The organism is Serratia ureilytica (assembly GCF_013375155.1).
Lineage (GTDB): Bacteria > Pseudomonadota > Gammaproteobacteria > Enterobacterales > Enterobacteriaceae > Serratia > Serratia ureilytica.
Genome location: NZ_JABXOF010000002.1, coordinates 336,136 through 393,806 on the forward strand (window position 1 = coordinate 336,136; position 57,671 = coordinate 393,806).

Consider the following 57,671-nt stretch of genomic DNA (forward strand, 5'->3'; position numbering starts at 1 on the left):
CGCGATGGCCGGGAGATTAAAGTGCGGGTAGAGGGGCAACTGACCTTCAACAGCCTGCGCCAGCGAATCGACGCCGCGCAGCTCGGCCTCGGCATCGCCTTTGTGCCGGAAGATACCGTCGCCGAGCCGCTGGCCGACGGTCGCTTGCTGATGGCGCTGGACGATTGGTGCCCGCCGTTTCCCGGTTATTACCTCTATTATCCAAGCCGCAGGCAACACACTACCGCCTTTGCGCTGCTGATTGAGGCGCTGCGACCCGGGGCTTAACGCCCGACGTTCTTCTGCAGATGCGCCGGGTAACGATCGCCGATCACATCGATAGCGGAGAGCGCACGCTCGATCTCGCCCAGTTCGTCCGCCGCCAACACCACCGACGCCGCCGCAAGGTTTTCTTCCAGCCGGTGACGCTTGGTGGTTCCCGGGATCGGCACGATCCACGGCTGCTGGGCCAGCAGCCAGGCCAGGGCGATCTGCGCCGGCGTCACACCTTTGCGCTGCGCTATCTGCCCCAGCACGCTCACCAGCGCCTGATTGGCCCGGCGCGCTTCGGCGCTGAAGCGCGGCACCACGTTGCGAAAATCGCCGCCGTCAAAGGTGGTGTCCTCGGTAATGGCGCCGGTGAGAAAGCCCTTGCCGAGCGGGCTGAATGGCACCAGACCAATGCCCAGCTCTGCCAGCGTCGGCAAGATTTCACGCTCCGGTTCGCGCCACCACAGCGAATATTCGCTTTGCAGCGCCGTGACCGGCTGCACCGCGTGAGCTCGCCGAATGGTTTGCGCACCGGCTTCCGACAGGCCGAAATACTTCACTTTCCCTTCGCGAATCAGTTGCTGCACCGTACCGGCCACCTCCTCGATAGGCACCTCAGGATCGACACGGTGCTGATACAGCAAATCGATCGTCTCTATCCGCAGGCGCTTCAACGAGCCTTCCACCGCCTGGCGAATATGCTCCGGACGGCTGTTCAACACCTGCTGCCCCGCCGGCTGCGGCAGATCGAAACCGAACTTGGTGGCGATGACGACCCGATCGCGCACCGGCGCCAGCGCTTCGCCCAACAATTCCTCGTTCGTGAACGGACCATAAATCTCGGCGGTATCGAAGAACGTCACGCCCTCGTCAACCGCGGCACGGATCAGATCGACCGCCTGCCGTTTGTCGGTGGCCGGGCCGTAACCAAAGCTCAGTCCCATACAGCCCAACCCCAACGCCGAGACTTCCAGCCCTTCGCGCCCCAATTTGCGTGTTTGCATCTTCACTCCCCCACTGATTGATACCGGCCCCGCCTGACGCGGAGCCGTTCCGGTGTGATGACTGTAAAACGCGACTGCCGCCATGACTATGGGGCGAAATACGCTTGAGCTTATGAGCCAGGCTCATAAATCAAACGTCATCGTTGAGCGCTTGTCCGATCGCCTCCTCACACTGCAAGATATTATGGTGGTGACAAGCCAGCGGGATAATCTTGAGCTGCGCGCAAACCGCGCCCAGCCCATTATCTTCCAGCGCCAGCAGCGGCGCCGTTACCGCCTCCGGCAACTGCGGGTTACCCTCCGTCGCCTTAAACAGCGTCACTTTCGTGGTCTGCAATCGGCGGCTCAGCCTTCCCTCAGACAGCCGCCGCTCCGCCTGCCCGGCGGCCATGGCGCGTGTCGCCGCCTCCCCCTCGATGCCCAGCGCAGGCAGCAGTTGCTCCAGCGGCAGCTCCGCCGTGGTCTGCAGATAGAAGCTGTCCAGCAGATACAGCTGCACGTTACGGCAGCCGCGCGCCTCCAGGCGAGCGGCGATCTCCAGCGCGATGATGCCCCCCAGCGACCACCCGAGAATGCGCACCGGCCCGGCGTCTTGCAGCAGGCCGGCGGCAATCATGTCGTTCAAATACCGTTCGGCCAGCTCGCCGAGCGAGTCGATGGTCGGTTGATGGTAAAGATTATGGTTATCGACGCCATAGCAATTGAGTCGCCCTTGCAACGGCTGAGCGAAAGCATGAAACGCCTCCGCGCCCACCAGTGCCGGGTGGATCATCCACACAGTGGGCACGCCGTCTGTCCGGCGGTTAAGCGGCATGACCAAACGGCGCTCGTTGGCGGCCAGCAGATTTTTCAGGGTGCGGCTTTGCAACAGCTGCACCACCGGCACCGGCGCGGCCATCAGCGCCCCCATGCCGACGCACAGGGAGATCGCCTTGATCGAAGTGCCGCCCAGCAGGAAGAAATCGTCCGTCATGCCGACCTGCTCGCACTGCAGCGCCTCCTGCCACAATGCGCACAACTGCTGCTCCAGCGCGTTCGCGGGAGCGACATAGGCCTGCGGTTCCCTCACCGCCGGCACAGGCAACGCCTTGCGATCCAGCTTGCCGCTGGAGTTGTACGGCAACGCTTCCAGCCGCACCAGCGCCGCAGGCAGCATGTATAGCGGCAATTGCCCGCTCATAAAGGCCAGCAGCGCCGACTCCTCCAGCGGCGCCTCACTGACGTAATACAGCGCCAGACGCTGCCGATGCGCCTCTGACAGCACCACGGCGCAGCAGGATTTGATCGCGCCGAACGCCAGCGCACATTGCTCGACCTCCCCCAGCTCGACGCGGTAGCCATTGATTTTCACCTGAAAATCCATACGGCCGAGGAACTCCAGATTGCCGTCCGGCAAATAGCGCCCGGCATCGCCGGTGCGATAAAGCCGCTCCCCCAGTTCCGGATGGTAGATGAATTTTTCCTCGGTCAGCGACGGATTGCGGTAATAGCCGCGCGCCACGCCGGCCCCACCGATGTACTGCTCCCCCGGTAAGCAGGGCGGCAACACGCGCAGATGGCGATCCAGCACATAGAAACGCTGATGGGCCATCGCCCGGCCATAAGGCACGCTGGGCGCCAGGATCGGCGTTTTCGGAATGTCGTACAAAATCGACCAAATGGAGCTTTCGGTCGCGCCCCCGGCGCTGACTACCCGGCACCCTGGCCGCCATTGGCGAATGCGCGCCGGCAGTGAACGCGAGATCACCTCGCCCACCAGCACCACGTTGCGCAAATGCGGCCACTGCGCCTGCGACGCGGCGGACTCCAGCTGCTCCACCAGCAGCGTCATCACCGAAGGCGCGGAATTCCAGAAGGTCACCCCCTGAGTCATCAACAACCGATGCCACGCCTCAGGCTGATAGCGTTCAGTTTCGGACGGCATCACGATGGCGCCGCCCACCGACAGCAGGCCGAAAATATCGAACACCGAAATGTCGAAGCTCAGCGCGCTGAGCGCCAACCCGCGATCGTCCGCGCCGAGTTCCAGCTGGTGCAAGGTATCGATGATGCTGTTCACCGCGCCGCGATGTTCTATCGCCACCCCTTTCGGCGTGCCGGTAGAACCGGAGGTGAAAATCACATAGGCCAGCGCGGAAGGCGCCGGCAAGACCGGCTCACCCGGCGCCGCCGGCGGTAACGCGTTGACCGCACCTTGCGGATCGATCGTCAACAGTCTGGCGTTACCGTGGGCCGCCCACGCCCGGCTGCTGAGGATAATCCGGGTCTGCGACTGCGCGACGATATCCAGGCGGCGGCGTTCCGGCCAGGCGCCGTCCAGCGGCAAATAGGCCTTGCCGGCCATCAGGATCGCCAGCACCGCAATGATTTGCGCCCGCCCTTTGTCCACCATCACCGCGATGGTGTCGGCGCGCATATCCGCATGCTCGCGCAGCTGCAACGACAGCACCAACGCACGCCGATACAGCTCACCGTAGTTCAGCTCACCCCATTCATCGACAATCGCCACCCGCTGCGGATCGCGCTCGGCCTGACGGATAAAATCATGATGGATGGCGCGTTCGAAATCGTAGGCCGGCGGACAGGATTGACGGAAGGCGCGCTGCCGCGCCGTTTCACTCGCCGATACCAGCGCCAACTGACTGACGCGCTGCTCCCCGTGATTGACGATCTGCGTGAGGATCGTCAGATAATACTCACCCAACAGCGCCAGCGTGGCCGGTGCAAACAGGGCGGTGGCATAGTTGAAGATCGCCCTGCCGCCTTGCGGCGCCGACTGTATGCTCAGCGTCAAATCGAATTTGGCCGCCTGATAGTGTGTCAACAGATCCTGCGGCGCCAGCCAGGCCGGCGCTTCACCCGCCTCTTCCAGCGCGAACAGCGTCTGAAACAGCGGATGGCGCGACAGATCGCGCGGCACCTGCAGCAGCTCAATCAACTGATCCAACGGTAAATTCTGATGCCGCTGCGCCTGCAGCACGCCATCAAAAACCCGATGCACATAATCGTTCAGCGACGCTGCATCGTCTATTTGCGAGCGCAACGGCAGCGTATTGACGAAGAATCCGATCGCCGAGCGGGTCTCCGCCACCGGCCGGTTAGCGACCGGCGTGCCGACCAGAATGTCTTGCTGGCCGCTGAAGTAACCGAGCAGCAGATTAAAGGCCGCAAGATACAGCGCAAACGGCGTGACGCCTTGCCGCCGGGCGAACTGCGTCGCCTGCATCGTCAGGGCCTCCGGCAGCGCGATGACGTGATTGGCGCCGCGATGATCGAAGCGCGCCGGCCGCACGAAATCGAGCGGCATCTCCAGCGCCTGCCACCCATCCAGCGCTTGTCGCCAATACGCTTTCGCCTCATCCGCCAACGCGGAGTCCAGCCAGCGCCGCTGCCAGACGGCATAGTCGCCATATTGCAACGGCAACGCCGCCAGCTCAGCCTCCCGCCCTTGCCGCTGCGCCTGATACAGCGCATCCAACTCCTGCAGCAGCACCGGCTGCGACCAGCCGTCAAACGCCAGGTGGTGCACCAGGATCAGGCTGTAAGTCACCCGCCCGCCATCAGGCTGCGCCACCTGGTAAACGCTCGCTCTGATCGGCAACTCCGCCTCCAGGGCAAACGGCCGATCGATATCCTGCCGCAGTCTGTCCGGCCAGCGCGCCGCCTCCAGCGCCACGCGCTCCAGCGAAAGCGTTTGTTCACAGGCCCGGGCGACGGCAATTTGGGACGGCTTCTGGGCAATCAGGCTGTGCAACACCTGATGCCGGGCGACGACCGCCTGCAGACTGCGCTCGTAAGCCGTCAGACAGACCTCCTCGCCGAGACGGAACAGCATCGGCACATGATAAAGATTGCCGCCGCCGTTCAGGTTCTCGATAAACCACAGCTGCAGCTGTGAGGCGGAGAGCGGATACTCGCGTTGCCGCAGCGGCGGGATCGACATCGGCGCGGTGCCCTCCCCCTGCCGCAGCAACGCACGGCACAATGAACGGATCGTCGGGAACCGGCCCAGCTCGCTCAACGTCACCTCGCTCCCCAACCGCTGACCGATCTGGTAACAGGCCTGGATCGCCAGAAGGGAATTGCCGCCCAGCGAGAAGAAATTGTCCTCCACACCGATATCCTGCCGCTGCAACAGATCGCGCCACACCGCCAGGCAAGCGTTCTCCCGCTCGTTCTGCGCCGCGACGAACTCGCGCGCCGTCCTTTTCGGCGGCGGCAACGCCTGTCGGGCTATCTTGCCGTTTTCGGTCAGCGGCAGCTGTGCCAGCTGCATCAGCGCCTGCGGCACCATGTAAGGAGGCAGTTGGCTGCTCAAATGCTGCGCCAAATCCTGCGGGGCGATCGCCTCATCGGCAACGAAGTAAGCGGCCAGACAGGGCTGAGGGTCGGTGACGAGCACGCAACAACAGGCGATCACCCCCGGATAGGCAAGCGCGGCATGCTCTATTTCACCCAGCTCGATACGGTAGCCGTTCAGCTTGACCTGCTGATCGAGACGCCCCAGGAACTCCACATTGCCGTCCTCGAGCCATCGGCCCGCGTCGCCGGTGCGATACACCCGCTCCTGCAGCTCCTCATGCCAGAAGAAACTCTCGGCGGTGCGTTGCGGATCGCCGTAATACCCGCGCGCCAACCCTTCACCGGCCAGATAGATCTCCCCGCGCACGCCCGGCGCCGCGGGCCGTCGTCCGGCATCCAGAATGTAGCAACGCTGGTGCGGCAACGGTTTACCGTAAGGGATGCTGACCGAGCGAATTTTCTCGCCTCGCGGCACCTCATACAGCATGGTGAAGATCGCCGCCTCCGTAGCGCCGCCGGCGCTGCAGAAGCGGACGTGCGGCGCCCAGGCCAGGCAGCGTTCCGGCAGCGAGGTGGCGATCCAGTCGCCCCCCACCATCACCGCCCGCAGCGCCGGCGCAGGCCCGACCGCCAGCCCCGCGCCGTTTACATAGTCCAGCAACAGCTCCATCAGGGCCGGTGCGCTCAACCATTGCGTCACTCGATGTGTCATCATCAGCTGATACCAGGCTTGCGGATTGACCCGATCTCGCTCGGCCGGCATCACAACCGCGCCGCCCGCGCTCAACGGGCTGAAAATATCGAAGATCGCCAGATCGAAGCTCAACGCGCTGAGCGCCAGGCTGCGATCCCGCTCGTTGAACCCAAAATACCGCCGAACGCCTTCCAGCATGTTCACCGCGCTGCGATGTTCGATCGCCACGCCCTTGGGCGTGCCGGTCGAGCCCGAAGTGAAAATGATATAGGCCAGGCTGTCAGGACCGGCCTCCACCGCCGGCAGGCGCCTCTCCGGCAGCGGCAACTGCGCCGCCAGCCCGTCGGCATTCAGTTCGACCAGGTTGATTTCGTCGCAGGCCCAGGGCACATCGCTGAGCAACGTATTGATGCCGGCCTGCGCCATCACCTTCAGCCGCCGCTGCGGCGGCCATGTCGCCTCCATCGGCAAAAACGCCTTGCCGCACATCAGCGCCGCCAACAGGGCGATCGGCTGCCGGCGCCCCTTGTCGGCAACGACGGCGATGGCGTCGCCGGTCATCTTGCCCTGCACACGCAGTTGAGTGGCCAGCGTTAACGCCGCCTCGTGCAGTTCGCCGTACGTCATTTCCCCCTGCGCGTCGATCACCGCGACGGCCTGCGGATTGCGCTGCGCATGCCGCACGAAATCCTGTTGCAGGCAGCGTTCAAACGCATAGCTAAAGGCCGGCGCCGCAGGCAGCGCCGGGCTCTGCGGCTGCAGACGAATATTTTCCAGCGGCCAGTCATCGTGGCGCGCCATCTGTTGCAATAGGGCGAGATAGTAGCCGGCCAACCGATCCATCGACGCTTTGCTGAACAGCGCCGACGCGAAGTTGAAGCGCGCGCGCATCTGCTCCACCTGCGGCGTCAGCGTGAGCGTCAGATCGAACTTGGCAGTGCGCTCATCCGCGCTCAAATCGACCACCGACAGCCAGTCCGGACGCGCCGGTGCGCCGCTCTCGCCCTCCAGCGCGAACATGACCTGGAACAGCGGATGCCGCGAAAAGTCGCGCGGCAGCGCCAGAGCGTCCACCAGCGCCTCCAGCGACAGCGTCTGATGCTGCTGCGCCCGCAGCGTCGTGGCCGCAACCTCTCGCACAAACTCGGCAACGCCCTGACGGGGGTCGATCTGCCGGCGTAAAGGCAGCGTATTGACAAAGAACCCGATCAGATTCCCCAGCTCAGGGCGATTGCGGTTCGCCAGCGGCGTACCCACCATGACATCGTTCTGACCGCTGTAGCGGGCAAGCAACAGCATGAACCCCGCCAGCATCACGGCATGCAGCGTCACGCCCTCTCGGCGCGCCAACGCCTCCAGCGCCTTCACCAGCGCCGCCGGCAGCGGCACTTCGCTGTTGTCGCCGCGTACGTCGAAGACCGCCGGCCGCAAAAAATCCACCGGCAGCGAGAGCGGCTGCCAGCCCGCCAGCTCTCGTTGCCAAAAGGCCAATTCGTCGGCCCGGCGCTGCACATTTTCCGGCGCTTGTTGCCAGCACGCATAGTCGAGGTATTGCAGCGCCGGCTCTGTCGCCTTACGCCACGTTCCCCGATAGCGCGCGTCCAGTTCCTGCAGCAGCACCTCAAGCGACCAACCGTCAAAGACGATGTGATGGAATACCAACAGACAAACGGCCGTTTCCCCGCCCGCCGCATCGCGGTAACGATAGCGCGTGGCGCGCAGCGGCAGCTCGCGCGTCAAATCCATCGGCCGGCTGCAGGCCTGCGCCAGCGCCATGTCAAACTCAGCGCCGCTCACCGTCAGCAAAGGCACCGGCAGCACGGCGTCGCTGACCCACTGGCTGGCTTCGCCCCGCTCATTCTGGCGAATCAGGCTACGCAGGATCTGGTGGCGCTCGACGATCGCCTGCAGACAGTCCGCAAAACGTTGGTCATCGATGTCCGGCGCCAGCCGCAGCAGCACCGGCGACAGATAGTGCGTGGCGTCCGCCGACAGTTGCTGAACAAACCACAATCGCGACTGCTGAAGCGACAACGGCCCCTCCCGCAGCCCGCCGGCGAGGATGGGCGGCTCATCCGACGGAGCCTGCCGTTGAGCGGCGATATGCTCGCTCAGCGCGGCCACCGTCGGATGCTGATTCAACGTCAGCACCGAGATCTTCGCCCCCGGCAATTTATTCACTTCGTGACACAGCCTGATGGCCATAATGGAGTTGCCGCCGAGGCGGAAGAAGTTGTCGTCCATGCCGACATGGCCGCCCAGCAGCCGATTGAACAGTGTAGAAAGCTGAGTCTCCAGCGGCGTGCCCGGTTGGCGAAACGCCGTTTGCCGCTCGACCGGCAGTGGTTCCGGCAATGCCCGGTAATCGACCTTGCGGCTCACCGTCAGCGGCAGCGCCGACAGCGCCGACAGCGCCGACGGCAACATATAATGCGGCAGCTGCGCCGCCAGGCGTTGCAAGAGGTCGCCGGCCTGCGGCGTCGCGCCGGGCTTCGGCACATACCAGGCCGCCAGTTGGTCCGTCGTGCCGGGGCGCAGGGTCACCACCGCCTCGGCCACCTCGGGCAGCGCGCGCAGCTGCATTTCGATCTCGCCCAACTCGATGCGATAGCCGTTGATCTTGATCTGCTGGTCGTGTCGTCCGAGATAGTCCAGGCTGCCGTCGGCCAAGCGCCGTACCCGGTCGCCGGTGCGATACAGGCGCCGGTAAGGCTCGCGCAGTTCAAAAGGATTGGCGACGAATGCGGCTTCCGTCAGCGCCGGCAGGTTCAGGTATCCGCGCGCCAGGCCGACGCCGGCCAGACACAGCTCGCCCTCCGCCCCCAGCGGCATTAGATTGTCATGCTCGTCAACCACATAACAACGCATATTGGCGATGGCGTGGCCGATATTGCGCGCGCCGTTGCGGCGATAGATATTCAGACTGGCGCTGACCGAAGCCTCGGTCGGGCCGTACAGATTGGCAACCTGCATGCCGCAGGCCAGGTAATGGTCGAGCGCCTCCTGCGCGGTCGCCTCGCCGCCGGTCGCGAGATAGCGCACCGAAGCCGGCAGGTCTGGCAAGGTGCCAAGCAGCGCCGGCGGCAGGAAACAGGCTTCGATGCCCCAGGCCGCCATTTGGCCGCACAACAGCGCCGGATCGCGCCGCTGCGCCTCGCCCGCGATGAACAGCCGGTGGCCGTTGCTCAGGGCCATGAACACTTCAAACACGTGCGCGTCAAAGGCCAGCGACGCGAACTGCAGGCAGTTGAGCGCGCCCGATTCATTGCGCAGCAAACGCTGCGTATGACCCCGCACCATGTTGGCCGCGCCCCGGTGTTCGCACAGCGTACCTTTCGGCCGCCCGCTGGTGCCGGAGGTGTAAATCACGTAGGCCAATTGCCGGGCTTCGACATTCGGCAGGCTCGCGGCATCCGCATCGGCAAGCGATTCATCCGCCGCCAGGCAAACGCCGTCCGGCGCCAGACGCCGCGCCTCCCCTTGCAATGCGCTTTCCGTCAGGACGATGGGGCTGTTCACCTCTTGCAGAATATATTCCAGGCGCTGCGCCGGCGCCGCGGGATCCAGCGGCACATAGGCACCGCCCGCCTTCATGATGGCCAGCATCGCCACCACCGCTTCCGCGCTGCGCTGCAGATACAGCGGGATCAGCGTCTCTGGCGGCATGGCGGCGCCGCGCAACCGGCGATATTCTTCCCTCAGCCGTATTGCCAGGCGATCGCTGCGCTGCGCCAGTTGGCGGTAGCTGAGCGAACCGTTGGCATCGGTTACGGCGATGCGTTCCGGATGACGGCGCACCTGGCGAGCCACGCCGTCGAGCAGTGTCGCTCCTGGGTCGGTCGTGTCCGGCTCGCTCTCCCAGGCGTCGCGGCAGCGTAAAACCTGCTGCGCCGTGAGCTGCGGCCACGCGGCTATCGGCGCGTCCGGTTCGGCTAGCGCACGCCGCAATAGCCCGAGATACTGATCCGCCATCTCCGCCATTTGCGTGGCGTCGAACAGATCGGGCCGATAACGCAGGCGAAACTCAAAGGCCTGCTCGGTCGGCTGATACTCCAGCAGCAGTTCCGAACCGGCCAGATCGACGTTGTAACGGTGATTGACGCCGATGCGGCAACCGTCAAGCGCCAGCGGCGCATCTTTCAGGTAAGCCTGAGTGAAATTGACGTTCAGCTCGCGCACCGGGCTGAGGTTCAGCATGTCATAAACCGGCAATTGGCTGTGCCGCAGCTTGCCCGTCACCTTGAGCGCTTTGCTGTAGGCCAGCGTCGCGCGGTACAGCTGGTTGAACGTGGCTTGCGGGGCGAGCGTTAAGGGAAACACCGCGGTGTTGACCTGGGCGCCGAAAAACAGCGGCTCGCCGCCGTCCGGCGCGACGGGATAACCGATATGCACCGTGTCCTGCGCGGATTGCCGGGCGATCAGCAACGCCCACAGCGTTTTGAATATCAGGAATGGGTTGGCATATCTGACGCCAGACTTCAGCGCCTGCCACTCGGCGAACGGCAACGTAAAGCGCACTTCGCCGGCGCCGGGTGCTTCGGGGGCTTCACCGGGGAGATAAGGCAACGCTACGCGCGGGGCGCATTCGGCCAACCGGTCGCCCCAGAATGACGCGGAAGCGAAGTCCTGCTTCAACGCCGCGATATCCGCCTCATAGCGCCGGTACAATCGACAAATGTCCGTTTCATCCGCCTGCGGCGGCGCCACGGCAGCCCCGCGATTGTAATAGGCGGAAACGGCGTTGTAGAACTCCTGGCCGGACAGGCCGTCGATCAGGATGTGATGAACGACAATGATCAAATTATAGCGCTGCGGCGCCAGCTCAATCAGGTAGAAGCGGCACAGCGGCCCCTCCCGGAGATCGAACGGCGTATTGATTAATTTGCCGACATCGCAATCGGCATCAAGCGTTTCCAACGCAATTTTCTTCTCCGTCTTTACCCAGCGTAATTGCGGCGAGCTGTCGTCGAGGACATGGTGAAACAGAATATAGTCCCGGCACACGCCCTCGACCGCCGCGCGCAGTCGATCGACGTCCAGCGCCCCCTCAATGGTCTGATCCAGCACCAGGTTGTACTCGCAGGAGTGTGGATTGAGGACGTATTCATTCCAAAACGTGTGGGTATAGGGTGAAGCGATGATCGCGCCCATGAATCAATTCCCTTTTAATATATTCCAATAATATATGAATAGATATTTATGCATGGCATAAATACCGTGATGGTTATGCGATTGAGCTGTTAGGTGAAAACTTAAAAAACATAAGAGCGAATATTATTTTATTTTTATGAAAAATAAAGCCACAAAAACACAAATAAACCAAAACCAATAAAAACAATGACATAAAAAATAATTTATCATTTAAAAATGAATCCTGGCTTTTCATTCATAAATAAAATAACTATTGTAAATAAATTAAAATCAAGGATGGGAATATATTTAATATAAGTAAATCTAATTTAAAGGTATCGCGGGGAAATCGATAAAAAAGAGAATCTTCTTAAATGAAAACACGCATCTTTCAGTTGCGCTATTCCAAAGCGTACGGTGTCGGAATATCCTATACTCGTTGCAGGATGCAGTTTCCCTCCCATTGAATGCCAGTACAGGGAGTCACAAATGGCTATTTTCGCCCACTTGCGGGCAATTTTTTCAGCATTATTGGCAGAATTATCTGATGAATAAAAAACGTCCCGTCTTGACCCCGGCAACCCTGTTATTGCTGCAGCCAGTCTGCATCGGTTCGGCCCTGGCGGCGGATCAGAAAGACAGCGATACGCTGGTGGTAATGGCGCAACCCATCGGATTGACCGAGCTGGGATCGCCGGTGTCCGTCAGCGTGATCGACGGCCAGGACCTGCGCAACGCCGCACCGCAGATTAACCTGTCGGAAAACCTTGGCAGCGTGCCGGGCCTGCAGCTTCAAAACCGACAAAACTATGCGCAGGATCTGCAGCTGTCGATACGCGGATTCGGCAGCCGATCGATGTTCGGCGTGCGCGGGGTGCGCATGTACGTCGACGGCATCCCCGCCACCATGCCCGACGGCCAGGGACAAACCTCCAACATCGACATCAACTCCGTCGAGCGCATCGAGGTGCTGCGCGGCCCCTATTCCGCGCTGTACGGCAACGCTTCGGGCGGGGTGATCAACGTTGACACACAGACCGGCGCCCAGCCGCCAACGCTGGAGGCCGGCAGCTATTTCGGCAGCGACAACACCTGGCGCTACGGGGTGAAAGCGACCGGCGCCACCGGCGACGGCACCCAGGCCGGCGACGTCAACTACGCTATCTCCGGCACCCGCTTCACCACTCAGGGCTATCGCGATCACAGCGCCGCGCGGAAAAACCTCGGCAACGGCAAGCTCGGCGTGCGGTTGGACGACGTCAGTACCCTGACGCTGATGTTCAACAGCGTCTCCATTGACGCCGGCGATCCGGGCGGCCTGACCGAAGCGGAATGGAAGGAAAACCCGCGCCAGGCGCCGCGCGCGGATCAATACAACACCCGCAAGTCGCTCGATCAGACTCAGGCCGGCCTGCGCTATCAGCGCCAGATGAGCGAGCGCGACGAACTGACGCTGACCGCCTACCACGGCGAGCGCCACACCACGCAGTACCAATCCATTCCACGCGGGCCGCAGCTCAACCCTACCCACGCCGGCGGGGTGATCGTGCTGGAAAGAAAATATCAGGGCATTGACACTCGCTGGAAGCATGAGGATACTCTCGCCTCGTTACCGGTAACACTGATCGGCGGTCTGGATTATGAAACCATGACCGAACGCCGGCAGGGGTTTGAAAACTTTATTCTGCGAGACGGCACAGTGGACTACGGCGAGAAAGGCGACCAGCGGCGCAACGAGAAAAACCGCATCTGGAACCTGGATCCTTACCTGCAAACCTCCTGGCAACTGACGCCGCACTGGACGCTGGACGCCGGCCTGCGCTACAGCACGGTCAGCTTCGACTCGACCGACTACTACATCACGCAGCGCAACGGCGACGACAGCGGCAGCAAACGCTACCACCAGTGGCTGCCGATGGGCTCGCTCAACTATAAAATCAATCCGGCGTGGAACGTTTATCTCTCCGCAGGCCGCGGCTTTGAAACCCCGACCATCAACGAACTCTCCTATCGCCCCGACGGCCAGGCCGGCCTGAACATCGGTCTGCAGCCGTCCACCAGCGACACCGTCGAACTGGGCAGCAAACTGCGCCTCGGCAACGGCCTGGTGAGCGCCGCCCTGTTCCAGACCGATACCGACAACGAGCTGGTGGTGGCGGAAAGCAGCGGTGGGCGCACCAGCTACGCCAACGCCGGCAAAACCCGGCGGCGCGGCCTGGAACTGGCGCTGGATCAAGAGTTCGCGCTGGACTGGCGCCTGCATATGGCCTGGACGCTGCTGGACGCCACCTACCGCAGCGAAATGTGCGGCAAAGCCGTTTGTACCCCGGCTCAAACCATTCCCGCCGGCAATCGCCTGCCGGGCATCGCCCGCAACATGGGCTACGCCTCGCTGGCCTATGCCCCGCCGGAAGGCTGGCACGCCGGCGCGGAGCTGCGCTACATGAGCGACATTCAGGCCAATGACGCCAACAGCGCGCAGGCTCCTTCTTACACCGTGGCCGGCGTAAACGCCGGTTATCGCTTTACCTGGAACCGCTGGGCGCTGGACGTGTTCAGCCGGGTGGACAATGTTTTCGATCGCCGATACGTCGGTTCGGTGATCGTCAACGAAGGCAACGGCCGCTACTTCGAGCCGGCGCCGGGGCGCAACTGGGGTGGCGGCGCCACCTTGTCTTATCGCTTTGAATAAGGCAAAGCACCTTAAGGTTAAAAAACGGGATGGGTTTTACGTCACCCTAGCGGCTTCTCGCTGAAATAATAGGGAGAAACCGCGTGTTTTTTCCGATTTGGCTTAATCTCTAAATCGGGGACTTTCATTTTTGGTAAGGGTATTGCTATGCAAAATAAAGCGTCACTATCGCCGCTTATCGTCATAACGGCGCTGTTTGCCGCGCTGAGCGGGCTTTATCTGCTCGGCGGCGGCATCTGGCTGGCCAAGTTGGGCGGTTCGCTGTATTACATCATCGCCGGGCTGGTGCTGCTGGCGACCTCTTGGCTGCTGTTCCGCCGCCGCGCCACCGCGCTGCTGCTGTACGCGGTATTCCTGCTGGGCACCACGATTTGGGCCCTGTGGGAAGTGGGCCCGGACTTCTGGGCGCTGACGCCGCGCCTGGACGTCACCTTCTTCTTCGGCCTGTGGCTGGTGTTGCCGTTTATCTACCGCAAGCTGGTGGCCAACGGCAAATTCGCCTACGGCGCGCTGAGCGCGGCGCTGGCGATCACCGTCATCGCGCTGGCCTATGCCGTGTTCAACGATCCGCAAGAGATTAACGGCACCCTCGACGCCGCCCAGGTACAACCGAAAGACGCCACCGGCGCCGACTGGCCGGCCTATGGCCGCACCCAGGAAGGCACCCGTTACTCGCCGCTGAGCCAGATCAACGACAAAAACGTTGGCCAGCTGCAAGAGGTTTGGCGTTTCCAGACCGGCGATCTGAAGACCGCCAACGATCCGGGTGAGATCACCAACGAAGTCACGCCGATCAAAATCCGCGATACCCTTTACATGTGTACGCCGCACCAGAAGCTGTTCGCGCTGGATGCCGCCACCGGTAAAGAAAAATGGAAGTTTGATCCGCAGCTGAAATACAACCCAACCTTCCAGCACATCACCTGTCGCGGCGTGTCTTACCACGAAACCGCCGCAGCCGCAGGCGCCGCCGGCGACGCCGCTCCGGCGATGTGCGCACGCCGCATCATTCTGCCGGTCAACGACGGCCGTCTGTTCGCACTGGACGCCGAAACCGGCAAACCCTGCCCGGACTTCGCCAACAATGGTGAGCTGAACCTGCAGAGCAATATGCCGTATGCGACGCCGGGCCACTACGAGCCGACCTCGCCGCCGGTGATCACCGATAAAGTGATCGTCGTCGCCGGTGCCGTGACCGACAACTACTCCAACCGCGAGCCTTCCGGCGTGATCCGCGGCTTCGACGTCAACAGCGGCAAGCTGCTGTGGGCCTTCGATCCGGGCGCGAAAGATCCGAACGCCATCCCGGCGGACGAGCACCACTTCGTGCCGAACTCGCCGAACTCCTGGGCGCCTGCCGCCTATGACGCCAAGCTGGATATCGTTTACCTGCCGATGGGCGTTTCCACTCCGGACATCTGGGGCGGCGATCGCACCCCGGAAATGGAACGCTACGCCAGCGGCCTGTTGGCGCTGAACGCCTCCACCGGCAAACTGGCCTGGTTCTATCAGACGGTCCACCATGACCTGTGGGATATGGACGTGCCGGCGCAGCCGACCCTGGCGGACATTACCGACAAGAGCGGTAAAAAAGTGCCGGTCATCTATGTGCCGACCAAAACCGGCAACATCTTCGTGCTGAACCGTACCAACGGCGAACTGGTGGTGCCGGCACCGGAGAAACCGGTACCGCAAGGCCCGGCCAAGGGCGATCGCCTGTCACCGACCCAGCCGTTCTCCGAGTTGACCTTCCGTCCTGAGAAGAAACTGACCGGCGCCGACATGTGGGGCGCGACCATCTATGATCAGCTGGTCTGCCGCGTGATGTTCCACAGCCTGCGTTATGAAGGCACCTTCACCCCGCCTTCCGAGCAGGGCACGCTGGTGTTCCCGGGTAACCTGGGCATGTTCGAATGGGGCGGCCTGGCCGTCGATACCGATCGCGAAATCGCCATCGCCAACCCGATCGCGCTGCCGTTCGTCTCCAAACTGATCCCGCGCGGCCCAGGCAACCCGATTGAGCCGCCGGAAGGCGACAAAGGCGGCAGCGGTACCGAGTCTGGCGTACAACCGCAGTATGGCGTGCCGTTCGGCGTCACCCTGAACCCGTTCCTGTCGCCGTTCGGCCTGCCGTGCAAACAGCCGGCCTGGGGTTACATTTCCGCCGTGGATCTGAAAACCAACGACATCGTGTGGAAAAAACGCATCGGCACCGTGCGCGACAGCTCACCGTTGCCGCTGCCGTTCAAAATGGGCATGCCGATGCTGGGCGGCCCGGTGACCACCGCCGGTAACGTGTTCTTCATCGGCGCCACCGCGGACAACTACCTGCGCGCCTTCAGCGTGACCAACGGTGAAAAACTGTGGGAAGCGCGCTTGCCGGCCGGCGGCCAGGCGACGCCGATGACCTATGAGGTCAACGGCAAGCAGTACGTGCTGATCTACGCCGGCGGCCACGGTTCCTTCGGCACCAAGCTGGGCGACTACGTGGTCGCTTACGCCCTGCCCGATCAGAAGTAACCACCGCCGTTAGTACCCCGCAAAGCACGCCGCAAGGCGTGCTTTTTCTTTTCCCGCCCCGCCGGCTGCCCCCTCGCAATACCCTTAATTTTTTCATCTCCATTATTGATAATGGTTATCATTCGCAATATTATACCTCTGCGGCCCCGGCAGCGGCTGCGATCCTCTCCAGCTTAATGGGCAATACAACGATCGGCCGCCTTCAGGCGGCCCTATTCGGAGGCGCATGGTCGACCATACTCGGAAGCATCGAAAGAAGATTCTGCAAGCGGCGGTGAAAACGCGACGCGCCGGCCTGACGTTCGCGCCGGCATCGCCAGCCACGTCGCCCTTTATCGGCCAGCACCGCCAGACGCAAGCCGTACTGATACACCTGATCGGCCATGATGACGCCCAGGAGGAACATGAATGAACCTGCAGCCCTTTACCGCCATGCTGATGTTCGCCTATGTGCTGCTGATGGTGCCGCTGCTCTACGTCATCGACAGCCGCCTGAGCGCCAGCAAACTGGTGCGCAAAGCCACGCAAAACCTCATCATCATCGCCTTGACGCTGTTGTTCTTCAGCGCGATGACGCTGCTGTATTGACGCTTCCTGCCCCTCAGGCGCCAAATTGAGCGCCTGAGCCGCCCTCTCATCCGCGCGCCCGCTCTACGGTTTTCAACCCGCCCAACCGCAACCAATGGTAGAGATCCGCATTGCGTTTAAATCCCAGTTTTCGCATCGCCGCCTGTTTGTGATTGCTGACGGTTTTCACGCTCAGATGCAGGGTGCGCGCGATGGCGGTCTGCGGCAACTCACAGGCCAGGTAGCGCATGACATCCTGCTCACGGCGGGTAATGCGCTGCCGTTCACACCAATAGCACCGGTGCGCTGCGTCGCCGTGCGTCCGCGCCGCCAATGCCCGCTCCAGCTGGCTTAATACGCTGCCCGGCGAGTCGTTGCGGAAAATAACGCCCGCCTCACTGATGCAACGCGGGTTATCGCGCCAGCGGGTATCGCCGGGTTCACGCAGCGCAAAGTTGAGCGGTTGACCGCCGCTCACTGAATGCAGGCAGAAACGCGCCTGCCAATCACGCTCCACGGACTGGAACACCACATCCGCCCGATGCGCCTGTGTGGCGTCGAGCACCTGAACCCGCATGCCGCGGCGCGCAAAATACGCCAGCAGCAGTTGCTGCAATCCTTCAATAAAGAAACGGTCGTTATCGATAAACGCCAGAGTGATGGTAGTTTCCATCGGCACGCTCCCTTTGAAATCATCCTTCCCGGTCGCCGCCGAGCGCGATTCATCCCCCTGATGGCGGGTGACTCAACGGCATAATGCAACGGCGCGCGGCGCGGGTAATGCGGCTACGGCAACGCCAGAATGGCGACCGATTGCCCCGAGTAATTGCCGGCCTTGATCGTTCCCGTCACGCCGAGGGTGGAAGTGATCGGCACCGTGACCCCGCGCGTATCCGCGGTGAACTGATAACCCAGGTTGCCTAGGGCGCCGTTGATGCGCAGCGTGCTGTAGACGCCGGAATTCCCCAGATCCAGGCGGCCATTGCTGCCGACGCGGATATACATGACGATGTTCATCTTCTGCGAGCACACTACGCGCAGGCTGCCGCGCGCCGTATTGCCTACCAGGTCGGTATCCGGCAACACGCCGTGGTTCAGATCGAGCTGTTGCTCATCGATGCCGCAGACCCCGACCGGCGGCGGCGCGATGCCGCAGACGCTGCTCGGCATCAACCGTGCGCTGTTGCCTTCAACGGCGGAGGAGGACGAGGTGGTATAAAACAGCCCGACACACTCCTGAGTGATGGCATCCCCCACATGAGAAGTCGCACCGACGATCGGCAACGGATAAATGCTCTGGTAGAAGCGGCTGAGTTCCCCCATCGTCCGCAGTTGGGTAATCTGCGGGTAGCGCCCCGACCCGACGATAGAGGCCGAAGGCGTCACGGCCGTGCTGCCGCCCGTATTGGCGCTGGTGTGGCGGTGGTTGATCCCCACAGCGCACATGCTTTGCTGGTAGCAAGGATTAGGCGATGAGTCATCCTTATCCCAGCTCTCAAGCACATACTCATAAGCCGCATTGCTGGGAGAGCCGGTACTCTTGGTCACATAGGAATAAATTTGCGCCGAGCACAGCCCCGGCAGCAGGCCGAGCAGTAAATACATCCCTCTGAAGTGAAAACGCTGCATCGCGTCATATCCTTATTCTGTTTTGCCGAAGCCCGGCGCTCATTGGTAGTCCAGGCTGAACGTCGCAATGGCGCTGAAAGCACCGCGACCGATGGTTCGCTTTGCCAGCGCTTCCGGTTCGCCGCGCACATAGGCCTGCACGCCAATCACCGTGCTGCCGTCCTGCAACGGGTACTTGCCGCCTGCGCTGTTGAGCGGTAAAGGCTGCCCCTGCAGCGTCTCCATGCCGATGGCGATCCCGCGCGCCTGGCTGCTCGCCGCCAAAGCCAAAAGCCCCGGCAGCTGCGCATTCTCCGTGCCTTTGAAGGTGATCGACACCGTCTTGCCCAGGCTGAGATCGCACTCCGCCAGCCGCAACTCGAACGGTTGCCCCTGCGTGCGCTGGTTCAGATACAGGTACTTGTCGACCAGCGTGCCGAAATCCAGCGCGATGCTCTCGTCGCCCGGCTGAATGACGCAAGGTTCCGCCACCAGCGCCCCGCGCATGCGCAGATTGTCCGCGGCTTGCGCTGCGCCGTTCACGCCCAGCGCCAACAGCAACAGGCCGATAACGCCCCAGCCGCCTTGTGTTGTTTTCACGCTCGCCTCCTCCTTCATTGATAGTCGGCCCGCAGCGTCGCCGTGGCCTCGAACGCGCCTTCCGTCAGGGTTTCGCCCGATTTGCCGACCGGCACCGCTTCCAGCACCGGCGGTTTGGCCGGATCGATAGGCAGCGCGCTGCCCACTTTGAACGGCTGTGCGTTCTGGTAAATGCGGATGCCGAGATAGCGCCGGTTGGTTTGCACCGCCGCTTCGTCAAACGTTGCGGCGTTGCCGGTCAGACTCAGCAACATGTCCCATTTGCCGATCCCCGGCTCGCAGCGAATGCGGTAGCCGATGCTTTGCCGATAGTTCGCACCATCGACCTTGTTAATGCCGACACGATCGCCGAAGTTCACGTCAATGATCCCGTCATCGTTGATGGTGCAGGGCGGCGGCTCGATCAACGTGCCGCGAAACTGCATGTCGACCGTTTTCTCCGCCCAGGCGAGATGGCATGCCATCCCTGCGCACAGCAGCACGCTCGCCGTAAAACGTTGTTTCATGCTCTCGCTCCCGCGTTACTGATAATCCACCTTCATGGTGGCGCCCGCGGTGAATTCACCCGCCGCCAGCCTGGCGGTGGCCGATTTCACCGGTACCGCCTCAAGCGTCGGCGCGGCCGGATAGGTAAAGCTCAACCACTGGTTGATCGGCCAACGGCGGCCGCCATTCAGCAACGCAATGCCCAAGCCGTCTTTGCTGGTGCGCAGCAGTTGGCCGTCGAAGCCGCTCGCCGCCCCCTGCACCTGCAGTTTGAGCCCGTTGCTGCTCTGCCCGCTGCACGTCAGCGTGTAACTCACCGCCCGCCGATAGTTGGCGCCATCAATGCGGGTGGTCATCACTTCATCGCCAAAGTCCACCTCGATCGGGCGTCCGCCGTTGATGATGCAGGGGGGAGAAAGCACGGTGACCCGTACGTTCACCGTGGTCGCCTGCGCCGGCAGTTGGCCTAGCGCCAGCACTCCCGCCAGCCAGAAAGGCACCCGGCCGCGTCTTATCCTCGGTACCATCGCCTCGCCTCAGTCATAATTCAGCCTAAAATCCACCGTCGCCCGATACGCGCCGGCCATCAGCGGCGCCGCGGTTCGCTCCGGTGCCACGCTGTAGCTCAACGCCTCTTGCCCTGGCGTCAGCAGCAGCGGCTCGCCGCGGCTGCCCAACCGAACGTCGCGACCGCGGCCGTCCAGCAGGCGCAACCCCAGCCCTGAAGTGCCCTGCGCTTTCACCAGCTGCGGATTGTCGCTGTCCGCCGTCGAACCGAAGCTGACCGTCACCGCCGGTTGATTCGGCGCCCAGACCAACGCGCCGGTACGCGCATCTCGCTGGCCCCCCGGCGTGCGCAGGCAATCCTGCAAACGCAGCTCGAACGCCACCGGCTGCCCGCGATCGCCGGCCTGACGCAAGCGCGCGGTGCCGGTCTCACCCAGCCAGATGTCCTGCCGCGCGCTGCTCATCTCCAGCCGGCAGGCGCTTTCCGTCAGCGCGCCATATACCTGCAGTACGCCATTGGCGCCCTCCACCTGCCAGTTGTCCACCACGTCGGCCTTCGCCGGCGGCATCGCTATCACACCCAGGCTGAGCGCCAGCATCAACGCGCTCCCGCCGGCCTTTTTCCGTTCTCGTTTCATCCTTTCCCCCTGAATGGCTCTCCCGTCGGCACCGCCTGCGGCGGGTTATGACGCCGTCCGTTTCTCCGGTACCACCTTGCAGCTCACGCCGCTGCAGCTGAAGCTCAGCTGCGGCCGGCCGCCGTAATCGTTGATGTAGGTCAGCACCGGGCTACCGCCCAGCCCCGCTGCGCCCACGGTCAGGCGCGCCTGGCTCTTCGGTGCGATCATGAAAGGCTCAAATCCCTTTACACCCTCCCCCCCTTTTTTGCTGCCCGCATCGACGATCGTGATGTAGTACGGCGTCGGGTTATTGACCTGATAGCTCTCCCCTTGCCGCGTCAACGTCAGCTGCTCTTGCCATGGCGTCGCCATATCGGTGCGGTTCGGCACGATCGCCGCCGGGCGATAGAACAGCTTGATGCGCGTCTGCAGCGCGATCTGCAACGTATTGGGCTTGTTGCTCTTCGGCGGTATCTCGCGCAGGTTGAAGTAGTACAACGTCTCCCGATCCTGCGGCAGCTGTTTGGCCGCCGGCAGCGCCTGAATCTTGATCTGGCTCGGCTTGCCCGGCTCGATGCGCTGCACCGGCGGCAACACCACCAGCGGGCTCTGGATCTTGTTGCCCTGCTCGTCCTCCAGCCAGCCCTGCGCCAGGTACGGCAGCTGCTTGTTCTGGTTGCTGAGATTCAGGCTGACCGAGTTCTGGCCGCCGTCGAAGATCACCCGGGTGCGATCGAGCGCGATTGCCGCCTGCGCGTGCTGCGCCGCCGTGGCGCCCAACAGCGCGAGCGCCGCGGCGGTTTTAAGAGAAAAAGTTTGCATGTTGTCGATAACTCCAAATTCAGGGTGATGGGTTTATTCAACCGGGGCCGATGGCGCCGCGGCGATCGGCCGACACGGCAGCAGCAGCGTACGCGTCAGCATGTCGGCCGGCAGCGTTGCGGGCAGCTGCACCTGACACTGTGCCGCGCCGCTCCAGTGCAGCGTCATGATCTCCCCGGCGTTGATGCCGCTCAGGTACACGCTGCCGCCATCGTTGACGATGCCGGTTTCTTGTTTGCGGGCGTTCAGCACCGTGGCGCCGAACGGCGGTGTACTGCCGTCCGCCAGTTTGACGATCGCCATCGCTTTTTCGCCCGCGATAACGTCAAACTGACGGTAGCCAATCGCCCCTTCGGTCAGGGTGGCCTGCACCACCGAACGGGTGGCTTCGGCGTTGTCGCCCAGTTTGTCCAGATCGATGCTGGCCTTGTTGCGGTAGTAGCTATTGACGTCCGCCACCACCGCCTTGCCGAAGCGGTTGGTGCTGACGGTGCTGCCGTAGCCGCGCACCGGCACACCGGCCACGCCGTTGGTGTCCACCAACAGGCGCGTACCGCCGATCATGCCGACGCGGTGCAACGCGCCGCCTTCCGGCGTCAGCGTCATGCCGCCCTGCGCGGACAGCCCCACGGCGCTGTAGCGCCCTTCCTGATAGCTGGCGTTGGCGCTCAGGCGCGCCGCATCGCCCTCGTGGTTGTAGTAGCCGCTCAGGTTAGCGCCGCGGCGGGCGCTGCCGGCGCTCAGTTGGTAGTTGTTGTGTTCATCGATTCGCTGGTAGTACCCCACCCGGTTCGTGGTGTCGTTGCGGTTCACCGTGCTGTTGTAGCTGAGCGTGGCGCCGTTGCCCCACGGCATCGACAGCGACAGGTACATGCCGTCATCGTTGGAATCGTTGTAACGGTTGCGATAAGCCGACAACGACAGGTTCAGGTTTTTTATTTTGCCGAGATCGAAATAGCGCGACACCGTCAGGTTGTAACGGTCGTTGGACGGGCGATCCCAATAGGTCTGGTGGCTGTAGTTGAGATAGCTGCTCAGGCCCCAGTCGCGGAACTGTTTGTTGAAGGTGATGGTGTACATCTCCTTGTTGTTGCCGACCCGGCTGCCGTAATAACGCGCGTCGAGATATTCGCTCATGCTCATGAAGTCCTCTTCCGAGAAGCGATAGCCGGCAAAGGTGACCTGGCTGTCCAGTTCATCGAACGTCTTCGAATAGCTCACCCGATAAGAGCCGCCGCTGAGCGTCTCCTCCCGCTGCGGCAACCGCGCCCGCGATTGGGTGGCGTCGAACGAGAGCGCGCCGAACATCATCAGATCGCGGCCTATCCCCAGCGACAGCGCGTTATAGTCACCGCCCAGCAGTGCGCCGCCATACAGCGACCAACCGTTGCTGACGCCCCAGGAGAACTCTCCGGTGCCGAACAGCGGCCCGCGCGAATGGTGCTGCCAATCCGACGGTTTACCGGCGGCCAGCTTGAAGCGCCACGATCCGGGCCGCGTCAGGTACGGAATGCTGGCGGTGTTGACCTTGAACGCCTGTACGCTGCCGTCCTGCTCCTCGACCCGCACATCCAGTTCGCCAGTGATGGCATCGTTGATGTCCTGAATGCGAAACGGCCCCGCCGCCACCTGGGTTTCATAGATCACCCTCCCCTGCTGGCTGATCGTCACCTTGGCGTTGGTCTTGGCGATCCCGACCACCTCAGGCGCATAGCCGCGCAGGTTCGGCGGCAGCATGTTGTCGTCCGATACCAGGCTCGCGCCGGAAAAACGGAAGCTGTCGAAAATCCCCGAATCCAGATAGTCTTCACCCAGCGTCAGGCGCGAGCGCAGCGCAGAAATGGCCCGATAGGCGTAGTAACGGCTCCAGTCCAGGCGTTTGTCGGTGGATTGCCCGCTGCCGGTCTGGTGATTGATCTGCCCCTGCCAGTCGGCACGCAGACGCCAGGCGCCCAGGTTGGCGCCGGCGGTGCCGTTGCCACTGACGCTGTACCCGCGCGTGCCGCCCTGCTGCTGCTGCCGACTCTGAGCGTTGACGTTGTAATCGAACAGCAAGCCCGGGATGCCTTCATCCCAGCGCGACGGCGGATCCCAGTCGTCGGAGCTGTATTCCAGATAAGCCTGCGGGACGCTCAGATACAGCGAGCCCGTCGCCAGATCGCCACGCGACACCATGCCTTTCAGGCTGGACTCATCCAGACATTCCCCCTGATGCCACCAGGTCAGCGCTTGCAATGCCGACGGCTTCAATCCCAACTGCTCGACCAGCGCTTTGCCCACGCAGGCGCGGCTGCCGTCAGGATCGTTGTCCGGCGGATAAAAAGGGATCTTCTGTTCGGGCAACTCGCTTTTATTGAGATGGACCACCATGCCGTAACTTCCCGGCATAATGTATCCACTGCGGGAAAATTGGCTTAGGTCGATATTTTTGCGATCGTTCACGTCCAAAATGTCGGCATTAAATTGAATACCGTCTTCGGCATATACCCACGTTGATGAACTTCCCACCGCCAGCGTGATACATAACCCCAGTACCTGAAAACGAAATAGCTTCCCAGCAGGCGACAACATCATATCCCTAACCTTATATCGTATAATTCTGGCGTTGCGGCTTGCCGCAATAACAGCGCTCAGTAATAATCCAGCTTGAACCGCACGGCGGAAAAATAGTCCCCCGCACGCATCGGTTGATTATTGGCAACCAATTTAATGGAGTAATTAAGCGACATGCTGCCTGGCGTTATATCCCCCAGCGGCAACGGACGACCGGGCGCGGCGATATTCCCCATATCATCGGATATTTGCAGCGCGATGCCTTTCGCCTCCCCGTGCACGCCGAATAAGTCGCCATCGGCATCGCCATCGAAAACCACCTGAAATTGTCGCCAGTCCGGCAAATTCGGTTTCGGGCGTTCAAGCGTGCAGTTGATTAATTCGATGGTGAACGGATGCGTATTGCCTAAGCCATCACGCATGATATTTCCCGTCGGCATCACGGCCATATCGATAGTCTGCTCGCGGCTGCCGGCGGCAATAGCGCAAGCGGTATCAATAATGGCTCCTTGCATATTTACGCGTCCCCAGCCCTGAGAACCGGATGCCGCCGGCGCGGCCGGGCTCATCAGCGTAGCCGTCAATATGCAAGGAGACACTAAAGGGTGAATAAACCGGCGCATTGAACCTCCTGACACAGACCTTCCATCTGGGAAAAAGCATGCGGGGAAGCCCCGCATGCAAAACGTCACGCCAATGGCGCAGGCTTACTGGTATGCCAGCTTGAAATCGGCAACGGCGGTGAAATCACCCGGAACGACGGTGGCGGAAGCGCCGTCACCCTGCAGGTAAGCCGCGAAGCGCAGCGTGTTGGTGCCGGTGCCCAGGTTCTGTGGGGCCGTTGCGGTGCCCAGTTTGATCGGGTTGCTGGCGGTGTCGGTGATGGCGATGCTGGCGCCGCTGGCGGTCCCGACGATGCCCAGCAGATCCTTATTGGCGGTAGAGGCTTTGCCTTCGAAGGTGGTGGTGACGGTTTTCAGCGTCGAGTTGTCGCACTGTTCCAGTTTGATATCGAACTGACGCGGCGCTGATTTACCGCCATTTTTCAACGCAACATTGGATACCTGGCCCATATCCACGGTCTGGTCCACGGTCTCAGGAGAAATGGAGCAAGGCGCATCAATAATGGAACCGGTAAACGTCACTTTGCCATGCCCTTGGTCGGCGGCATGCGCCAGAGAAGAAACGCCAAACGCCAGAACTGCTGTCAGCATGATTTTGTTCAGTTTCATAATTCACTTATTCCTTTAATTTATGTAAAAAGCGCAGGATCGCTCCCGTTCCTTTAACGGTTATTTATACAATCCAGAATGAAAACGGTATTACCCGCAGCCAAAGCAAACCCTCACGATAATTAAATCGCGACCTTTATTTCATCATCACCCATTTTAGGTATTCAACGAAAACCACACTGATGAGAAAGAAAACAACCGAACCAGTAAATTCCCGCAAGATTTTAACCCTTGCCATGGGAATTACACTAAGATTCAACTTACCGCTTGTTTTGGCCCAAATATTGTTACAAAAATCGTTGTAATTTGAAAAGTCATTCAAAGCAAAAGTAATAAATACGAGATATAAGCCCAAAAACCACAAGACAACTATATTTTTTCGAGACAACAGATCGTAAAATTAATAACGATAGTAGATTATCTCGTAAAATATATATCACACGACATTATTGATCGCCTTTTTTCTATTTGCGGTATAATGATTTGGAAAAGAAAAGGGAGGCTTATCAATTCGGTCTGGTAAAAACCAGCACCGGGCAGTAAACCATGGAGAAAAACGATGAAGTACAGCCATTACGCACAGCAGGCTGAAAATTTGGCCACCTCATTACCGCTCCCGATCCGTGAACGCCGCTGGTTTATTGCAGTGGAAATATCGGGTTCAGGCAAGTGTTCGCTACCGGTTCAGGAAGAGTATTGCCGGGACAGGGCATTATTTTCCGGGCGACGCTTATCGTTATATCAAAATTCGGCTGAAGTTTAAGGGAGGCTGACATGATAAAACGCACGTCAAAACAACAAGAATTACAAAACCTGCAGCAGCATTTATTAACGACGCTGCACCGCCTCTGCCCTTCGGCCAACGGCACGGCACCTCCTCCTCCCGGCGAGTGGCCCACGACCCGCCAGTTGGCGGAGTCTAACGACATCACGATCTATCAGGCGCGCAATCTGCTGTTGAATCTGGTCGGCCGAGGTAAGGTGTTGGTCACACCGGGGCCGGTCAAGAAGTCATTGCGTTGGTACCCTTCCCTCTGAATAGAGCTTCTTCCTGCCGGTGCCTCTCAGGCCGCCGGCAGGCTGCGCGCAGGCGAGCTTATTCGGCGTCCGAGCGCCTGGCCCGCGGATATTTCCACAGCCAGCGCCCGCTGACCATGCGCCAGTAGAATAAGGCGCCGCGCACCGCCCAATCGAGGAACATCCCCAGCCAGACGCCCACCACGCCCATGCCCAGTTCGATGCCCAACGCGTAGCCGGCCACCACGCGGCACCCCCACATGCCGAGCATCGTCACCCACATGGCGAAGCGGGCGTCGCGCGCACCTTTCAACCCGGCGGGCAAGACCCAGGAAGCGGCCCAGATCGGCATAAAGGCGGCGTTGAGCCAGATCAGGGTTTTCACCACCGTTTTCACATCATCCTGCGAGGTATAAAACGCGGCGAACACCCCGGCCAGCGGCGCGGTGCCCCAGGCGATGGCGGTCAGCCCAAGGGTCGACAGCCAGAAAATATGGCGCAGCTGCCGCTCCGCCTGGCCGATCTCGCCTTTGCCGAGCCGCCGGCCGACGATAATGGTCGAGGCCGATCCCAACGCGTTGCCCGGCAGGTTGATCAACGAAGCGATGGAGAAAGCGATAAAGTTGCCGGCGATCACGTTGGTGCCCATGCCGGCGACAAACATCTGCGTCAACAGCTTGCCGCCGTTAAACAGTACCGACTCGACGCTGGCGGGAATGCCGATCCCCAACACTTCCCACAGGATGCTCATCTTGAGCGGCGTGAAATAGCTTTTCAACGTGATGTGCAGCGCCGGATTAAAGCCGATCGCCAGCACGTAGAGGATGGCGATGGCGCCGATATAGCGGGAAATCGTCAGCCCCAGCCCGGCGCCGACGAACCCCAGGCCATGCCAGCCCAGCATGCCGTAAATCAGGATGCTGCTGATGATGATATTGAGGATATTCATGCCGCCATTGATAAGCAGCGGGATCTTGGTGTTGCCCGCGCCGCGCAGGGCGCCGCTGCCGATCAACGCAATCGCCGCCGCCGGGTAGCTCCACACCGTAGTTTGCAGGTAAGAGAGCGCCAGCGCTTTCACCTCCGGCGAGGCCGCGCCGGCGATCACATCAATGATAGGCTCACCCGCCAGGTGAATGCCCGCCGCCAACAGCAGCGCCACGCCGGTCATCAGCACCAGCGACTGACGCGCCGCCGCCCGCGCCCGCCGGCGATCGCGCTTGCCGAGGCTGAAGGCCACCACCACGGTGGTGCCGAGATCCACCGCGGCGAAAAAGGCGATGATCACCATGTTGAAACTGTCCGCCAGCCCCACTCCGGCCATCGCCTCTTTGCCGAGCCAGCTCACCAGAAAGGTGCTCAGCACCCCCATCAGCAGGACACAGGCGTTCTCCAGAAAGATGGGCACCGCCAGTGGCGTGATCTCGCGCCAGAACAGCACGCGGTAGCTTTTCCGTTTGGCGTACCAGCGCGTATTTTCCACGCGCTGACGCAGTGCGGCATACAGGTTCAAGATGGGCTCGATGGGTAAAAGTGAAACATCATTTCAAATGATGATCGATAAATCGTTATCCTGCAAAGAATTTTGGGGCGCCCATGAAGCGCGCCCGAAAGGCATGCCGGCGCGCTACTCCATGTAATCTTCCTGATCGGCCTGCGCCGCCGCGATAAAGCGGGCAGTACTGCGGCTGAGCGCAGCGCATTTTTCCGTCAGCAGCTGATTGTCCTGTTGCAGGGTCAGATAACGCGCCTGGGTAAGCGCCGGCAACTGCCGATACCCTGCCACCTGCGTGTCCCAGCCGCGGCGCTGCGCCGCGCGCATTGCGGTGCGCTGCAGCTTCACGTCGTCCGGTATCTCGCTGCGCCCGCAGTCCACGCGCAGGAAGTGTCCGCCGGCCAGCATCGAAGCGATGTGATCCAGCTGCGCCTGCAGCGGCGGCGCCGGTTTATGCGCCGTCTGCTGACAACCGGCGAGCAGCAGCAATGCCAGCGCGCCGCAAAGAGACGTGCGAAACAGAGTCAACATGGGGGCTCCGGGAAAACCTGTGGGTGATGAGATGATCTTAGGTGAGCGGACGTCGGGCGGCAAGGCGAGCAGCACGCGCGGCCCGCTTAACGTCGGCCGCTGCTGACCTTGGTGGCGCGGGCGGGGTTGCCGGCGACGAATTCCAGCGTGGGGGAATAGTAAAACGGCAGCCAGGCGTTATAGCCGCTCTCCCACTCCCATTTGACCGGGCAAGGCCACAGCATGTCTTCATGCAGGATGTAATAGATCCACCGCCCGGGCGGGCGGCGCGGTTTGCGCGTTTTCATAGCGGGTTCGACGGCCTGATGGAATGCGATAGGGTCAACTGCTGCATTTTACCGCGATTTTCGCCGTGGGGACAGCCTGCATTGCCGGCTTCGCCCCGGCGCCGGCAAGCGCCCTTTATTCACCGCCGCCTGCCGGCGCGCCGCTCTCGGCCCCCAGCACCACTACCCTGTCGGCCGAGTCGATGGTCGACTTTCTGTGGGCGACGATCACGCGCGTAATATTCAGCGAAGATATCGCCCGGTTGATCGCCGACTCATTCTCAACGTCCAGATGGCTGGTCGCTTCATCCATAAACAGCACACTCGGGCGGCGATAGAGGGCGCGCGCGATAAACAGACGTTGCTTTTGCCCGCCGGAGATGCCGTTGCCCAACTCGCCGATCAGGGTTTCGTAGCCCATCGGCATCTGCATGATTTCATCGTGGATATTGCTGTGTATCGCGCAGGCCATGATCAGCTCTTTATTGGCATTGACCTCAAACCCGCTGATGTTTTCCGCAATGGACCCGGAGAACAGCCGGTCGTCCTGCAGCACGCAGGCGATCGCGTTACGGTAGTTATTCACCCCGACTTTATGGATATCCATCGCGTCGGCCAAAACCTGGCCGGAAGTGGGGCTGAGCAAACCGCACATCACCTTCAGCAAAGTGGTCTTGCCCGCGCCGGAGGCGCCCACGACGGCCACGCTTTCGCCGGCCGCAATGCGCATGTTCAGGTCTTTGAAGATTGGCCGCGACAGCGCGTCATATTGATACGTAAGATTTTTTACCTCAATGGCAATCCCCGTGCCCGAGGGGAAAACCTGTCGCGGCGCGGACTCCGTCTCCGCATCGGTAAAGACGATGTCGGATATCCTCTCATTGTGCAGCGACAGCATGCGCAAGCCGATCGCCAGGTCGATCAGGCTCGAGGCCCGCTGAGAGAACTGGCCGCGATAGGCATTGAACGCCATGAACATGCCGAGCGTCATGGAATTGTCGATGACCATCATGGCGCCAAGCCACAGGATCGCCACCTGATCGAGCGTCGTGATAAAGGTATTGATCCCGCCGAACATCATATTGAATCGAGTGATTTTGATATTGGTATTGGCGGCATCGACGTTCAGATTGAGCCAATAGCTGGAGCGCGTTTCCTTGATGCCCAGCGCCTTGACGGTCGAGATGCCGTACAGCGTCTCCATGAAATGCGAGTTGGCCTTGGCCGCCTTGACGATCTGCTCCTCCGAGAATTGACGGTAGGTTCTGTAAGTCATCATCCTGATGAGGATGTAGATCAGAGTGAAGCCCGCCACGACCCAGACCAGCCAGCCGCCGTAGACCATCATCATCGCGAACAGCCCGACCGTCATGATGCCGTCGATGATCCCGCTGACGATATTATTGGTAAAGGTGGTTCTGATCGCATCCAGCGAGGAAAAGCGCGATTGAATGTCCCCCAGGTGCCGTTTCTCGAAAAAATCCAGCGGCAGCTTCATCAGGTGTTCAAACAGCGTCGTCTTCCACTGAATATCGGTCAGCGTCCCGAGCACGATGGAGATCCAGGCCCTGGCGATACTGACCACCGCGCGGAACAAGGTGAAGAAGATCAGCCCCAAACAGATGACCGTCAGCAGGCTGTAGTCATGCGCCTGAATGACATGGTCGGTCACCAGTTGCGTTCCCACCGGCAGCAGCAGGTTGACCGATTCGATGACTATCGATAACGCAAAGATCTTGAGCAGCGTCCCCGGCAGGCCCTCGATGTTTTTCATCAAATCCAGCAGGCGCAAACGGGTCTTGAGGGTCTCTTTTTGAAAGGCCCTGTCGGGCCACAGCTCCAACGCGATGCCGGTAAAGTGATTCGACATCTCCTGCAGCCCGATCACTCTGCGCCCGAAGGCCGGATCGTGAATGACAAAACCGGCGCGCTGCACCTTAACCAACACCACGAAGTGATTCATATTCCAGTGCAGTATGCAGGGCGTTTTCAGCTGATTGATTTCGTCGATGTCCAAGGACAAGGCGCGCGTCTTCAGCTGGATTTGCGACGCGATTTGAGAGATCGTCCCCAGGGTCGCGCCCTGGGTGGAAATGCCGAATCGCTGCCGCAGGCTCAGCATATCCACATTAAACCCGTAATAGGAGGCGATCATGGCGAGGCACGCCAGGCCGCATTCCGATGACTCCGACTGCAAGATGCTCGGCACCCGCTTGCGCAGTGAGAATGTTAACTTCTCGTTGATCCGTTCAAAGAGATTATTGTCCTTCATCGACTCGCCCCACGACGCTGTTTTTTATGTCATACAAAGGCGCGATCGCCCACTGATAAAGCGGTTTCTTATCCAGGAAGACGATGACCCTGGCCTGCAGCCCGCTGCTGATTTCGAGATATTTGCCTTTATCGCTGAATTGCGTGTCGCTGATGGACGCCAGCACTTTGTAGTAGGCGTTCCTTTCCCTTTTATTTCCGCTGCTGTATTCCGACATTTCCTGCGGGGAGGCGGGGACCGACGAGATGGATTCTATTTTTCCCGGAAACTGACCGAATTTATCCGACGGGAAGGCTTCATAGCGAATGTTGATGCCATCGCCGATTTTCACGTAGGGCAAACTGTTATTCGGCAGCCATAAAACCAGATAATATTTGATGTTATCAATCGGTTTGATTTGCGCCAGACTGCTGCCGCTCTCGACCACCTGCCCGGCGGTCACGCTCAGCGACTCGATTTTCCCCTTGAGCGGCGCTTTGATAATGACCTGGCCGCCGGCATTGGACTCCGCCAGCTGGCGTTGTAAATCACTGCGTTGCGATTCGCTTTGCGATATCTGATTGTCGTAATCGGCGGCGCGAATCAGCAAATCGCTGCGCAACTGCGACAGTTGAATATTTTGCTGGATCTTTTGGCTGTAGAGCGCCTGATACGAGCTTTGCTGTTGTTGAAAGAGCGAGCGCTGATAATTTAACTGATCTTTGGTGATCAGGCCTTTCGTCAAATAGTGTTCGTAATTTTTCAGGCTATCGCGCATTTTATCCATCCCCTCTTTGGCACTGAGGTTCAGTTTCTCGGTTTCTTTATAGGCGTTTTCATAGCTATTGATCTGTTTGCGCAAATTATCCAGCATGGCGGTTTTATTTTTATTCAGCTTGCTGATTATCGAATCCAGATTGCTAATCTGTTTGCTTATTTCGCTGGCCGCGATATGGCTGACATTGCCGGACGTGGTGCTTCTCGAGACATCAATCACATACAGCGGCTCGTCCTTTTCCACGACGTCACCGGCTTTATGGAATGCCTGACTCACGTAACCGTATTGGGAGGAAAACACATTGGTGGAATGCGGGATGCTGATCACCTCGCCTTCAACATCGACCCGGCGCGTGTACTCGCAAAAATAGAGTGCGCCCGCCAGGATCAGAATAAAAGTGAAACAGGTGGCGGCAATCACATGGCTCGACGCGCCGGAAATTAACAGCGCCCTGCCGGTCCATCTTTGACGTTGATAATTGACCGCCTCCTGGCGGAAAATATTCCTGCTCTTATTATCACTCATAGGAAGAACCTGCGCTTGCCTGACCGGGAGACAGCCGCAGCGAGAACGCTGCGGCTTTGGACCGCGTATGGATTTAGCTGATGGTGCCGTTAATCAGCCCATCGAGGCCTTTTTTGGAGTATTCCAGCGTGGTGTCCCAGCCAATAACGGCTGCGGCCACGCCGCTGGCTACGCCGCCCAGGATGCCGCCGGCGACCATGCCGACGCCCTGGCCAATCGAGCCGACGCCCAGCAGGCCGCCGCCGTCGCCGCCGTGCTTACCGCCGATGACGGCGCCCGCCATGCTGCCCACGGAGGCGCCCAGAGCGATGGATGAAACGGCTTCCGCGGCATTGGAGACGGCGCTGCCAATCAGCCCCGACAGTCCATTGCTCATATCCCAGGAATAAGCGCCTGACACTTCATTCATTTCGATAACAGACAGTTCTTTCATTGGTTAATCTCCATATTTAAACGGACAAACACTGCCATACATGCGTGTTGTCATTGCATTGGCATCGGCCTGCAGCGCCTGATGCCACCAATAATGTCGCGCGAACAGACGACATTATATTTTTAATAGGGGTCTCTTTAATTCTGCGTAATGGTGAATGTCATCACCGCGTCGGCCTGTCCGGGGCTAATGGCTCCCGTTTGCTTATAGCGCGCCATCAAGGGGATCCTGATCTCTTTTTCAGCCGCGGTGTGGTAATTGATCGGTCTGGAAAACGTTAATGGATTACGGTTCTCATCCAACACTTCCACGGCGACGCCCTTCGCCGCATCGGCGCCGTCGGCGATATCAATCATTCCCACGCCTGGCGAATTTCCGGCCGCCTCGAACGTGACCTGAACCGGAATATTGTCCTCCTGACATTGCAGAACCACGGAAAAATTGCGTTCGGAAGACGCCGCCGTGCTGCCGACGCCGTTAAACTCGCTGCGTTTAGGGCTGCCCAGATTTACCGTTTGATTTTTATAGTTCAAATCAACCAGGCAACTTTTCTGAATGACCTTCATGCCGGAAATACTGATATCCAAAATGGAGGTCGAATCCAGATAATATCTGGCGATAATTTTCCCGCCCATATCGCCGCCGGTTTTGATCGGGCCGGTTTTAATAAACGTCAGCCGAACATCGTTTCGATTGATCCACGGCGTCAGCAAGTTGGGCGAAATCGCCGTGTTGACGGGCACGTTCTTATTGCTCTGCCATAAGTCTGAAATCGTCACCCCCACGCCCTCGATGCCCGTTTCAAATACGCCGGGCAGCGCGCTCGGCGTCAGCGGCGACATGGAGCGATAGGCGACCGAACCGGAACAAAGAAAAGAAAACGTCGTGCCGTTAATGCTGTTCTCGGTTCGAACAGCCAACTGCTCGCCGACTTCAATGCGCGGATCCACGGCCAGCGTCAGCAACCCCATACGGGCGGTTTTCGCGTTGGTGGTACAGGTGCCGGCATAAACCGCCGTCGTGAGCGTCGCCAGCCACACCAGGGCGCCGTAACCGAATATCCTGAGAAAAACGTTCATTTTCACTCTCACTTAAAAGTCATGATGGAAATAGAGCGAGATCTATTGGCAAACGCCGTTTAGGGTTTGGAGACCCGCTGACGGCGGCTCCGCCGGCAACTGGTAACGGATGCGGCATTGGTTCTCGCCATTCCTGCCCCACTGCGCGATGAGCAGGCCCTTTTCCGCCATGCCGGTCAGATAGACCACGCCGTCGCCGCCGACCAGGAACGGCTGAGTCGCCCCCTCGGCAAGACGCAGGCTGGCGCCCAGCGGCAGGGGTGCCCCCTGCGAGTCCGTCACCTTCATCAAAATCCGTCTGCCGACGTTGGCTTTGAAATTCGCCCGGCTCACCGCGCCGCGAGTCGGCGTGACCGACTGGTTCGTCAACTCGAGATCGACATCATCCGGCAAGCTGTCGACATCGAGGCGAATCGAATTGTTGCGATAAGGCGTGGCGTAAGGAACGATCGCGTAGCCGCGCCAGTCGGTTTTCACCCCGACCTGATTGCCGACCGCCACATCGCTCGCGCCGGCCGCCTGTACCAGGGCGACGGTTTCGCCGAACGGTTGACCGAAGGTCACACCGTCTTCATGGGCGATCACCCCGCCCTTCACCCCGTAGTTGACGCGCTGTTGACTGCGATCGTAGGCGTAGCCCGCCGTGAGTTCGCCGTACGTCGCGCGCCAGTCGGCGTTGGCGTTGCCGCTGTTGCCCTGGCCCTGGCTGCCATACCCTTCCTGTACGCTCCAGCTGAGGTTGCCGCCGGCCAGCGCCGTGCCGTTGAGGCCCGCCGTATGGCTGGTATTGCCTTTTTTGCTGGTGTTGAGGTTGTAGGTGGCGTAGGTGTTGCTCAGCCATTTCTCTAATGGCACGCTGATGTTGAAAGCGAAGATCTGATCGCGATCGTAAATGCGCCCGCGGTTCGAATCGCCGTAAATAGCCTGTGAATTCCGGCTATAGCTGTAGTTAAAACCGTAGCTGATGCCATTCCAGCTATTGTTGTAACCCGCGCTCAGCGACTGCATATTGCGCTCGGAGCCCCAATAGTCTTCGGAGACCGCGCTGAGTGAAAGCGACCCCGCCCCTTCCCATAAATTCTGGTTCAGCGTGATTTCGCCGCGATTCTTGCGGCGGTCTATCGGGGCGTAACGGTTGCCGCTGCGATAGGTGTCCAGCACTTCCTGCAGCCCATAGTAGCCGCTGGTCGAATAGCGGTAGCCGGCGATGGCGAAGTTCGTCCCCGTCTCGACGATATTTTTGCTGTACCGCACGCGCCATGACTGACCATCGCTTTTCGGTTGATGCTCCTGCTTTGCCCACGCCTGGGTGACGTCGGCCGACAGAGCGCCGAACTCGCCCAGGTTCTTGCCCAGACCCAATGCCAGCGATTGATACGGCCCGGCGAATTGGCCGCCGCCATACAGGGTGAAACCGGCGGGCAAGCCATAAATCAGGCTGGCCTGCGAGAAGATCTTTTTATCCACGCTGTGATCGTAAGTGCGGTATTGCCCCGAGGTCAGCGCATATTTCAGCCGCCCTTCGCGTTGCAGCACCGGCAGGCTGGCGAAGGGAACGGTCAGGTGCTGTTCGCTGCCGTCCGCCTCCTTGATAGTCACCTCCAAATCGCCGCTGCCGCCGGTCGGATACATGTCCGAAATTTCAAACGCGCCCGGCGCAACGTAACTCTGGTAGATGACATAGCCGTTTTGGCGAATGACCACTTGCGCATTGCTGCGCGCGATGCCGCGCACCACCGGCGCATAACCTCGCAGGCTTTCCGGCAACATGTCGTCATCGGAAGCCAGCTGCGCGCCGCGAAACGATACGCTGTCAAACACATCGGACGGGCTGCTGCTTTCGCCGAGCGTCAGCAAGCTTTTCAGGCGGATGATATTGCGCTGGGCGTAGGTATAGACGGAGTCCCAACGATCCTCCGACGCTCGCCCGCCGCCGGCGCTGTTGTAGCTCCAGGTGGTGTAGTTCCGCACTCGCCAGGCGCCCAGGTTGAAGCCCGGCCGCAGGTTGAGGTAATAACTGCTTGCGCTCTGGGTGAATCGATCGCGCCCCTTGCTGTTGCTGCCGGTGAAGCCATAGTTCAGCAGCATCGCCGGCAGGCCTTCATCCCATTGTTCCGGCGGAACGTATCCGCGCACCTTATTTTCCAACGCCGCCTGGGGGATACTCAGCATCAGGCGTTGGCGGTTAAATTGAAATTGCGCCGAGGCCTGCGGGATCGCGGCCAAATTCGCGCAGCGATCGGCACCGGCCAAACCGGGAAACAGCTCAACTTTCACCCCAAGCCGTTTCAGATCTTCCCGCGTCAGACAAGGCTGCAGATCGGCCTTCTCGTCGCTGCCGGCCCGCAGAGCGAACGACACCTCGCGCGTTTCCAGCAGCATGTCGTTCACCCAAATATCGACCCGATACGTGCCGGGAACCTGCTGGCCATTTTCAAAAATCGACAGATCGACGTGCTGCTGACCTGAGCGCCCGGTTTCCAGCAACGCCGGATTAAAATAGTCACGAGAGAAGGCGGGATTAGCCATGTTGCCGCATACCGCCGTTGTTGCCGTGAATAAGGCTATGCGTTTCAGCCAAGCATCCCGCTTCGCTAATATACGCTTTTGAGTTATCATTCATTAGCTCCATTATTGAAATGTTTTATCCCTCTGTCTGCCTTCCCTTACAGATTAAATACCTGACTGATGTTCTTTCCCTGTGCCGCCATAATCATTAATTAATTTCCAGCTTACCGACGTTGCGCCCGCCACGGGCAATGCAAACATTTCGCTGCTCATCGGCGCGATATACGCCACCTCTTTCATTTCCCGTCCCCCGATGCGGACATAATGAAAGTTCATATAATAAGGCGTTGGGTTGGTGAGTTTTAATTCTGAACCGACACGCTGCCATTTCAGCTGCTGCGTCACTTCTTCGGGCACCTGGCGGAGCAGCGGCGCCGGCCGATAAATCAATTTAATGCGGGTCTTGACCGCTATTTGCAGCGTATTCGATTTACCCGCCTGGGTTGTTGAAGGAATGGATTTAATATTCATCCAATACAAGCTTTCTTTATCTTTCGGTAAGCCATCGCCCACTTTCACGATGCGCAGCATATTTTCCTGGTTGCCGTCCAGCCGAAATAAAGGCGGCGTAACGATAAACGCGATTTTATCCACCCCGCTTTGTTGATTCTCCAGCCAGGACTGAATCAAATACGGTTCTTTATCCGGATTCTCCACGCTGATTGACGCTTCTTTTTTTTCGCCGTTGAATATCACCCGCGTCCCGCCAATCACCACGCCGGCGTGAACCGTAGACGCAAACAATAAAATAATGAAAGCCGCTAAGGCGCCGTAGCGATTAAAACGCATAATATTATCTCCGAGGCAATACAGCCCGCTGTGAACCAGCGGGCAAGAAAATATTATCAGTTATAATTCAGCGTAAAGGTGGCGACGCTATTAGCTTTACCGGCGGTAACATCTGCCTGCGTGGAAATATAGCGGGCGGTAAAATCGAGGTTATTTTTCACGCCGCTGCCGGAAGCCAACGGATAAGCCGTCGACGCCGTGTAAAGCGGCAGAACACTGTTAGAAATATCAGACAGTTGGATACCGACGCCGGTAGCGACATCCGTTTCCTGGGTCAGCTGCAATACGTTGCTGTCGCCGTTATCGGCCGCGCCGTCGAACTTAACGGTGGCGCTTTTTACCGTATCCGGACAATCGGTGACTTCCAGCGTGAATTTTGTCGCGCTGGACGTTGATCCCTTGCCACCCGCAAATGCCGTTCGGGCCACATCACCCAAAACAACATTTAATGGATTACTCAAGTCATTCGTGACCTTGCACGCAGCATCGACAATATTCCCGGTAAAATTAACCTGACCATCTGCTGCCAGAGCAGGTAAAGCGCTTGAACACGCTGCCGCGACAAATGCCAACATAATCACTTTTTTTTCCATCATGGGTACTTCTCCTTTTGATTAGACAGACTTCAAAATATCCCCGCCACGGAGAACCCGAACAGGGAGAATAGGAGCTCCGCTCCTTTCACAGTTAATTATGCTTAGCTTTCCCCCTTTAGCAATACATAAAATCAATGTAAAGATGAGAAAAGATAATTACCCCAAATAGAATTAGCATCATTCTTAATTTTATTTTGAAAAAACCGCCAAATCGGCGTTTCTTGATTCAATCATCTGGCCGCCAGGGAATTTATTCTCGCGCTATTCGAAGGCGCTTTCGCCAGATCCTCCTCATTTCCCCCTCAGCCGGAAAATCGGGCGACATCGCCGTAAAATGAAAGCCGGGCGATAAAACTCGCCCTGAAATAAATGACAGTTATATTACGAAAGGCATCACGACGCGGCGGCAGAAAGAGGAGCAGAGGAATAGGAAAAGCATGGCGATAACGGTTTATCGAACAGGAGGGAGAATAAAGCATTCGCCGTTCGTGAAACCGGCGCGGTCATGTGACAACGAGAAAATGGCGTTACGCAGAAATATTCTGTCTGACGCCGTTCACTATTTCGAAAACAAGGCAACAATGCGCTCTGTCGCGCAGAATAACGCATTGCCGCCTTATTGTTTTTCGGCGCCGCTAATTAATCGTCATGGCGATAATCTTCCCCCAGCCCTCTGCCGGGTAGGGTTTCACACGCCAGGCCATCGCCCGCGGGAACGGCGGACGGATAGTTATCGTCAGGCGTGATAAAGACCGGCGTGGTCGCGATAAACCCATCGTTGAACACCGCCTCAATAAAGGTGGCCTCCCAGCCTTGCGCCGGGGCGGCCAGACGAAACTCGCCGCGATCGGCCTCCGCTGCGGCCAACGGCTCCGGGGTAAAGCGTACGCCGCACGAATAACGAAAATCTCGGGCCGTGCGGTTGTGCGCGCTCCAACGCCGCACGGTGGCCGGCGGTTCGGAAAAACGCAGCGTGCGCACCGCAGCATCCGCGGCGCTGCCTTGCACCTCGATCGTCGGCAACGCGATATCGCGCTGGCGGCGCTTGATCATCGCCAGTATGGCGCGTTCGGCGGCCGGCCGGCTTGCCGCGCGATCCCCGTCGGCAATCACGCGCAGCGAAGCCTCTCCCGGTGAGGCGCTGAAATAGAATCGCGTGCTGTCCGGCGGATAACGTTCGTCGCCGCTGGCGATGATGACATATTTCGCCGCCGCTGGCCGCTCTCCCGCCGTCGGCGGCGGATAAGCGGTGGGATCCGCTATTTGCATCAGTTTGTCGAACGCCGGCGTCTCTATGCGCCGATCGATGCCGAGTTGGTAATAAGGATGAAACGCCAACGGCCAACGGCCGCCATACGTACGATAGGTATGCTTCAAGACCTGCCGCGCCGCGACCCCATCCGGGAACATGGCGACGACGGCATCGATGCGCTCATCCGACAATGACGCCAGCCACGCCGCGGTTGCGCCGCTCGCCGCGCCCGCCACGATGAATTTATCTATCCCCCATCGGCTCAATTCGCGCTGCGCCAGCGTCATGGTTTGCGACAAGGCCGCCGTCATGGGGATCGCCAGCGGCATCATCAAGTACTCATCCGCATCGTCCAGGAACAATCGCCAGCCTCGGGCCTGGCTGTCCTCCCCCGCACGACGCCGCCCCTCATTTTGATATTCCAGGTACGGATAAGGCAGCCGGTTGACGACAATCACGATGGTGTGACTTTCCGCCGCCAAGGCCGCCGGCGTAGCGACGGAAAACGCCGCATTTTGCTTGCCTGGCCCGCTCACCCCTGCGGCGGCGCAAGCGCAGTCATCGCTCATCAGCACCAACGCTTTACGGGCAAGCGCCCCGTTGGGGATATAAATATCCACATCGTGCCACCATTGCGTCGGCCGGATGGCGTCTTGCGGCGACCAGGATTGCGACATCAACCGATAATGGCGTATCGACACGTCATGGCCGTTATCCACGCCCTTTAACGAATATGACAGAGGCAATATGGCCAACTGATTGTTATAACAAGGAATAACGGTGTGCAAGGCGGGATGTTCGTCCGCAAAGCAGCGATCTTCCTCTGCCGCCATGGCCTGCCGCCCGCCGATTAAGGCCAGGCAAATCAGCGCGATGTATCCGATGCGTTTCAGCATTTTTTCCTCCCCCCTTTGTCCGTGGCAAATCCCTTTTACGCCGCCTGGCGGCAGGAAACCTTCCGCGCGCCTAGAGCACCTGATGAAAGCGTATCGGATAGCCAAAGCTGTCCTTTTCGAACGCCACGTCTCTGTCGTTCTCGCCCAGCAATAGGCTGTAAACGCCGTTTTCCTCATAACGGCTCATGGCGATATACAGCACCACCTCCCGATGGTCAGCGATCGTAAACTGTTTGCGCCTGGCGTTGATTTCCAAGGTAAACGCCACCACAGGATTGTTGTTCAGAAATACCGAGGTCTGCTGCATGGAGACGATCCTGCCCTGCGCTTTCTCGGTCACCTGAAAGGGCGTGGCGTCATTGGGGGCGCGTATATCCACCTTCTTTTGGATATAGATAAAGTTAAACACCGCCAACGCCACCGCCACGAACAGATTGATGACCATGATCAAGATGATTTTATTCGCCATGAACTCTCCCTTTGCCGTTCTTCCGGCTCCCGACATGAGCGAAGTAAAAGTGCCCTTGCGGGCACTTTTCATTAAGGGCCGGGCTTATGACGATTTACGGCCAAACAGCTGCGAGAAGGCGCTAATCCCGGCATCGATGACGGCGCCAATGCCCTCACCGAGTTTGGCGCCGGCGCCCGCCGCATCCGCGTGGATCCCGAATAGACCGGTACCGGCATCTACGATGGCGCCAATGCCATTGCCCAGGATTTTGCCGGCATCGGAAGCGATGCCTGCGCCGGAAACCGCCATGACTTCTGCTTCAGTCAGTTCTTTCATACTGTCTCCTTTGTATTTATCGACATGTTTAGTAATGAAAAAATGAAACCCTCACTGTTTGTTCACCTCCTTGTTAACTGCCCACGAAAGACCCTGTTGCCAATGCGTTCACCCGCGCGGCGGTGACAATGTCAGAACAGGCCGAACTCACGGCAGAGATAATCGGCGACGCCATTGCGGCTGTTGGGCAGCGCAATCGGGTTAAACGGCAGCGCGCGCTTCAATTCGCCCATGGCATTGCCCATCACCACCCCCGTTCCGGCCCAGCGCAGCATGTCCAAATCGTTCATCGCATCGCCGAAAGAGAGGCAATCGCGCATCGCTATCTGTTTGGCGCTCAGATAGTCGGCCACGCTTCTGGCCTTGGAAATATGCTTATCCATGATGTCTATCGTTTCCGCAGAGGACTTACAGATGGACAGCGTTTTTCCGAAAGCCTGACTGACCTCGTCGTAAAACCGCTCGATCAGCGCCGCTTCACCCTGCAGCAGCACTTTCAGGATCGGTTGCCGTTTCATCGCCTCCGGCTCGACATAGCGGCAAGCGACGCCCGAGGTTTTGATATAGTCGGCAAAATGCGGATTCTCTTCGGCCATCATCCATCCTTCCTGGGTGAACAACGTCACGTGGAGCGGACAGGCGAAGAGGTAATCCATCAACATCATTTGGCTGTCGCGAGGCAGGAAATAGCGTTTATCCGCCACCGGCCGCCCCTCGATATTGACCATCGCGCCATTGCAGGAGACGATCGCCGGCGAGAACCCCAAGCCATCCACAATCCCGCGCGCATCCGCATCGCAACGGCCTGTCGCGATGACGATTTCCAGCCCGCGGGCATGCAGGATATTGAGCGTTTCCACCGTCAGATCAGACAGATTCCCGGCAGGATCCAGCAAGGTTCCGTCAAGATCGCTCACGATCGCCCGGTATTTTATTTTGCCGTCGATAGCAAGCCACATATCACGCCTCCTCCGCCTGGATAATCCCGTCTTCGGCGCGGATTTCGCTGTCGGGCGGAAGGTGGGCGATCGCGAGCGCAATGGCCTGAAAACGGCGTCCTACCGCAACGATGCTCTCCTGAGCTATCTCATGAGAATCATAAAACAGTGAAATGGCGAGCCGTTCCGCTTCGGGGAACAAGCACAGCACCGTCTGGTGGTTGCTGCCGCTGACGATATCCGTCACCCGGAACGTAAACGGCAAGCGCGGATCCTTCTGCGGTTGCGGCATGTTTTCAAACACAAACAGGCTGCCGAACGGCGAAGTGGGCACCCATTGTTCGTCGTAGCGGTTCAGTTCGGAAAAGGCGTACTTCTGCCTCAGCGTCTGGGAATCCGCGATATCGGCCAGCAACGCATAAATGGGCCGGCGGCGAATCGCCTGCAGGCGCAGCACCGGGCTGGCGACACACAGGCCAAACAGCGTCTGCACCTGCTCAATGTCCGCCGGGCGCTCGCTCATGGTCGTGCCGATCGCGATATCGTCACAGGCCAGCGCTTCGGCCAGCGCCAGCATCCAGGCCAGCTGCGTCAGTTGATTGACCGTGATCCCCTGGCGCCGGCAAAACGCGGTGAGGCTTGCCACCTGTTCCGCGGTGAATTCCGCGCCATATTGCCGCATGCGTCGCCCCTGCGGCGCGGCATCCGGCGCAGCGCTCAACGGCAAACGTTGGTTGACCGGCGCTCCGCGCAAATAGTCCGTCCAGAACGCCTGCGCTTCGGGATCGTCGCCGTGCGCGCGCACATAAGCGGCGAACGGCTCAAATCGGTTAATTTCCAGCGCCGGCGCGCCCCCTTCCAGCAAGGTGAGGTAGTCGTTGAACCAGTGTTCGAACAGAACGCCGAGGGACCAACCGTCGAACAAGATATGGTTAAAGGTCTGCACCAAATAGTGCTCATCGGCGTTCAACTTGATCAGGCGCCAGCGGATCAACGGCGGCGCATCCAGCTCAAACGAGGTTTCTCGTTCCCGGGCCAACAGCGCTTCCATCCTTTCTTCCAGCGAGGACGGCGGCGCATCGGTCCAATCCTCGATCGCGATCGGCGCCTGCAGCGTCTCGCAGATGAAGACGTTGGGCCGCCCACGGCGGGTTTGATCGCCAAACCCGGCGCGCAGCATTTCAAAGCGCTGCAGCGCCAGCGACCAGGCCTGGTTCAACACCTCCGGCTGCAGCGGGCCGGCCACCTCATAAACGGCCTGATCGATCTGATACTCGTGGTTAAGCCGGTTGAAATACATCAGTTCCCGCTGCGTGACCGTAGCCTCGAAAACGGCGGCGATGCGATGACGTTGCTGCCAGTGGTCCAACTCGGCGAGGCTGACGTCGGCATGGGGGAAGTCCCCCGGGCTGGCGAGGCGAACGCCCTGGCTCGCCTCGTGGCAACAGTGTTCGACCAGCGCCGACACGCTCGCCCTATAGTGCGAACCGAGCCGGGCCAGCGTCGCCTGCGGCAATAAGCCCGACATCACGATGCTCAGCCGGTCGCCGTGCACGTAGAGCACCAGATCCAGCACATTGTCGCTCGCCGGCAGCGCGCCGTTTTCCAGATCCGCCGTTTGGTCGATCAAGGCCCACAGGGCGTCGTCAGTCTGTTCGTTAAAGACGCCGAGATAGTTGAATGAAATGGCCGGCAAGCGGTGGCGCCGCAGACAGGCTATCGCTTCGTCGTCCGACGCTGAACCGTATTTCAGCGCCGAATAGCCGATGCCGTGATCCGGCATCTTTCTTAATGTGTCCTTGATGGCGCGCAGCGTGTGTTTTGGGCTCTGATGCGCGGTGATGCGCAAAGGCAGTAAGGCGGTGAACCAGCCGACAGTGTCGTCGAGCTGGATCTTATCGTCATTGATATCGCGGCCATGGTGTTCGAGCGTCAGGTAACTGTCCGCACGGCCATGCCAGGCCTGCAGCACCGGCGCCAGCGCCGCCAGCAACACCTCGCGGGTCGAGGTACGGTAGGCCTGATGACAGGTGTCCATCAACAGCGTCGTCAACGCCGCGTCGCACTCTAAGCGGCAAAACGCCGGACTCTGCGCCCCCTCGCTGAGCGTGGCGTAATCGGGTTGCCCGGCGATCATCGCCAACCAGTAAGCGCATTGGTCATGCCGGCTCGCCGCGTAGTGCCTTAACGTCTCGCCCCACTGCCGGTAGCTGGTGCCTTTCGCCGACAGCGATTCGCCCTGATGCAACCGTCGCATGTCTCTGACGATGATGCGCCAGGACACCACGTCGATGATCAGATGATGGAATGCGCAGAACATCAACGCGTAGCCGGGCGCGCTGCTGTCGAAAATGTAGACGAAGCGGCACAGCGGCCCTTCTACCGGATCAAACCCCGATTGCCATTGATGCAGAAGTTCGGCGCGGCTTTGGCGACAAAGCGCCAGGTCATAGTATCCCCATGAAGGGCCGCCGTCGGCCACCGACAGATAGCGCTGCGCGACCAGCGCGCCGGCATCGTCGGCGCTAAACCGCGCGCGCAGCATGTCATGGCGCGACGCCAGCCCGTTCACCAGATCGGCCACGCGCTCGGCGGACATCGGCGGCACCCGCACCAAAAAAGTCTGGTTGAAGAAGGCGCGATGTTGCGGCGGCTGCTCGTTGTACCAGCGCTGAATCGGCAACAATTCGAATTCGCCCTGCAGCTCGCCCTGTTCATTGAGCGGCGCAATCGCGTCCCGTTGCTGCAAAATACGCTTGGCCAGCGCCCGCGCATTCCGGGTTTCGAACACCGCACGCGAGTTGCTGTGATAGCCCGACTTGCTCAATTCGCTGGTGAACACGATGCTTTGGATCGAATCGCCGCCCAGACGAAAGAAGTCGTCATCCACCCCAACCCGTTCAACGCCGAGGATCTCCGCCCACAGGGCGCAAATCAACGCCTCCAGCGCATTCTGCGGCGCGGCATATCGCTCGCTTTGCGCGAATTGCGGAGCGGGCAGCGCCGTGCGATCCAGCTTGCCGTTCACCGTCAGCGGTATCTCGTCGAGCGCGACATAGCTGGACGGCACCATGTAATCCGGCAGGATCCGCTCCAGCCGGGCGCGCAAATCGGCAGGATCCAGCGGCTCGCCCCGCGCCATCAGCACATACGCGGCAAGGCGCTTGCTATCGCGATGGACGACATCCACCACGACGCATTTCTCGACGCCCTCCAGCGCATTGATCGTATTTTCTATTTCGCTGAGTTCAATTCTGAAACCGCGGATTTTCACCTGGCAATCGTTTCTGCCGAGATACTCCAGATTGCCGTCGCGCAACTCTCGCACCCGATCGCCGCTTTTATACAAGCGTCGCCCGTTCAACGTAATGAAACGCTCTTGCGTCTGCTGCGGCTGGTTGAGATAGCCGCGCGCCAGCGCGTCTCCGCCGATATACAGCTCGCCGGCCAGCCCTGGCGGCAACGGCTGCAGCCAGCGATCCAGCACATGAAGTTCGCGCCCCGGTATGGCTCGCCCAATCGGGATGCTGCTGCGGGTTTCATCCGCCGCGATGGCGTACATCGTGGTGAACGTGGTGCATTCCGTCGGGCCATAGCCATTGATGACCTGCTGCGGGCGGTTGGCTTGCCGCACCAGGCGCTGCATCAGCGTGGCGGTCAGCGCCTCCCCGCCCACCAGCAGACAGCGCAGCCCGGCGAACAGGTCGGGGTGACTGAGGTAAAGATGATCGAACAGGCTGCGCGTCGCCCACAGAATCGATACCTGCTGCCGACGCAGCAAGGCTTCCAGCTGCGGCACATCGCCGGCGATATCCTCCGTGTCGCGCACGACGACCAATTTGGCGCCGTTGAGCAATGCGCCCCACACCTCGAACGTCGCCGCATCGAACGCCGGGCTCGAGAGGAAGAGCAACACGTCATCGGGCGTGACAGCGATGCCGGACGCGGTCGCCAACCCGCACATCGCGTGTTGCTCGAGCATCACGCCTTTCGGGGTCCCCGTCGATCCCGAGGTATAGATCACCGCGCCGAGCCGGTCGGCGCCGGTGATGGCCGGCAGATTCTGCCGCTCGTGCGGCAGGCGGTTCAGATCGCCCAGCGTGAGGACGGACACGGCGTGCGGCATCATCGCCGCCAGCGCCTCGGCGGCCGACTGCAGGCTTTCCCCAGCGATGAGCACCGGCGCGCGCGTTTCTTCGAGAATATGCCGAATGCGCGCCTGAGGATAATTGCAGGAGAGCGGCACATAGGCCGCACCGGTTTTCAGCACCGCCAACAGCGCCACCACCATTTCCAGGCTTTTCTCGCTGTACAGCGCAATCAGCGTGTCCGCCTGGGGGGCGACCCCGGTCAGCGCTTGGTAGCGGAGCGTAATTTCGCGCGCCAGGCTATTCGCCATGCCGTTCAGCTCACGGTAGCTGACATGCAGCCCCTCAAACTCCAGCGCAATCTTATCCGGATAACGCAGCGCGATCGCCTCAAACCGGGCGCTGAGGGTTTCTCTCGGCAACGCGGGGGCCGCGTCGTCATCTGGCGGCATATCGGCGGCGGGATAAAAGGCGAGGTGGCGTAAAGGCGCGTCAGGCGCGCGCATCGCCGCTTGCATCAAGCGCATGAAATGTTCCGCGCAGTCGCGCATGTCATCTTCGTCAAACATGTCCTGACGAAAACGCAACCGGAACTGCAAGGCATCGCTGTCGGCCCGATCCTCATATTCCAGGGAAAGCGACGCGCTGGCCATATCGTGGTTGGCTTCAAACAACGGCGAAGTGGCGCAATCGGCCAGCGCCAATGCCGCATCGCGCAGGTTGGTTTGGGCAAAGGAAATCGGCATCGCGCGGATCCCCAGCGTCTGCACCACCTGTTGCGTGGGCAGTTGGTTAAACCGTTGGCGCGAGTGCGGCGCCGCGGCGGTAATAAACGCCAGCGCGCGTTGATAAACGGCGGCGAAGCCTTCGCCGTCACGCAGCGAGAGGGGCATCACGCTGGTGTTGACATGCCCGCCAAGCGCAAATCTTTGCCCCTTTTTTATCGACACCGGATAGCTGATATAGACCGTTTCCTGATTGCCGCTGCGCGCCATCAAGATGCCCCACAGCACCAGCAACGCCAGAAAGTCATTCATTCGCCGTATTCCCGCGCCCTGCTTCAGCGCTTTCCATTGCGCTTTGGGCAGCTGGAAACGCAGCTCGGCCGCCTCATCGTTTCGCACGGCGCCGCTTTTCTCAAAGGGCACGTCTATCGCGCCCAAATTTGCCGCTTCGGCCCGCCAGTGCGCCAGCGCTCCATCGGCGGCCAGTTGTTCCACCTCGTGCTGCAGCTGCCGGTTGATGGCGGCAATCTCGGCCGCCTCGAGGCGTGTCGATAGCCGCTGTTGACCATAGTACTGGCTCACCAATGAGAAAAACTCGTCGGAAGACGCGCCGTCGATCACCAGATGATGGCCCACCAGCGCCAGGGTATAGCGCCCCGGCCCCTCGGCGAAAAGCACCCAACGATAAAGCGGCCCGCGGTAAATGTCGAAGGGCTGGCGAATCACTTGGGTCAGCAGCGTGCGGTCCGTGTAATGCTGCAAAGGATGGATTGCGTCATTGCGACGCCAATACAGTTCGCCATTCCGTTCATGAATATGGCTGTTCAGCAGGACATGATCTTGCACCAGCGCGTTCAGCGCAGCTTGTAATCTGATGGGATCCAGCGCGCCCTCAATACGCTGCAGCACCAATACGTTGTAATTACAGCCCTCTGGATGGCGGTCATATTCATCGATAAAAACTTTTGAATAGGGTGATACAGGAATCTCTTCCATGACAAACACTCCATTTAGAATACACGTGCCCTGCTTAACGGCGATCCATGCGGCATACCCAAACCTCTTTCGGCATCAGCTCGCTTATCTTTTCTGAGTAATAACCGATCAGCATGTTGATGCGCTTTTCTGCAATGACCTCCGCCGCCTGAGCGCAAATCGACTTGTAAAAACCAATAGGGATCATCACTTTGCAACGGCTATGCAGGTGCCGACAAACGCCGATGGCCCAGGAAAAACACTCCCTGGAAGGATTGGAAATATCCAAAAGTTCGGCACACTCACTGGAACAGCCAATCACAGCGTAGAGATTGCCTTTATTGATATAATGAATTTTATGATACAGAGGATGTTTTTCAATATATTCAAATGCGCGATGATCTTTTTCTCGCCCCAGATTATTGATAAAGCTGGCCTGCCGCGCTTGGTCGCCCTCGGTAAAACGAAAGGCCATAAACTTATCAGGCTTTAAGGTTAATTCGACGAAGGGATAAATTTGCGTATTGGTCGTTAAATACTTTCTAAAAATCTTTTCATAAACCCTGATCTTCCTGTCATCGGAAAAGCAGATATCCGCCGCCACATCCGAACGCCTGGCCTGCAGGAAAAAATCTTTCAAGACGGTGGAAGATTTGACCTGACGGTGGATCCCAAGATCGCCAAGCATATTGACATCAAAAGACAATTCATTGATTTTAAAGGGATAAAAGCTGGACACAAACATCCCGAGATAACGTTCTTGATCCTTGTAAAATATGCCCGTTTTTTCCATCGGCGCCCCACAATGCGGATCGAGCAAATGCTTCCAGTGCAGGAAACGCTCCCCGCCCAAATCTCTGCCATAAAGCTCCTGCAATAATTTGAAATGATTATGAGAAACCGCTTCTCTCACAAAGACAGCCATGTTTTATCTCCCTATAAAACCGATTCCATGCCGGGCGGAAATCAATAAAAGATGACCGCTCAGCGCCGCTGATAATACGGCGCCGGACCGTTCGCTTCCTTTCCCTGATTAACAAGAGTCGCTGTGCATTTTTAACCAGCGCAAGAATTCAATATTATTATCGATGTTCAGTTTTCTCATGGCCGAACGTTTATGAATACTCACCGTTTTCGGGCTGATGCCGAGCAACATCGCCGTTTGGTTTTGTGAATAGCCCAGATGGATTAAACGGCACACTTTCCCCTCGCTAAAGGTCAACTGGGTACGACAACGCGGGCAATAGCTTGAAACCAAACTATTTTTCTTGCGATAGCAGAACATGACCTTGTCCACGATCGCCGCCACGCTGTCTTTGCGCGTAATACTTCCGGCTTCCAAATTGCAATGAATTTTAGGGAATGTCTTTTTATGCTCCAATATTGAAAAATAGAGCGGAATAGAAGAAAAGTTGCCCTGCAAAAGCTGGGTATGACAAAAATTTATGGACACCCGCTTGTCCGGCGCCCTGAATATGATGTTGGCACGTTCTTCTCCCGTGATCTTGGCCTTAATGCCATTCGTGAGAAAACCTTCTTGCAAGGCAAGACTCAACCCCAGCTTGAAGAATTGATTTTTATCCACAATAGCGATATTGACGCGCTCCATTAACAAACCTCCCTTTTGACTACGCTTGCTCACTCTCCTTACTGCAATATCATTGCTGTGATTATTTTTTGTTTTAACGTGCTTTTTAATAAAAAAGCGTTATAGGCGAAGCAAAAAAGACCTTGCCTCGCAAAAGTGCATTTTATATATAGGGTTATATAAATCATCTGCCCTGGAGAGCATACAAAAGCAAGACGCGGTAAGCGGCCGCGCTTCGCAAGGGAAATTGTTATCGTAAGATATATTTATAAGGCATCATTGCCATCAGCATCACGGTGCTAAGATTTTTCTCTGATACGTTAATTTTACTCCAAGAGCGCAATATATCCAGATAAATATCGAAAAAACACATAATATAGAACATAACATTGCGTGACATTGATTGTTAAGAGAATCCGTTTATGCATTAGGAATTTACTTATGATAAAGGCAGGATAATGCTTTTTTCGCACGAGGCGGCGGGGTCATCGCAGACCCTATTAAACAGAGTATAACCATATTCATTTTATTGTAAAAAAATTGCATAAAAAAAAGCTACACTTTATGGCAGTAAGTGATTCCCGCCCTTTCATGTAGACGGCAACAAAAAAGAAGAAGGCGAACCCATCGGCCGCCCGCGCAAGAAATGCCTGGTAGGAGTAAAGATTTTTCTGGAGTGATGCGCAGCGCAGAAAGATAACGCGGCATCGTTGACGAGCGGGATGATTTATATTTTTTTTATCCTCATCAATTTTTTAGCCTCCAGGCAGGAAACCAACCCGAGGTGATCTTTTTTTAGCTGCTTGTCGCTCCCAAGAGGAAGAATGACTTTGAACGTTTGCAACTTACCGTGATTATTATAGATATCAAAGACTATCACCGGCGGGCCATAACCCAGGATCATGCAGTCTAAAAACCGCAGAACGGCGCAGCCCAAGCGGCTCCTGGCCTCCCGGATGATTTTATCCGCAAGCTCATCATACCGGAAAGGTCTTTCCGGCGTCGTCAATACCTTCATAAGGTCTCCCTTCTGGTATATATCATTCCGATTTAAAATAATAACCTCATAAAACCGCCGCCGTTCAAGGCGAGTAAGATATAAAAACCCAGGTTTCGGCAATATATAATCTAACGATGCAAAATCAATCTAACAAAAAACACAATAGTATAAAAAAACAGCACGAGTTTTATTGAAAAAATGACCTGATTTGCAATAATGAAATTGCCTGAAGTAAAGGGCTAACTGAAAAAGGAGTTTCAATCATGAAAGAACTATCCGCAGTAGAAATTGAACAAGTTAACGGTGCTGGTTTTTTTGGTGACGTAGGCACACTGATTGGCAGTGCGGTAGGTACAGGTATTGATACCATTTCCGCGATTGCCGGTGTTAACCCGGATGCCAAAACCGTTGTCGGCACCATCGGTAAAGGTATTGGTCTGGCCGTCGATGCGCTGATTTCCAGCGGATTGCAGATCATCTCTAAACTGTAATAACAACTCATAATCATCCCTTCCTATTTTTTAATTCGCTTCATTTTAAGCACCTTCGCGGGTGCTTTTTTTTACATCAAAGAATCAAAAAATAGATAAGGTCAGAAAAACCAATATCCAAAAAAACAGGCTGGGTATCACCATGATAAAAAAACCCATGCGTTTATTGGCGTTTTTGAGCATCCAGTCATAGATCATCGCAACACTCCTTGTGAATACCAGGAGGCATTTCCGCCTCCCGGTATTTTATCCATCGAGTTTTTGATTACAGTTTCGGCACTTTGGAAAAGAAGTCCGCCATTTCGTGCGGGAACCCTTTCGCAATCGCCGGACGAAGATCGTCCATGGAAACATTAAAATCTTTCGGCTGCTCGCTCGTTTGCATTTTTTGGTGTGCGTTCACATTCGATTGCAGACCATTAAAAATGCCCTTCATATTGCCGAACATATCATCGCAAGATTTTGTCACATTACTCATGACCGACTTGGCCGCATCCGGCCCCGACATTTGAATATTGCTGACGCCTTGCATAAACGGTTGACTCAGCGACGATTGGGAATTGGTGCCCAAATTGCCGCCGGCCTTCATGGTTTCTAAAATTTTGGCTGGATCTAACATGTTTATCACCTCTTTACGGTTGTGTTTACATCGCTTTCGGGCACGAGAATCCTCGCAACGCCCGTGACCAAAGTGGGAAATCTTTCATCGTCGAGCGCAATTCCAGTTTGAGCACGCCCACCACCGACGACATCGACATCGTCAGCTCTCGCCTGTCGCTGGCGAGCGGCACGGGATTGCTGGCGTCGAACATCCGGAACAAGGCCCAGGGCCCGTCGAAACTGGCGACCTGGATCTGGCCGGTGCCAGTGCGGAAGGTGAGTCGAACATAGCTGCCGCCTTTCGGGCCCGGCCAATCGATACGGGTAGGCTGGCTGAAGCCATGGCTGTAGTTAATCACCTGCCCATCGATATCCAGGGTCGCCTCCGTAATGGTCGGCGTCAGGGACAACGGCCTGATGAACATGGAGAAGGACAGCTTGTCGCCGGCGGTGAAGAAGGTATCGCGGATCAGGCGGGCATTTTCAAACGCGCCCAGCGTGCTGGCATTGACGATCCCCTCTGAACCCGGTTTGGCATTCCATTTCTGCGCGTTGACGTCCACATAAGGGGCCAGGTTCTCATCGAAGAACTGCTGCATCGCGCCGCTTTGGCCAAACATGCGCGAGAAGTCCTCGATGCCGACCTCCGCTCTGGCGTTGCGCGAGAACGGATAACGCCCGCTGATGCTGCTCTTGCACAAGCCGGAGGCCAGCGACGAAGCGCCTTTGCTCAGGTTCTTTTGGCTCTGCTGAATAGTCTGGCTGTCCCCGACCTGCAACAGATCCATCATCACGCTGCGCACCGGTTCCGGCTGGCGCGCCGCATCCAACTGCAGACGCTTCAGCGTGCCTCCTGCGGGCACCACCTGGCCGCCGCGCAGCGAGGTGGACAAGGTGGTCAACTGGCTGTACAGCGCTTCGAAACTGCGGCTCAGCGGATCGTTGCTGGCGTTGGTGGTCTGCAACAGCTGATAGCCCAGACGCCGCAGCAGCTCGAAGCGATCTTCCACCGCGCGTTCCGGCGTGAGACGAAAACGCGCGCGCTCGCCGGAAATCTCGCCGAGGATGTCGCGCCGCTGCTGCTCGATGCGATTGCGCTGGCGATCGAACCAGCTTGCCGCATCGCCCTGGTTGGTGCCGGTCATGCTGGTTTCGCGCGCGGCGAAGCGCACCAGATTGGCCAGCGGGGAAGAAGGGTCGGACAGTTGACGCGCCAGGATCGCCGCATCCTCAAGCCCGTTGACCGGCCGGGCGCGCACGTCGCGCATGAAAGCATCCCATTTGTCGGCATACTCGATGAGGTATAGCTTCCTCGCCTCGTCGGCCAGCTTCTGCGCCGAAGCCAGCGAGTTCACCGCGTTTTTCCCTTCCGCGCTGTCGCGCAGCACCCAGGACTCTTCTTCGATCATGTCCTTGGCGGCGTCATCGAGCTGCGCCAGGAAAACGTCGCGATAGCTGGCGCGGGTATAGAACCCCGGCACGGCGGTATCGGTGACCGTCGCCTGGCTCTTGCGGCGCAGCATCAAGGAGACGTTCGGCCCGGCGGCGTCGGCCAACGAAATATCGTTGATCGCCGCCGGCAACGGTTTCTCTTCGATGCGGCGCACCACCCGCACCTGCATCGGAATGTTCATCGCTTTCACCCGCGCCAGGCGCAGCAGATCGCCGTTCATCTTCATGACCGGCGCGTCCGGCAAAGAGAACATCTCCCGCAGATGGTAAGCAAAGATGCCTTTGTTCATGTCGGTGTAGCCCTGCGGCATAAAGGTTTCCCAGCGCGCCATGAACCAGTCGACCAAGGCTTCGGCGGAGCGGTGCGAGGGTTCGCCCATCATCAGGTACACTTTCAGGGTGCCGTAGACGTCCTTGTTGGACGCCGAGACGTCATTCTTGAGTTCGTCCGCGATATAGTTTTCCACCGCCGGCCAGAAGATCTGCAGCAAATGGCGTTGGTAGGTTTTTTGCGCCGCGCTGTTGATCAGCTTGTGCTCGAAATAGGGATTCGGCACCGGCGACACTTCGCCGCCCAATTGCGCGTTCATGTACCCCAGCTGCTCATAGGCGGAAATGACATCGTCGCTGACGCGGTTAGTCACCGGAATTTCGCGCACGATGCGCTTTGTCTCATCGAAGCGCGCCGCAATGTAGGAGATGTAATCGCTCTCCCACAGGTAACGCATCGCCAGCAGGTTAAACGAGACCGCCAACAGAATGAGCACCAGCACATAGCGGCCCAGGGAGCTCATGCGGCTGCCGAGCGGCCTGGCGTGCGAAGACTGCTGCATCACCCCGCGTTCTTGCCGGGCATAATCCAGCTCCGGGTGATAAATGCGCCCGGTCGGGCGAGCTTCATAGATATCCGCCGCTTCCGCGTTGTAGATCGCCCCCTGCGGCGGCAAGGCGATGGTGCTGCCCAGCCACACCTGCTGCAGATGGCAGGCGTAGCCCACCGGCGTTTGCGGGAAGATCTGCTCTAACAGGGAATACAACGGGTTGCCCAGCGACCCCAGCGATTCAGTGAAGAACAGCAGCTGTTGGCGGTTTTGGCCGTCCGGCGCATCGTGCAACAGTTCGAGCACGTGATGGCTGACGCGCGCCACCATCTCCCGGTAGAGGGTTTCATACTGCTCGAAGGGGGTTTCTCCCTGTTCGGCGCGGTTCAGGCTGAAGCCCATGCCTTTTTGCAACAGATCGTCACCCAGCATGGACAGGAAGGTCTCGCCGCCGACCAGTTGATCGAGGTGGCTGATGGTGAGATAGACCGGCAGCTCGCTGCGGAACCACGAGGCCATCTCCAGCAGGCGCACGCGCAGCGCGTCGGCGACCGACTTTCTCTCCGTCAGCGAGGCGTGCAGCAACCAACGCGCATCCAGACACAGCATGATGCCGTCGATGCCCGGATGGCGGCGATGGCGGCGGATCAGTTTGAACAGGGTGTCGCGCGCCCTGGCGCCCTCTTCCCCCAGGCCGTTCAACTGCAGCCATTCGCCGGAGGTGTCGACATACACCGAATTCTCCGCCAGCCACCAGTTGCAATCCTGGGTCGGCCCGACGTCCACCGTCTGCTGCAGGCCATAGTGCTCGGCCAGCAAGAAGCGTTCGCCGCTTTCGCCGATCAGCGAGGTTTTGCCGCTGCCCGGCGGCCCGATGACCAGAAACCACGGCTTTTCGCTGACGTAACGGCGCGTCAGGCGGTATTTGAAGCGCTGCCAAGGGGTGCGCTGCTTCGCCGTGCCGACGTACTGCAAGGTGCGCAAGGCGTCGTAAAAGCGCGAGGTCACGCGGTCTCGCTGGGCGGTCTTGCGTTTGGCCGGGGCCGGCGCTCGCGCGTGGCGGAACACCCAGGATAAGAACGTCGCCACGAACGGCCAGAGCGCCCAGCACAGGATCAGCGCGATGATGATGCCCCTGACCCAGACCGACAGCAGCGGCCGATAGGTGCCGATGGCGATCAACGGCCCAATCCACCACACCACCGCACACAGCAGCAAGGCAATCACCAATATGAATGATCTACGTATCATATAATTTCCTTATTATCTCTACGCCGGCGGATGTCTTAGTTATCCTCGGGGACCTCGGCGGCTACCCCTGCCTGATTTAACGTTGCAGACGGTGAAGCCATCTCCCTCTCGCCGATTTTCCAAAGGATGTCCACGCGGCGGTTGCGGCGGCGCCCTTCTTCCGTCGCGTTGTCGTCCAGCGGCTCCTGATCGCCCTTGCCGACCGATGTCACGGTGCGGTTGTATTTACTGTTGGCCAAGGATTCGCGCAGCTTGTCGGCGACCGTCTGCGCGCGAGCCTCGGACAGTTTCAGGTTGGAGTTGTTGGAGGTGTTGCGATACGGTTTGTTGTCGGTATGCCCGATGACCTCCAGATCGCCCGGCCACGGCGCCAGCGCTTCCCCCAAACGCTCAATGTTGCGTTTCTTTTTAAACTCTTCCGACAGCTTCGACTGCCCGGTGGCGAACGCGCCGTCGGAGGTGAAGATCAACAGCCAGCCGCGCGGATCGGCGCGCACCTCCAGCCACCCTTCGCTGAGGATTTGCGGCAGCGGCTGCGGCAGCGTCTCCATGATGTTGATTTTGCGCGGCTGCGGCGGTGTCCAGGCCAAAATGGCGTTGCGCAGCGCGCGGGACTGATCGTGCAGATACCAGGCGGCCGAGGCGTACGCCAGCAGCGCGATGGCCAGGCCGTAGCACAGCAGCTTCAGCGGCGTGATGCGGGTCGCCTTGCGCACCACGTTGCTCGGCTCGGCATCGGCCAGCGTCTGCGTCGGGTTCTGGCTGTACAGATAGCCGTCAAGACGGTTGCGCACGTCGGCCAACAGCACCGCGCCGCGTTCCATTACGTGGTATTGCCCTTCGAAGCCCAGCGACAGGATCAGATCGTAAAACGCCAGGATCTCCTTGTTGCGCGGCGAGGCGGCCAGATAGGCCTGCAGGTGCTCGAAGCACTTTTCCCCGCCCCAGGCGTCGCGATAAAACTCCACCAGCAGGCTGAGATTCAGTTCGCCGGATTCGAGCGTGCTCATGCAGCACTCATCCACGTAGGAGCACAGCAGATAGGCCAGCTTGTCCACATCGCTCGGCGCGATGTGATCCGCCAGCAGCGTCTGCTGAAATTGTTGGATCTCGCGCACGATCTGCGCGCGTACCGCGCCCGGATTCAGCTGTTTCTGATCGCGCACCCGCTCCACCTGCAGCAGGACCGGGATAGCGGCGGCGATCAGCGGGTTGTCCCAATGGCCCATCATCACGCCGGGCTTGCTCAGCGCGGCGCGGCCGAACAGCCCGCTCGAGGTCGGCGCCGCCTCGGCCGGGCGCTCGCCCGGCGCGGGCTCGCTGCTTTCCGGCGCAACGCTTTCCGCTTCATAAGGCTTGGGTTCGGGGGGCGTCGCCACCCCGGCGCTTCCCGGCCGCAGCTTGGCGGCCAGCGCCCGCGCGCCGAAGGACAGCGCGGCGATCTCCGCCGTCGTTTTGCCCACCGAGCCGGACGCGGGAAGGCGCGGCGTCGCGTTGTTGCGCGTTACCGCCATCGCCTCGCGTATTTTTCTCTCGAATTCGTTCATCCCACCCTCCCTTGCCTTAATCCCCAGACGTCAAAACGCAGGTCGGGGAAATCACCCACGATGCTGAGCGCCATCGCCGAGCCGGCCATCATTTCCTTATAAATCGGGTCGGCATGATCAACCTCGAAATAGATGCTGTTCGGGTAATACGGTATGTGCCGCGGCGGCGAGGCCATCGGCAGCAAGCGAGCGCCCGGTAATTGCAGATCGATCAGCTGAATGATTTTCTCGACCGGCCCCAGTTTGACCTGCGCGGGGAAATACGAGCGCAGATGCTCGATGGACAAACCGCAGCTGACGGCGAACACCAGTTTTTCCAGGCGCAGCTGCGAGTCGTTCGGGCACAGATAAATGCTGTCGCCGCGATCGATAAACGGCAACGCCACCGCCGGCGCTTCGATCACCAGCGACAGCGCGCGGCGAATCGAGGCAAACAGCTGGAAGTAGCAGTTGTGCGGTTCATCGTGCAGATACACCAAATCGGCCCGATCCCAGAGGCGTTCGCCGCCGGGAATGATGCTGAGCCGCCCCAGCAGGCTCAGCAACGTGTCGAACAGGGTTTCAGGATGCACCTGCGGGCTGGCCAGCAGTTGGCTGATGCGCAAATTGAACTCGCTCAAGGTTTGCAGCAACAGCAGTTCCAGCAGCTCGGAAAGCCCGCCGATCGTCATATGCACGTCCGGGCGGAAAACCGACTCCAGACGCTGGCTGATCAGCCCAAGCAATTCGGTGGTGAAAGCGGGCAGCCAGCCGATGGCGCGGAAATCCAGCATCGGCGGCAAGGCGCGCTCATCAAGCAGCACCCGACGATCGCTGGTGAGCTCGCGCACGAAACCGACCGGCAGCACGCTTTCCGCGCTGCTGACCGCGTCCTCCAGGCTTAGCCGCGTCACCAGGCTGCCCAGTTGCATCGTGCACACGCGCGGGGTCCCTTCCAGGCTGACGCCGTGGTTGCGATCCGGCACCTCGGCGTCCATGGTGCGAAAACGGCTGCTTTTTCGCGCATCCTGGATAAGATCGATCTGGGCGTTGCCGGCGATATCCATCAGCACGGACAGGCACACCACTTTCCCCTGGCAGCCTTCTCCCAGCACCAGCGGCGGCGGCAGCGGAATATCCTCAGGCATGCTGAACGCCGTGCCGTCGGGGAAAACGCCCTTGGCTTTCTTCAGCGCAAACTTGCCCTGTTCCAATAGCCCGTTGTCGATCTCCAGCGTCAGGAACCCCCAGGTGAAGGTTTCGACGCTGCGCAAGCGCGCTTCAATCAAGTGCTCGAAAAAACGTTCCTGCTGCTGGAAATGCTGCGGTTCCATCAACATGCCTTCTACCCAGGCGACGCGTTGTTT

General features: G+C 59.2%; 42 protein-coding genes (2 of these 42 only partly in view). 8 read left to right on the forward strand and 34 right to left on the reverse strand.

The genetic code is table 11. The annotated features are described in order from the left end of the window. On the forward strand, positions 1 to 267 hold the final stretch of the coding sequence (locus HWW83_RS05065) for a LysR family transcriptional regulator (protein WP_101453176.1). It extends 627 nt beyond the left edge of the window; 267 of the gene's 894 nt are visible here — the last part of the coding sequence; the start codon falls outside the window, past its left edge; the stop codon is at positions 265 to 267. Here HWW83_RS05065 and HWW83_RS05070 read toward each other — a convergent pair. Continuing rightward, the gene (locus HWW83_RS05070; RefSeq protein WP_101452856.1) at positions 264 to 1,253 is read right to left on the reverse strand and encodes an aldo/keto reductase; all 990 of its coding nucleotides are present in this window, start codon (positions 1,251 to 1,253) and stop codon (positions 264 to 266) included. The genes HWW83_RS05065 and HWW83_RS05070 overlap by 4 nt on opposite strands. Before the next feature lie 130 nt (positions 1,254 to 1,383). Then, positions 1,384 to 11,400 (reverse strand): non-ribosomal peptide synthetase, encoded by a 10,017-nt coding sequence (locus HWW83_RS05075; protein ID WP_176589049.1) that lies wholly within the window; start codon positions 11,398 to 11,400, stop codon positions 1,384 to 1,386. A gap of 526 nt (positions 11,401 to 11,926) precedes the next feature. Between HWW83_RS05075 and pqqU the strand changes: the two genes are divergently transcribed. The 4 genes from pqqU to HWW83_RS05095 all read left to right on the forward strand — a co-directional run bounded on the left by pqqU (position 11,927) and on the right by HWW83_RS05095 (position 17,179). Beyond that, positions 11,927 to 14,071, forward strand: a complete 2,145-nt coding sequence (gene pqqU / locus HWW83_RS05080) for a TonB-dependent receptor PqqU (protein ID WP_033650792.1) — start codon at positions 11,927 to 11,929, stop codon at positions 14,069 to 14,071. Positions 14,072 to 14,218: 147 nt separating this feature from the next. Continuing rightward, a complete protein-coding gene (locus HWW83_RS05085; RefSeq protein ID WP_033650791.1) occupies positions 14,219 to 16,591 on the forward strand; it encodes a glucose/quinate/shikimate family membrane-bound PQQ-dependent dehydrogenase in 2,373 nt (790 codons plus the stop codon). 226 nt (positions 16,592 to 16,817) lie between these two features. Continuing rightward, entirely contained in the window at positions 16,818 to 17,003 is a 186-nt protein-coding gene (locus HWW83_RS05090; protein WP_033643635.1) for a hypothetical protein, read from the forward strand. Beyond that, positions 17,000 to 17,179 (forward strand): hypothetical protein, encoded by a 180-nt coding sequence (locus tag HWW83_RS05095; protein WP_015378373.1) that lies wholly within the window; start codon positions 17,000 to 17,002, stop codon positions 17,177 to 17,179. Before HWW83_RS05090 ends, HWW83_RS05095 begins: the two co-directional genes overlap by 4 nt. 46 nt (positions 17,180 to 17,225) lie before the next feature. Here HWW83_RS05095 and HWW83_RS05100 read toward each other — a convergent pair whose 3' ends face one another. The 10 genes from HWW83_RS05100 to HWW83_RS05145 form a co-directional block, all read right to left on the reverse strand. After that, positions 17,226 to 17,831 carry a helix-turn-helix transcriptional regulator gene (locus HWW83_RS05100; protein WP_176589050.1) on the reverse strand — a complete coding sequence of 202 codons (606 nt, stop codon included), beginning with the start codon at positions 17,829 to 17,831 and terminating at the stop codon, positions 17,226 to 17,228. 113 nt (positions 17,832 to 17,944) lie between these two features. Continuing rightward, entirely contained in the window at positions 17,945 to 18,787 is an 843-nt protein-coding gene (locus tag HWW83_RS05105; RefSeq protein WP_033643637.1) for an MrpH family fimbial adhesin, read from the reverse strand. 39 nt (positions 18,788 to 18,826) lie between these two features. Then, complete coding sequence (locus tag HWW83_RS05110; protein WP_176589051.1) at positions 18,827 to 19,384, reverse strand: fimbrial protein; 558 nt, start codon at positions 19,382 to 19,384, stop codon at positions 18,827 to 18,829. Next, positions 19,381 to 19,872: a fimbrial protein gene (locus HWW83_RS05115; RefSeq protein ID WP_042784943.1), complete on the reverse strand. Its 492-nt coding sequence runs from the start codon at positions 19,870 to 19,872 to the stop codon at positions 19,381 to 19,383. Before HWW83_RS05115 ends, HWW83_RS05110 begins: the two co-directional genes overlap by 4 nt. 15 nt (positions 19,873 to 19,887) lie before the next feature. After that, entirely contained in the window at positions 19,888 to 20,379 is a 492-nt protein-coding gene (locus HWW83_RS05120; protein ID WP_050594428.1) for a fimbrial protein, read from the reverse strand. A 9-nt stretch (positions 20,380 to 20,388) separates the two neighbouring features. Beyond that, positions 20,389 to 20,958, reverse strand: coding sequence for a fimbrial protein (locus HWW83_RS05125; protein ID WP_042785747.1), 570 nt, complete (start codon positions 20,956 to 20,958; stop codon positions 20,389 to 20,391). An 84-nt stretch (positions 20,959 to 21,042) separates the two neighbouring features. Continuing rightward, positions 21,043 to 21,801 carry a fimbria/pilus periplasmic chaperone gene (locus HWW83_RS05130; protein WP_033643639.1) on the reverse strand — a complete coding sequence of 253 codons (759 nt, stop codon included), beginning with the start codon at positions 21,799 to 21,801 and terminating at the stop codon, positions 21,043 to 21,045. A 33-nt stretch (positions 21,802 to 21,834) separates the two neighbouring features. Further along, complete coding sequence (locus HWW83_RS05135; protein WP_060660538.1) at positions 21,835 to 24,375, reverse strand: outer membrane usher protein; 2,541 nt, start codon at positions 24,373 to 24,375, stop codon at positions 21,835 to 21,837. Between the two features lie 56 nt (positions 24,376 to 24,431). Then, the gene (locus tag HWW83_RS05140; protein ID WP_042784946.1) at positions 24,432 to 24,977 is read right to left on the reverse strand and encodes a fimbrial protein; all 546 of its coding nucleotides are present in this window, start codon (positions 24,975 to 24,977) and stop codon (positions 24,432 to 24,434) included. Positions 24,978 to 25,061: 84 nt separating this feature from the next. After that, positions 25,062 to 25,586 (reverse strand): fimbrial protein, encoded by a 525-nt coding sequence (locus HWW83_RS05145; RefSeq protein ID WP_033643642.1) that lies wholly within the window; start codon positions 25,584 to 25,586, stop codon positions 25,062 to 25,064. A 559-nt stretch (positions 25,587 to 26,145) separates the two neighbouring features. On the opposite strand from HWW83_RS05145, the gene HWW83_RS05150 reads away from it, so the two are divergent. Further along, positions 26,146 to 26,349 (forward strand): hypothetical protein, encoded by a 204-nt coding sequence (locus tag HWW83_RS05150; RefSeq protein ID WP_129992881.1) that lies wholly within the window; start codon positions 26,146 to 26,148, stop codon positions 26,347 to 26,349. Positions 26,350 to 26,360: 11 nt separating this feature from the next. Continuing rightward, a complete protein-coding gene (locus tag HWW83_RS05155) occupies positions 26,361 to 26,624 on the forward strand; it encodes a FaeA/PapI family transcriptional regulator (protein ID WP_042784947.1) in 264 nt (87 codons plus the stop codon). Between the two features lie 58 nt (positions 26,625 to 26,682). Here the strand turns inward: HWW83_RS05155 and HWW83_RS05160 are convergent, their stop codons facing one another. From HWW83_RS05160 to HWW83_RS05245, 18 genes are all read right to left on the reverse strand, one after another. Further along, complete coding sequence (locus HWW83_RS05160; RefSeq protein WP_033643643.1) at positions 26,683 to 28,116, reverse strand: EmmdR/YeeO family multidrug/toxin efflux MATE transporter; 1,434 nt, start codon at positions 28,114 to 28,116, stop codon at positions 26,683 to 26,685. A gap of 114 nt (positions 28,117 to 28,230) precedes the next feature. After that, positions 28,231 to 28,629: a type II secretion system pilot lipoprotein GspS gene (gspS, locus tag HWW83_RS05165; protein WP_089197199.1), complete on the reverse strand. Its 399-nt coding sequence runs from the start codon at positions 28,627 to 28,629 to the stop codon at positions 28,231 to 28,233. 86 nt (positions 28,630 to 28,715) lie between these two features. Further along, complete coding sequence (locus tag HWW83_RS05170) at positions 28,716 to 28,916, reverse strand: hypothetical protein (RefSeq protein ID WP_015378375.1); 201 nt, start codon at positions 28,914 to 28,916, stop codon at positions 28,716 to 28,718. 115 nt (positions 28,917 to 29,031) lie between these two features. Further along, positions 29,032 to 31,167, reverse strand: a complete 2,136-nt coding sequence (locus HWW83_RS05175; protein WP_004935271.1) for a peptidase domain-containing ABC transporter — start codon at positions 31,165 to 31,167, stop codon at positions 29,032 to 29,034. Next, complete coding sequence (locus HWW83_RS05180; protein WP_004935276.1) at positions 31,154 to 32,449, reverse strand: HlyD family secretion protein; 1,296 nt, start codon at positions 32,447 to 32,449, stop codon at positions 31,154 to 31,156. The genes HWW83_RS05175 and HWW83_RS05180 overlap by 14 nt, the downstream gene beginning before the upstream one ends. A 73-nt stretch (positions 32,450 to 32,522) precedes the next feature. Further along, on the reverse strand, positions 32,523 to 32,882 hold the full coding sequence (locus HWW83_RS05185; RefSeq protein WP_004935280.1) for a hypothetical protein: 360 nt from the start codon (positions 32,880 to 32,882) through the stop codon (positions 32,523 to 32,525). A gap of 137 nt (positions 32,883 to 33,019) precedes the next feature. Then, a complete protein-coding gene (locus HWW83_RS05190) occupies positions 33,020 to 33,961 on the reverse strand; it encodes a fimbrial protein (protein WP_033643645.1) in 942 nt (313 codons plus the stop codon). Positions 33,962 to 34,003: 42 nt separating this feature from the next. Then, positions 34,004 to 36,580 carry a fimbria/pilus outer membrane usher protein gene (locus HWW83_RS05195; RefSeq protein WP_033643646.1) on the reverse strand — a complete coding sequence of 859 codons (2,577 nt, stop codon included), beginning with the start codon at positions 36,578 to 36,580 and terminating at the stop codon, positions 34,004 to 34,006. 54 nt (positions 36,581 to 36,634) lie between these two features. After that, positions 36,635 to 37,318 (reverse strand): fimbrial biogenesis chaperone, encoded by a 684-nt coding sequence (locus tag HWW83_RS05200; protein ID WP_033643647.1) that lies wholly within the window; start codon positions 37,316 to 37,318, stop codon positions 36,635 to 36,637. A 56-nt stretch (positions 37,319 to 37,374) separates the two neighbouring features. Next, on the reverse strand, positions 37,375 to 37,914 hold the full coding sequence (locus tag HWW83_RS05205) for a fimbrial protein (protein ID WP_004935293.1): 540 nt from the start codon (positions 37,912 to 37,914) through the stop codon (positions 37,375 to 37,377). Between the two features lie 639 nt (positions 37,915 to 38,553). Further along, complete coding sequence (locus HWW83_RS05210; RefSeq protein WP_176589052.1) at positions 38,554 to 40,062, reverse strand: PhoPQ-activated protein PqaA family protein; 1,509 nt, start codon at positions 40,060 to 40,062, stop codon at positions 38,554 to 38,556. 70 nt (positions 40,063 to 40,132) lie between these two features. Continuing rightward, positions 40,133 to 40,531 carry a hypothetical protein gene (locus HWW83_RS05215; protein ID WP_042784953.1) on the reverse strand — a complete coding sequence of 133 codons (399 nt, stop codon included), beginning with the start codon at positions 40,529 to 40,531 and terminating at the stop codon, positions 40,133 to 40,135. Between the two features lie 84 nt (positions 40,532 to 40,615). Further along, positions 40,616 to 40,849 (reverse strand): hypothetical protein, encoded by a 234-nt coding sequence (locus tag HWW83_RS05220; RefSeq protein WP_004935304.1) that lies wholly within the window; start codon positions 40,847 to 40,849, stop codon positions 40,616 to 40,618. Between the two features lie 131 nt (positions 40,850 to 40,980). After that, positions 40,981 to 41,808, reverse strand: coding sequence for a Cof-type HAD-IIB family hydrolase (locus HWW83_RS05225; protein WP_033643650.1), 828 nt, complete (start codon positions 41,806 to 41,808; stop codon positions 40,981 to 40,983). 1 nt (position 41,809) lies between these two features. Further along, complete coding sequence (locus HWW83_RS05230; protein ID WP_176589053.1) at positions 41,810 to 47,596, reverse strand: non-ribosomal peptide synthetase; 5,787 nt, start codon at positions 47,594 to 47,596, stop codon at positions 41,810 to 41,812. Positions 47,597 to 47,630: 34 nt separating this feature from the next. Further along, positions 47,631 to 48,500, reverse strand: a complete 870-nt coding sequence (locus tag HWW83_RS05235; protein ID WP_046687385.1) for a hypothetical protein — start codon at positions 48,498 to 48,500, stop codon at positions 47,631 to 47,633. A gap of 108 nt (positions 48,501 to 48,608) precedes the next feature. After that, positions 48,609 to 49,184, reverse strand: a complete 576-nt coding sequence (locus tag HWW83_RS05240; RefSeq protein ID WP_004935315.1) for a helix-turn-helix transcriptional regulator — start codon at positions 49,182 to 49,184, stop codon at positions 48,609 to 48,611. 706 nt (positions 49,185 to 49,890) lie between these two features. Beyond that, complete coding sequence (locus tag HWW83_RS05245) at positions 49,891 to 50,181, reverse strand: hypothetical protein (RefSeq protein WP_004935318.1); 291 nt, start codon at positions 50,179 to 50,181, stop codon at positions 49,891 to 49,893. Positions 50,182 to 50,426: 245 nt separating this feature from the next. On the opposite strand from HWW83_RS05245, the gene HWW83_RS05250 reads away from it, so the two are divergent. Then, entirely contained in the window at positions 50,427 to 50,654 is a 228-nt protein-coding gene (locus HWW83_RS05250; protein ID WP_004935320.1) for a hypothetical protein, read from the forward strand. Positions 50,655 to 50,919: 265 nt separating this feature from the next. On the opposite strand, the gene HWW83_RS05255 is transcribed toward HWW83_RS05250, so the two are convergent. The 4 genes in view from HWW83_RS05255 to tssK are tightly spaced (at most 35 nt apart) and all read right to left on the reverse strand, a layout consistent with a single transcriptional unit that may run on beyond the window. Beyond that, positions 50,920 to 51,273, reverse strand: coding sequence for a DUF6277 family protein (locus HWW83_RS05255; RefSeq protein WP_033632662.1), 354 nt, complete (start codon positions 51,271 to 51,273; stop codon positions 50,920 to 50,922). A 25-nt stretch (positions 51,274 to 51,298) separates the two neighbouring features. Continuing rightward, the gene (gene tssM, locus HWW83_RS05260; protein WP_033643653.1) at positions 51,299 to 54,778 is read right to left on the reverse strand and encodes a type VI secretion system membrane subunit TssM; all 3,480 of its coding nucleotides are present in this window, start codon (positions 54,776 to 54,778) and stop codon (positions 51,299 to 51,301) included. 35 nt (positions 54,779 to 54,813) lie between these two features. After that, positions 54,814 to 56,325, reverse strand: a complete 1,512-nt coding sequence (gene icmH / locus HWW83_RS05265; protein WP_033643654.1) for a type IVB secretion system protein IcmH/DotU — start codon at positions 56,323 to 56,325, stop codon at positions 54,814 to 54,816. Beyond that, positions 56,322 to 57,671: the 3' portion of a type VI secretion system baseplate subunit TssK gene (gene tssK, locus HWW83_RS05270; protein WP_021505816.1), read on the reverse strand. It continues 9 nt past the right edge of the window; the window shows 1,350 of its 1,359 coding nt (coding positions 10-1,359); the start codon falls outside the window, past its right edge; the stop codon is at positions 56,322 to 56,324. Before tssK ends, icmH begins: the two co-directional genes overlap by 4 nt.

Coding starts and splice junctions, on each gene's coding strand:
- HWW83_RS05070 (WP_101452856.1), bottom strand. CDS start 1,253: ATGCAAACACGCAAATTGGGGCGCGAAGGGCTGGAAGTCTCGGCGTTG.
- HWW83_RS05075 (WP_176589049.1), bottom strand. CDS start 11,400: ATGGGCGCGATCATCGCTTCACCCTATACCCACACGTTTTGGAATGAA.
- pqqU (WP_033650792.1), top strand. CDS start 11,927: ATGAATAAAAAACGTCCCGTCTTGACCCCGGCAACCCTGTTATTGCTG.
- HWW83_RS05085 (WP_033650791.1), top strand. CDS start 14,219: ATGCAAAATAAAGCGTCACTATCGCCGCTTATCGTCATAACGGCGCTG.
- HWW83_RS05090 (WP_033643635.1), top strand. CDS start 16,818: ATGGTCGACCATACTCGGAAGCATCGAAAGAAGATTCTGCAAGCGGCG.
- HWW83_RS05095 (WP_015378373.1), top strand. CDS start 17,000: ATGAACCTGCAGCCCTTTACCGCCATGCTGATGTTCGCCTATGTGCTG.
- HWW83_RS05100 (WP_176589050.1), bottom strand. CDS start 17,831: ATGGAAACTACCATCACTCTGGCGTTTATCGATAACGACCGTTTCTTT.
- HWW83_RS05105 (WP_033643637.1), bottom strand. CDS start 18,787: ATGCAGCGTTTTCACTTCAGAGGGATGTATTTACTGCTCGGCCTGCTG.
- HWW83_RS05110 (WP_176589051.1), bottom strand. CDS start 19,384: ATGAAGGAGGAGGCGAGCGTGAAAACAACACAAGGCGGCTGGGGCGTT.
- HWW83_RS05115 (WP_042784943.1), bottom strand. CDS start 19,872: ATGAAACAACGTTTTACGGCGAGCGTGCTGCTGTGCGCAGGGATGGCA.
- HWW83_RS05120 (WP_050594428.1), bottom strand. CDS start 20,379: ATGGTACCGAGGATAAGACGCGGCCGGGTGCCTTTCTGGCTGGCGGGA.
- HWW83_RS05125 (WP_042785747.1), bottom strand. CDS start 20,958: ATGCTGGCGCTCAGCCTGGGTGTGATAGCGATGCCGCCGGCGAAGGCC.
- HWW83_RS05130 (WP_033643639.1), bottom strand. CDS start 21,801: ATGCAAACTTTTTCTCTTAAAACCGCCGCGGCGCTCGCGCTGTTGGGC.
- HWW83_RS05135 (WP_060660538.1), bottom strand. CDS start 24,375: ATGATGTTGTCGCCTGCTGGGAAGCTATTTCGTTTTCAGGTACTGGGG.
- HWW83_RS05140 (WP_042784946.1), bottom strand. CDS start 24,977: ATGCGCCGGTTTATTCACCCTTTAGTGTCTCCTTGCATATTGACGGCT.
- HWW83_RS05145 (WP_033643642.1), bottom strand. CDS start 25,586: ATGAAACTGAACAAAATCATGCTGACAGCAGTTCTGGCGTTTGGCGTT.
- HWW83_RS05150 (WP_129992881.1), top strand. CDS start 26,146: ATGAAGTACAGCCATTACGCACAGCAGGCTGAAAATTTGGCCACCTCA.
- HWW83_RS05155 (WP_042784947.1), top strand. CDS start 26,361: ATGATAAAACGCACGTCAAAACAACAAGAATTACAAAACCTGCAGCAG.
- gspS (WP_089197199.1), bottom strand. CDS start 28,629: ATGTTGACTCTGTTTCGCACGTCTCTTTGCGGCGCGCTGGCATTGCTG.
- HWW83_RS05170 (WP_015378375.1), bottom strand. CDS start 28,916: ATGAAAACGCGCAAACCGCGCCGCCCGCCCGGGCGGTGGATCTATTAC.
- HWW83_RS05175 (WP_004935271.1), bottom strand. CDS start 31,167: ATGAAGGACAATAATCTCTTTGAACGGATCAACGAGAAGTTAACATTC.
- HWW83_RS05180 (WP_004935276.1), bottom strand. CDS start 32,449: ATGAGTGATAATAAGAGCAGGAATATTTTCCGCCAGGAGGCGGTCAAT.
- HWW83_RS05185 (WP_004935280.1), bottom strand. CDS start 32,882: ATGAAAGAACTGTCTGTTATCGAAATGAATGAAGTGTCAGGCGCTTAT.
- HWW83_RS05190 (WP_033643645.1), bottom strand. CDS start 33,961: ATGAACGTTTTTCTCAGGATATTCGGTTACGGCGCCCTGGTGTGGCTG.
- HWW83_RS05195 (WP_033643646.1), bottom strand. CDS start 36,580: ATGATAACTCAAAAGCGTATATTAGCGAAGCGGGATGCTTGGCTGAAA.
- HWW83_RS05200 (WP_033643647.1), bottom strand. CDS start 37,318: ATGCGTTTTAATCGCTACGGCGCCTTAGCGGCTTTCATTATTTTATTG.
- HWW83_RS05205 (WP_004935293.1), bottom strand. CDS start 37,914: ATGATGGAAAAAAAAGTGATTATGTTGGCATTTGTCGCGGCAGCGTGT.
- HWW83_RS05210 (WP_176589052.1), bottom strand. CDS start 40,062: ATGCTGAAACGCATCGGATACATCGCGCTGATTTGCCTGGCCTTAATC.
- HWW83_RS05215 (WP_042784953.1), bottom strand. CDS start 40,531: ATGGCGAATAAAATCATCTTGATCATGGTCATCAATCTGTTCGTGGCG.
- HWW83_RS05220 (WP_004935304.1), bottom strand. CDS start 40,849: ATGAAAGAACTGACTGAAGCAGAAGTCATGGCGGTTTCCGGCGCAGGC.
- HWW83_RS05225 (WP_033643650.1), bottom strand. CDS start 41,808: ATGTGGCTTGCTATCGACGGCAAAATAAAATACCGGGCGATCGTGAGC.
- HWW83_RS05230 (WP_176589053.1), bottom strand. CDS start 47,596: ATGGAAGAGATTCCTGTATCACCCTATTCAAAAGTTTTTATCGATGAA.
- HWW83_RS05235 (WP_046687385.1), bottom strand. CDS start 48,500: ATGGCTGTCTTTGTGAGAGAAGCGGTTTCTCATAATCATTTCAAATTA.
- HWW83_RS05240 (WP_004935315.1), bottom strand. CDS start 49,184: ATGGAGCGCGTCAATATCGCTATTGTGGATAAAAATCAATTCTTCAAG.
- HWW83_RS05245 (WP_004935318.1), bottom strand. CDS start 50,181: ATGAAGGTATTGACGACGCCGGAAAGACCTTTCCGGTATGATGAGCTT.
- HWW83_RS05250 (WP_004935320.1), top strand. CDS start 50,427: ATGAAAGAACTATCCGCAGTAGAAATTGAACAAGTTAACGGTGCTGGT.
- HWW83_RS05255 (WP_033632662.1), bottom strand. CDS start 51,273: ATGTTAGATCCAGCCAAAATTTTAGAAACCATGAAGGCCGGCGGCAAT.
- tssM (WP_033643653.1), bottom strand. CDS start 54,778: ATGATACGTAGATCATTCATATTGGTGATTGCCTTGCTGCTGTGTGCG.
- icmH (WP_033643654.1), bottom strand. CDS start 56,325: ATGAACGAATTCGAGAGAAAAATACGCGAGGCGATGGCGGTAACGCGC.